This is a genomic window from Nocardioides sp., assembly GCF_031397825.1.
Lineage (GTDB): Bacteria > Actinomycetota > Actinomycetes > Propionibacteriales > Nocardioidaceae > Nocardioides.
Genome location: NZ_JANNML010000229.1, coordinates 1 through 45,281, shown reverse-complemented (window position 1 = coordinate 45,281; position 45,281 = coordinate 1). Strand labels below are relative to the sequence as shown.

Sequence of the window (45,281 nt, the reverse complement as noted above, 5' to 3'; positions counted from 1 at the left end):
GTCCCCGTCGCCCACGCCGCCCCCGTCGCCGACCCCGACGCCGACCCCGACGCCGACCCCGACGCCGTCCCCGACCCCGACGCCCACGCCGACCCCGACGCCCACGCCGACCCCGACGCCGACCCCGACGCCCACCCCGACGCCGACGCCCACCCCGACGCCCACGCCTCCCGCCGAGCTGCCGCCGGTGGTGAACCCGCCGACGTCGACCAACGGCAACTTCGACTGGAACTGGAAGTACGCTCCGCCTGCCTGTGACGCGCTGACCGTGGCCTACCCCTCCGACATCCCGGCCGGGCAGTCCAACGACGTCAACATCCGCCTCAGCACCGACAAGGGCGAGGTCACGCTCAACTACCACAACGACGAGACCACCTGGTCCGGCACGCAGGGCTTCACCTACAGCCAGCACCGCAGCTGGCCGGCCGGCGTGACCGAGTACGCCGTGGTCTGGGTCCAGGTCGCGGGCAGCAACTACCACTTCGGTGAGAGCTTCCACAACGCCCCGATCGAGTCGCCGGTCAAGTGCAAGATCAGCTCCGACGGCAACCCCGAGACCTACGACGCCCCCGTCGGCGTGACCGAGATCGAGGGCTGGCGCACCTCCGCCACCGTGGCCAAGGGGCGCGCAGCCTCCGCTGACGTCGTCACCGTCCACCAGGGCGGCATCAGCGGCGCCACTCTCCAGAAGCTCTCGGGCCGCACGTGGACCACCGTCAAGACGGTCGCCGTCGGCGAGAACTCCACCCGGGTCACCTTCCCGACGCAGACCCGCAGGGGCACCTTCAAGTACCGCCTGGTCCTGCCCGGCTCCGAGTCGGTCACCGGCGACACCACCGCACCTCTCACGGTGCGGGTGCGCTGACCTCCAGCACTACGACGTAGCCGAGGAGCCGGTGGCCGTGACACGACATGTCACCGCCTTCGGCTCCTCGCACGTCCACCAGGAGTGCCGGCGCAGGAGCGCCGGACGACGTGCCCACGGACATGGTGGCGGCGGTGATCGACTGCACCACGCCGTGGGTCTCCGGGGTCGCGACCGGCAGCGCGTCGTGGTGGTCCTCGGTGAAGGTCACCGTCCGGGCCAGGTCGGCACCCAGGACCTCCTCGAGCCAGCCGGACTGCTCCGCGTCGGTCGCCAAGGGCCAGGCGACCCGGTCGCCCACCTCGAAGGGTGGCGCACAGCACCGCAGGTGCCACGCGTCCACCCACACCCTCACGCGCATCTCCGGAGGGTCCCAGTCGCAACGTCCGGTCGCGAGCGATTTCCCGTGGTCGGCGCGGTCCGGCAGGCGACGAACACCCGGTGCCGGGCGGAGCCACGTCTACCCTGGGGGCGTGGACGTCACTGGGGGTGTCGGGTCCGCGGGTCCACGGGCCCACGCGGCCGATCTCGACGACGTCGTACGACGGGTGCTCGCGAGCATCCTGCGGCTCCCGGGCTGCCAACGGGTCGGGCTGGCCCTCACCGAGGGCGGCGGGCGTCGACTGCGGTTCACCGCGCAGGCGCGAGACGCCGACGGCGAGCTCGCGTGGTGCCTGATCGACGCCTACGACGACGTGCCGCTGACCGCCGTCGTCAGCAGCGGTGAGCCCATCCTGGGCGACCTCGACACCCTCGACCGCCGTTTCTCGGGGATGGTCGAGCACCAGCGTGAGCAGGGCGTCGCGGCGCTGGCGGCCCTGCCGTTGCCCGGCACCGGGTCACCCCTCGGCGGACTGATCCTGTTCTACGACCAGCCGCAACGCTTCGACACCGGGCAGCGCGAGGACCTCTTCCGGGTCGCTGCCGACGCGGCCGCCGGGCTGGTCGAGGTGCGCGCGGCCGCAGTGCGCCGCGAGCAGGTGCTCGCCGACGAGCCGGTGGAGGAGCGTGCCCTGGTGGGCGACGTGGTCGTCGACGCCGACCCGCGTGCCGCGAGCACCGCCCGCCGCTTCCTGAGGCGCCAGCTCGCGACCTGGTCGGTGGACGACGACGTGACCGACACAGCGGTCCTCCTGCTCTCCGAGCTCGTCACCAACGCGATCATCCACACCGATGCCGCCGCCGAGGTGCGGGTGGTGCTCGACGAGGGTGAGCTGACGATCATCGTGCGCGACCAGGGGCGACCGGGGGACCACGCCGCCGCCGAGCCCGACGAGGACGACGACCCGCTGCGGGTGCACGGACGCGGGCTCCAGCTCGTCGACGCCCTCGCCGAGCGCTGGGGCTCCGAGCGCGACGCGGTCGGCACCACGGTGTGGTTCGCGCTGCCGGCGTAGCGATCCGCGCGACCGGATCGGCTCGAGAGGATCGGCGTAGCCTGGCCCACGTGGAGGACCCGATGAAGACCGTGACCGGCACCATGAGCACCCTCCGACCGGAGCGCTACGCCAAGCAGCTCCTCAGCCACTGGTCGCAGCGGGGCGAGGCCGTCGAGGAGGACGGCGCTCTGGTGCAGCGGTGGGAGGGAGGGCAGGTGATCCGACTCCGCGCTGTCGAGGGCGCGCTCGAGGTGGAGGTCTCCGTGCCCGAGGGTGACGACTCCGCACGCTTCGCCCAGGTCGTCAAGGAGCACCTCGAGCGTTTCGGCCAGCGCGACGAGCTCGACGTCGTCTGGCACGTCTGACCGGCTCCGGTGTCCACCGACTGGTTGCTGCGCCAGCACGAGCGCGGCAACCCCCACTCCCGCATCGACGACCGGCACCCCGGAGACGAGGCCTGGTCGACGGGCAACGTGGTGCGCCCGCTCATCCACGGAGCCACCTACTTCGCCGAGCTGCTCGAGCGACTCGAGGCGACGCGCGAGGGAGACCTCGTCCTCTTCACCGACTGGCAGGGCGATGCCGACGAGCGGCTCGACGGCCGCTCCGGCAGCGAGGTCGCCGACGTGCTGGCCCGGGCCGACGAGCGCGGCGTGGACGTCCGGGGACTGGTGTGGCGCTCGCACAGCGCGGCGATGGGCTTCACGGCCGGGGAGAACCTCCGTCTCGGCGAGGACCTGCAGTCCAGGGGCGCGGAGGCCCTCCTCGACATGCGGGTGCGCCACGGCGGGTCGCACCACCAGAAGCTGCTGGTGATCCGGCACCGCGACGACCCCTCTCGCGACGTCGCCTACGTGGGGGGCATCGACCTGTGTCACTCGCGGCGCGACGACGCCGACCACGACGGTGACCCCCAGGCGCTCGGCACCATGGCCGAGGAGTACGGCGACACCCCGCCGTGGCACGACATCCAGGCCGCGATCAGCGGTCCGGCGGTGCACGACGTGGAGACCGTCTTCCGCGAGCGCTGGGAGGATCCGACGCCCCTGACGCGCAGCCCGTTCTTCTGGCTGCGCGACCGGGTGCTGGGCCTCGACGTCAGGCCCGACCCGCTGCCCGAGCAGACACTCCCACCACCGTCACCTCCTGGCGCCACGCACGCGGTCCAGCTGCTCCGGACCTACCCCGACCTCCGGCTGGGGCGGGACTACCCGTTCGCCCGCGGCGGAGAGCGCAGCGTGGCCCGCGGCTACAGCAAGGCCCTGGGGAAGGCCCGCACGCTGGTCTACCTCGAGGACCAGTACCTCTGGGGTCGTCACATCGGCGACGCCTTCGTCCAGGCCCTGCGCGACCAGCCCGACCTGCACGTGCTGGCCGTCGTGCCCCTGCACCCGGACCTGGCCGGAGCCGCCCGGGTGCCCGAGCTGCTCGGCCGCCGGCGGGCGATGGCCGAGATGCACCGGGCCGCTCCCGACCGGGTCGCGGTCTTCGGCATCGAGAACCACGCGGGCACGCCGGTCTACGTGCACGCCAAGTGCTGCATCATCGACGACACCTGGACGAGCGTCGGCTCGGACAACTTCAACCGCCGGTCGTGGACCCACGACTCGGAGCTGTCGGCCGTGGTCGTCGACACCGACCCGGCCGACCCCGGTGCCTACGCCCGTGCGCTCAGGGTGCGGCTGGCGGCCGAGCACCTCGACCTGGACGAGGACGACACTGCGGCGATGAGTCGGTGCGTCGACCCGATCGCCATGTTCCACGCGTTCTCCCGCAGCGCGGACGCCTTGGACGCCTGGCACGCCGGGGGTCGACGCGGCGAGCGCCCCGCGGGTCGACTGCGGCGCCTCCGGGTCCCCGAGCTCGGTCGCTGGCAGCGCACGTGGGCCCTCCCGGCCTACCTCACGATGCACGACCCCGACGGCCGCCCGAGGTCGCTGCGGCGCCGCGACTCCTTCTAGCCACGATGCCGGGGTCCCACCGTGGGATTCGTCTCAGGAAGCACGCTACGGCGCCGATCGGCGTACGGTGAGGGAACCAGCCAGCCACGACGACGCGAAAGGCCCCATGCCGCCAGGGACCAGCACCACTGCCACCGGGTCCGACCTCGGCGCGGACACGTCCCACCGGCCCAGCCTCCGTTCCATCGTCAAACGCGTCGCGCTGAGCCTGCTGATCGCCTGCGCCGTGCCGGCCACGCTGTTCTACGTGTGCCTGATGGCCACCGGGGTCTGGACGGCCATGCTCGTCGCCCTCGCGTGGGCCTACGGCGCCATCGCGTGGCGTGCGGCGACCCACCGGCGTACGTCGGGGCTGCTGATCCTGACCGCGATCGTGCTGACCGGCCGCACCGTCGTCTCGTTCGTGGCCGACAGCACCTACTTCTACTTCCTGCAGCCGATCATCAGCGACGGCGTGGTCGCCACGGCCTTCCTGCTCTCGCTCGCGAGCGCTCGACCGATGGTGGCGCGTCTGGCCGGCGACTTCTACCCGATGGACCACGAGATCTCGGTGCGTCCACGCATCCGGCGCCTCTTCCGCGACCTCACGCTGGTCTGGGCGCTGGTCTGCCTCGGCAAGGCGAGCGCCACCCTGTGGCTGCTGCAGACGCAGTCGATGGAGACCTTCGTGCTGGCCAACAGCATCACCGGGCTGAGCCTCACCGCGGTCGCGGCGGGCCTCACGGTCGTCACCGCCGCCGTCGTGGCGCGCGACGAGGGGCTGCTCTGCCCCGCTGTCGCCCGCGTCGCCTGAGCGCCCCTAGCCGACGACCAGCAGCACCACGTCGACCAGGGCGATGCCGATGGCGGCGAGGAACGGCGCCCGTCCTCTGCCGGTGAGCGCGACCAGCGCGAGCAGCGCGACGACCACGAGCGCGACGAGCGTCGCCCGGGTCAGCCCCGCTCCCAGGACGACGACCAGCGTCCCGAGCACGAGGACCACGGTCGCGGCGACGGGAAGAAGGCGTGGACCGAGGCGGTGGGGGAGTCCGTGCACCCCGGTCGCCGCGTCGTCTGCGAGGTCCGGCAGCACGTTGACCAGGTGCGCGCCGACGCCGAGCAGGGCGCCGGCGGTGGGCACCCACCACTGCGGAGGCTCACCCAGCGGCCCCGCCAGGGACACGAACACCGTGAGGATGCCGAACGAGAAGGCGTAGGGCACCCACGACCACACGGTCGCCTTGAGGCCCAGGTTGTAGGACCACGCGGACGCCACCACGGCGAGGTGGACGGCGCCGGCAGTCAGGCCGCACGCCAGCGAGAGAGGTACGACGGCGACGACGGCGGCCGCGCAGGCGAGCCGCACCGTCCGCTCGCCCACCTGGCCTGCCGGGATCGGCTTGTCGGTGCGCCCGACGGCCCGGTCACGCGGGAGGTCGATCAGGTCGTTGGACCACCCGACCGAGAGCTGGCCGGCCAGCACCGCGAGACCGACCAGGACCAGCCGCCCCGGTGTGAGGTCGGCCGCCACCCCGAGGAGCAGCGCAAGGACCGTGACGGCGAGGGTGGGGCCTCCGTGGGCGGCACGGAGCAGCGCGGGCATCTCGCAGGCTCAGACGTGAGCGGCCGGCGGGAGCGCGTCGGCGGCCCGTGCCGGCGCCGCGAGCGGGTCCTGCGGCAGCTGCGCGACCTGGTCGCGGCACCCCGGGCTGATCTCCTGCGACCCGTCGAGCACCGCGCGACGGAAGTCGGCCCAGTCGACCCACCGGTGGTCCTCGACCTCGCGCGGGTCCGGGTCGGGCTCACCCTCGGCGGTCGCGACGAAGACCGGACACATCTCGTTCTCGACGACCCCGTCGGGCATCACCGCGCGGTAGCGGAACGCCGGCAGCATCAGGGTGACCCCGAGGGCCCGCACGCCGACCTCGTCGCCGACGCGCCGTCGTACGGCGTCGGCGAGGGACTCGCCGGGTCCCGGGTGGCCACACACGCTGTTGGTCCAGGCGCCGGGCCAGGTCGGCTTGCTCAGCGCGCGACGGGTGAGGAGCAGCCGTCCGGCCGCGTCGAAGAGGTAGCAGGAGAAGGCCAGGTGCAGCGGGGTGTCGGCGTGGTGCACGCCCGCCTTGGGGGTGGTGCCGATCGCCTGGCCCTGCTCGTCGAGCAGGACCACGAGCTCCTCGGTGGGCGTCTCGGTCGTCATGCGGGCCTCGCGAGCTGGTTGACCGCTGCGCCGAAGACCCAGGGGACTCCTGCGGCGGCGGGGACGATGCGACGCCGGAGCGCGCGGTGTCGGGTGGTGGTCAGGAGCCCCTGCGTGAGCAGGTCGTGGCGCCAGCCGAGCCGGCGCCAGGCGCGAGCGTAGTCGGCGGGACGGCCCGCGGCGACGGCGCTCACCGCAGCGCGTGCCTGGGCCAGGCCGAGCGCGATGCCCTCGCCGGTCAGGGCATCGACGTAACCGGCGGCATCGCCCACGAGGAGCACCCGACCGGCGACCCGCTGACGAGCGCGCTGGCGCAGCGGGCCGGCCCCGCGCACGTCCGCGACCTCGTGCGTGCCGAGGCGCTCCGCCAGCCGGGGGAAGTCGCCGAGCAGGTCCTGGAGAGGTCGCCGCTCGTCGGTCAGCACCGCGATCCCGATCCGCCCGTCACCGACCGGGGTCACGTAGGCCTCGCTGCCCGCGGCCCAGTGCACCTCCACCATCGACGTCCAGGGAGCGACGTCGAGGTGGCAGCGCTGGCCGTAGCGTCGGTGGCCCTCGACGGGAGCGTCCAGCCCGAGGAGCCGGCGCACGGGGGAGTGCAGGCCGTCCGCGGCGACGAGGTGCCGCGTGGGCTCCCCGTCGACGAGGAGGTGGTCGCCCCGGTCCTCGACGCTGCGCACGGCACGGCTCTCGGTGGGGACGCCCGCCTGCGCGACGGCGAGCGACAACGCCGCGTGCAGCGTCGTACGACGGACCCCGCGGCCGGGCCCGTGGCGGAAGGCCGCCTCGGCCTGGCGGCGACCGTCGAGGTAGCGGATGCCGGTGATCGGGTGCCCCTCCAGGGGGACCCCGAGGTCGGTGAGAGCGGCGACAGCGCCGGGCATCAGGCCCTCCCCGCACGCCTTGTCGATGACCCCGGGGCGGGGCTCGACGACGGCGACGTCCAGGCCGGCACGGGAGGCGTAGAGGGCGGTGGCGAGCCCGACGGGGCCACCGCCGGCGACCAGCAGGTCACGCACGGGACGGGGCCTGCGGCAGCGTGGCGAGGGCGGCGTCCTCGGCGCGGATCCGCACGGTCAGCAGCGCGGCGTTGGCCACGGTGAAGACCAGGGCGGTGATCCACGACCCGTGGATGAGCGGCAGGGCCACCCCCTCCAGGACGACGGCCACGTAGTTGGGGTGGCGCAGGAACCGGTAGGGGCCGCCGGTGACCGGTGCCAGGCCGGGCACGACGATGACGCGGGTGTTCCACCGCTGCCCGAGGGTCGTGATGCACCACCACCGCAGCACCTGGGCGCCCACGGCGACCACGAGCATCGACCAGGCCAGCAGCGGCGTGACGTCGGGGCGGCGCACCCACGCCTCGACGAGCATCGCGACCAGGAAGCCGGAGTGCAGCACGACCATGAAGGGGTAGTGCCCCTGGCCGGTCTCGCGGCCGCCGCGCTCCAGGCTCCAGGCGGCGTTGCGCTTGCTGACCACGAGCTCGGCCAGGCGCTCGAGGCCGACCATTGCCACCACGACCGTGAAGGCGAGCAGCGTGGTCACGCCTCGCCTCCGGCAGCTTCCGTCGCCCGCACCAGCACCAGCTCGGAGCAGAACCCCGGGCCCATGGCCAGGACGATCCCGTGGCTGCCCGGCACCGGGGGGCGCTCGCGCAACGTGTCCGCCAGGACGTGCAGGACGGAGGCCGACGAGAGGTTGCCGATGCACGCCAGGGAGTCCCACGTGAGCTGGACGGCCTCCCGGGGGACCTCGAGGGCCACCTCGAGCGCCTCGATCACCTTCGGACCTCCCGGATGGCACACCCACCAGCCGATGTCGGCGCGGGTCAGGCCGTGGTCGGCGAGGAAGCCGTCGACGTCCTCACGGATGTAGCGACCGACGATGGTCGGGACGCCGGCGTCGAGGACGATACGCAGCCCGCCGTCGCCGACGTCGAAGCCCATCGTCCGCTCGGAGTCGGGGTAGAGCCGGCTGCGGGTGGCGAGCACCTCGACGGGTCCGCCCCGCCCTGCACTGCGCTGCCCGGTGCCACCGCGCGCGACCACCGCTGCGGCGCCGTCGCCGAAGAGCCCGCTCGAGACCAGGTTGGGCACCGAGACGTCGTCGCGCTGCACCGTGAGCGAGCACAGCTCGACGCACACCAGGACGGCCACCTCGTCGGGATGCCCGACCAGGTAGTCGTGCAGGCGCGCGATGCCGGCCGCTCCGGCCACGCACCCCAGCCCCACCAGGGGCACCCGCTTGACGTCGGGGCGCAGGCCGACGACCGAGGCGATCCGCGCGTCCAGGCTGGGGATCGCCAGCCCCGTGACGGTGGCGACGACGACCAGGTCGACGTCGGAGGGGGTGAGGTCGGCGGCCTTCAGGGCGTCCACGAGGGCTCGGGAGCCGAGCTCGACCGCGTGCTCGAGGAAGAGATCGTTGGCCTGGCCGAAGCCCTCCAGGGCGCCGTAGGCCTCCAGCGGCAGGACCAGGCTGCGCTGCCGGACCCCGGCATTGGCGTGCAGCCGTCGCAGCAGCCGCTCGTCGACGCTGCGCTTGGCGATCACCTCGACGAACGCCTCGGTGATCTCCTGCTGGGGGTAGGTGTGCGGAGGCAGGGCGCCCCTGACCGCGAGGATCTCCATGCGTCGGGCTCCTTCGTCGAGGGGCGGGTGCCCTCGTCACGGTACCCACCCGACGGCAGACCCCGCCCGGACCGACGGTCGGCCGCGTCAGCCCGGGGTCGAGGCAGGGACCCAGCGGTCGAGCATGGCGCCGACGTCACGGGGGTGGACGGGCTTGGAGAGGTAGTCGTCCATCCCGGCCTCCAGGCAGCGCTGGCGCTCGCCCTCGGTGACGCTGGCCGTCATCGCGATCACCGGGGTGCGCCGGGTCGCGCCCTCGCGGCGTCGGATCTCGCGGGTGGCGTCGTAGCCGTCCATCTCCGGCATCTGGCAGTCCATGAGCACCGCGCCGAACGACGACCGCTCCAGTGCCTCGAGCGCCTCGAGCCCGTTGCCGGCGACGTCGGTGCTGTAGCCGAGCGACTCCAGGATCCCGACCGCAACCAGCTGGTTGGTGAAGCTGTCCTCGACCACGAGCACGTGGCCACGGGAGCCAGGGGCAGGCCGGACGCGCGCCTGGGGGGCAGCCGGACGGGGCGTCCGCTGCGCGCTGAGCACCTCCTCCAGCGCCGTGGCGAGCCGCGCCAGGTGGACCGGCTTCGTCAGGCGCGCGCCGATCCCGACACGACGTCCCTCCTCCGCGGTGACGTCGGAGCCCGAGGTCAGCAGCACCATCCCGGGGGCAGGTGCGGGACCCGCGGAGACGAGCGCCGCCAGCTCGAGGCCGTCCATCTCGGGCATGCACAGGTCCAGCACCACGACGTCGTACGCCGTGCCCGCAGCGCGTGCCTCGTCGAGGCGGCGCAGGGCGGTGACGCCGTCCTCGACCGCGTCGGCGTGCATCCCCCAGGCGCCGAGCTGGTCACCGAGGATCAGGCGGTTGGTCTGGTTGTCGTCGACGACGAGCACGCGCTGCCCGGAGAGCTCCGTCGCCGGCGGGGCGCTGCCGACGGACTCGTGCGCCAGCGCGAGGGGCAGGGTGAACCAGAAGGTGGAGCCCTCTCCGGGGACACTGTCGACCCCGATGGTGCCGCCCATCGCGGCCACGAGCTGGCGCGAGATCGCCAGCCCGAGCCCGGTGCCGCCGTACTTGCGGGTGGTGGAGGAGTCGGCCTGCGAGAACGGGTCGAAGAGCTGGTCCTGGTCGGCGGGGTCGACGCCGACGCCGGTGTCGGTCACCTCGAAGCGCACGACGACCCCGCCCTCGGTGGTGGCGGCGGTCGTGTCGTCGAGCTGGGCGCGGATGACGACCTCGCCCGCCGCGGTGAACTTCACGGCGTTCGACGCCAGGTTGAGCAGCACCTGACGGATGCGCGAGGGGTCGCCGCGCAGGCTGCCGGGCAGCTCGGGGGAGGTGTAGGCCAGGAGCTCGAGGTCCTGGGCCCGCGCCGGCTCGGCCACCAGCTCGGCGGCCTCCTCGACCACCTGCACCAGGTCGAAGTCGAGGGTCTCCAGCTGGAGCTTGCCGGCCTCGACCTTGGAGAAGTCGAGGATGTCGTTGATCAGGCTCAGCAGCGCCTCACCGGCACCGCGCACGCCCTCGGCGTACTGACGCTGGCGCTCGTCGAGCTCCGTCGTCAGCAGCAGCCCGGTCAGGCCGATCACGCCGTTCATGGGAGTGCGGATCTCGTGGCTCATGGTGGCGAGGAACGCCGACTTGGCGCGGGACCCGGCGAGCGCTGCGTCACGGGAGGTCTCCAGCTCGCTCTCGACGAGCTTGCGTGCGGAGATGTCGGCCAAGGAGACCGCGATGCCCCGCACGTCGGGATCGGCGGTCAGGTCGACCAGCCGCACGCTGATCCAGCGCTCGGCACCCGACCGCGGGTGCACCCTCAGCTCGGCGTTCACCGGGCGGCCCGGGGCGCGCAGCGCCTCCTGGAACAGGTCGTCGAGCACCGGGAGGTCCGCGGGGTCGACCAGCTCGGTCCACGGCAGGTCCGCCGGCACCGACGCGAGACCGACGAGGCGGGCCAGGTGGGGGGAGTGACGCACGACCGCACCGTGGGCGTCGACGACCAGTACGGCGTCGGAGGAGTTGTCGGTCAGCCGCTCGTAGAGGCGACGGTTGCGGCGGACGAGGTCGCGCGCGCGCCGCTCGGAGCCGAGCAACCGGGACGTGCGCACGAAGGCGAGGCCCAGAAGCAGCACCATGCCGGTCGCGAGCAGCACCGGGCTCCCTCCGTCGCCACGGACGGTGCTGAGCACCTCGAGCGCCGGAGGGACCAGGAGCGGCACGATCGCGATGCTGAGGCGCCACTGGTCCCGGCCGGGATCCTGCTCCTCCTCGTCGACCGGCTCGACGACCACCGTCGACCTGCGGAAGGCGGCCAGGGCCATCAGCAGGCCGCCTGCCATCCAGCCCGCGTCGAGCACGCCGGACACGAAACCCTCGACGGGGAGGAGGAGGTAGCCGAGGTCGGAGGCCAACCAGCACGCCACCCCGACAGCGAAGGACAGGCCGATCGCCGAGCGGGAGCGCGGGGTCAGCAGGGCGCGCACCACCAGGGCCAGCAGCACCGCGTCGGCGACCGGGTAGGCCGCCCACACGACGCGGGTCGCGGCCGACACGGAGGTGTCAGCCACGATCGCCGTGATCGACACGCTCCAGAACACCAGGATGCTGACGACCACGATGGTGAGGGCGTCGATGATCGCGTCGCCGTCGACGTGCCGGTCGCCGGTGCGGGTGCGGATGAGGGTGATGACGAGCAGCGCGGCCCCGAGGCCGCCGTAGCTCGCGAGGTAGGGGATGTCGGCGATCGAGACGTCAGGCTCGGTGCCTGACCACGTGATCGCCAGCCAGACCAGGTCGCCGATCGCCGACAGGGTCAGACCGGTGGCGATCAACGACGGCACGAGTCGCTCCGAGCGGGGGGCACGCCAGGTGCCGAGCCAGGCGAGCGCGCTCGCGGCCCAGATCGCGAGCAGGTAGGTGCCGTCGCCGACGACACCGGTCGGCACGACGAGGTGGACGGAGACGACCAGCACGCTCAGCGCCGCTGCCGCTGCCACGGCCAGACGGCGGTCCACCGCAGGGACCTTCACGACCGACTCGACTGCCATGTCCACCTTCTGCCGGCCGGGTGTAGGTGAGGACCGCCGTGACGACGACACCCCACGACGAATCCTGCCACGTCGGTCGTGCCCTCCGTGCCGGTACGCCGACTCGTTGACCAGCCGATCCACCGGCTCACGCTCGGTCCGCTCAGGTCCCCCACGCACCGGCGTGGTCGTCTGGGTCGACGGCCACACATGGAGACGTTCGGCCACCCCTGGCCCGTCAGAGCACGTGCTGCCCGTACATCTCCCCGAGCGGGTCGGAGATCAGCTCGATGCGCGCACCGTCGGGGTCGCGGAAGTAGACCGAGACACCGCTGTGGACCTCGTGGTCGACCCCGGCCTCGGTGAGGCGGGCGACGAGCTCGTCCCACCGCGCCGGCTCCACCGAGATGGCCAGGTGGTGCAGCCCACCGAGCACCTCGCCGTAGGGACCGACCTCGAGCCCGGGGAAGTCGAAGAACGCCAGCAGGTTGCCGTTGCCGATGTCGAAGAAGAAGTGCGACGACCCCGGGTAGTCCCGGTTGTCGATCAGCTCGGTGAGCGGGAAGCCGAGCACGTCCTGGTAGAACCGCACGGTCGTCTCGACGTCGCTGCTGATCAGCGCGGTGTGGTGCAGTCCCCGCGCGGTCGACGCCGGCCGCGACTGCGCCGGGTGGAGGTGGGCCGCGCGGATGCGGTCGCGGGTCGCCTCGATCGCGGCGAGGTCGGGGGTGCTCTCGGTCATGGGGTCCTCGGCTTCCAGGGTTGACAGGGTGGAGCAGGTCAGGCGGCCAGGGTGGCGTGCATCTCCCACACCAGGATCTCCGAGGCCTCGGCCGCGGTCACGCGCTGGCCACCCGTGGCCGTGAACCGTGCGGCGTCGCCGGCACCCAGCGCTCCGGCGTCCTCGAGCGACACCGCGCCGCGACCGACGAACAGGTGCAGGAACGGCGACTCGGGCAGCTCGACGCTCTGGCCGGGCGTCAGCCGGGCGACGTGCAGTGCGGCGTACTTGTTGCGGATGCGGATCGCGGAGGCGCCCGCGTGCTTGGCCATCCCTGACGCGACGGGCACCAGCGAGCCGCTCATGAGCTCGTGGTCGATCTCGAGCTGCTCGTAGCCGGGCACGATCCCGCTCTCGTCGGGCACGACCCACATCTGCACGAAGTGCACCGGGTCGGTGTGCGCGTCGCCCTCGAGGCGCCAGGAGTCGTTCTTCTCCGAGTGCAGGATGCCGCGGCCGGCGCTCATGCGCTGGGCGAGGCCGGGATAGATGATGCCGTTGTGGCCCGTCGAGTCCTGGTGGACCAGCGAGCCCTGCATCACCCACGTGACGATCTCCATGTCGCGGTGGGGGTGGGTGTCGAAGCCCGTCCCCGCGGCGACGATGTCGTCGTTGTTGACCAGCAGCAGCCCGTGGTGGGTGTTGGCAGGGTCGTGGTGCCGGCCGAAGGAGAACGAGTGCTTCGAGTCGAGCCAGCCGTAGGTGGACGCGTAACGGTCCTCGCTGCGACGTACGTCGACCTGGGGGTTCAGCTCGAGGGTCATGCCGGCTCCTCACCTCACGTGGGCCACCCGGTCGGGCCATCCGTTGGGGGACGTGTCACGTTGATGATCGTGCCAACTTGCGTGACATGTCAACTATTCCCGGTAAGGTGGGGGTATGACCACCCAGACGAGCACTCCCTGGCTCACCGACACCGAGCAGCAGACCTGGCGCCGGTGGCTGGCGCTCAACGCCCAGCTCCCGGCACTGCTCCACCGCGAGCTCCAGCGGGACTCGGAGCTCTCGTTGCCGGACTTCGACGTGCTGGTGCAGCTCACCGACGATGACCGAGGTCGCGTGCGGATCGCCCAGCTCGCCGAGGACCTGCAGTGGGAGCGTAGTCGTCTCTCGCACCACGTGACGCGCATGGCGCGCCGCGGCCTGGTCGAGAAGGAGGACTGCCTCGACGACGGACGCGGCTCCTTCGTCGTCCTCACCGCAACCGGTCGGTCGGCCATCGAGCAGGCGGCACCGGCCCACGTGCGGACCGTGCGCCGAGCCTTCTTCGACGCGCTCTCCGACGACGAGGTCGTGCTGCTCGGCGAGATGACCGAGAAGGTCCTCGCCCGCCTCGGCTCCTGAGGCGAGGTCGACCGTCAGGTCGCGTCGGTCGGGGTGACCGGCCCGCGGGCCGGTGTGGCGAAGAAGAAGGTCGTCAGCGTGTAGCCGGCGTGGTTGAGCAGGGTCGCCAGGGCGGTGTCGGCCGGTGGCTGGGCCACGACCGAGACCCGTGCGCCGCGACGTGCCGCCGACTGCTCGACCCGGCTGAGCGCCTCCGGCGAGGCCACCGACGTCACGAGCAGGATCGGGCCGCCGGGGTCGTAGACCGGCGGCGCGGGCACGAGCCGCCCCTCGGCACCCTCGACCGAGACGGACTTGTCCTCGGAGACCACGTTGAGCCCGGTGAAGGGCTCGAGGTCGCGGTGCCACCAGATGTCGTCCGGCTCCAGACCCAGGTCGAGCGCCGCGTCGAGCCGCTCGCTCTCGAAGCCCGGCACCACGAAACGGATCGGACCCAAGGAGCTGGCGTGACGCAGCAGGGCGACCCCCTCGCTCGCCCAGTGCTCCGCGGGCTCGACGGCCATGTCGTCGACGAGCAGGTAGGGCCCGGGATTCATCGCGACCAGGAAGCCGTGCTCGCTGCGCACGCTCAGCGTGGCCGTGTCGTCGATCAGGTGCGAGAGGAACGCCCGGTGGCGCTCGGTCGCGTCCGCGGCGGCACGCCAGAAGCGCGGGGCATGGCCCTCGAGCCGCTCCCTCCTGGTGCGCGTCAGCCCCACCGCCCAGTCGAGGTCGGCCCGGGTCAGTGGACGTACGTCGGGGGCGCTCACGCCTCGACGACGAGGTCCTCGTCGGACCAGAACGCTCGCATGCTGGTGATCAGGCCGTCGTCGTCGAAGGTCATGACCTCGAGGGGTGCCATCCGGTACTTCATGTCTCCAGTGTCGGTCACGACCTCGAAGTGGAAGGCAGCGTGTCCCGCACAGGTGCGCAACGTCACGAGGCGCGTCGTCATCGCGAGGCCGTCCAGCCCGGCGTAGAAGGCGCCGATCGCCTCGCGGCCCCGCAGCACCTCGCTGCCGACCGGGTCCTCGAGCGTCGCCTCCGGGGCGTAGAGCGCCACGATCTCGGTCGACGTCCCACCCGCCACCAGGTCGAGGTAGCGCTGGACCGTCGATGTGATGTCTGCGTTGGAGGCGACCATGGGGCAGTTCTATAACACGTTCTAGTTGGCTGTCACGTCAGGCCAGGTCCGGGTGCGCCCGACCTGCCACCAGCGGCAGGTCGACGTAGGTCCGGACCCCCGTGGGGGCGGCCACGACGTAGGGGATGGAGTTCACGCAGTGCATCGCGGTCACCACGACACCGGGGTTGCGCAGGAGGCCCTCCGCGATGGTGTCGGGCTGCCAGCCCTTGATCGTGACGAAGGTGTCGGGGTCGCCCCGGACCTCGACCTCGAAGCGCTCACCCTCGGCGCCGAAGTCCCAGGCGGGCTCCAGGTGCTGATCGCCCATCAGCCAGTTGACGGCGACGCGTACGACGACCTGGTCACGCACCACGCCTTCCCAGACGAACCGCTGGCCGGCGACGCGACCGGGCTCGATGACGCCGATGGGGGAGTCGATGGGGGCGGTCGCCACCGCGAGGTCGAGGGTCGAGCGGATCTCGGAGTCGGCGGAGAAGCCGAGCACGTCGAGGCACATCTGCACCGAGCGCGCGAAGCCGGCGGACAGCAGCTCCAGCATCGGGCCCGACCGCGCCTCCTCGGGGGTGCCGCCGAAGCACATGACGTGCCGCACGACGTCCGGGGCGTCGTAGGTGCGGATGTCGGAGAACTCCTCGCCGCGCACGTAGGTGACGGCCGAGGACAGCGAGGAGAACATCAGCGGGTGCAGGTCGGGGACGCCGCCGGGGTTGACGCCGGTGCCGTGCAGGCTCACCCGACCCTCCGCGCAGGCTGCCTCGAGGTGGACCCGCTGGCGCTCGCCGGGATAGATCCACCCGACCGGCGTCACGACGTTCTTGCCCGAGCGCAGGATCCGGGACACCACCCGGGGGTCGCCCACCAGCGGTGTGTAGACGACGCAGTCGGCGTCCATGGCCAGGATCTCGTCGACGTCGGTGGTGGCGGTGACCCCGATCGGCTCCCGCCCGACGATCTCGCCCACGTCGACACCGTGCTTGGCCTCGGAGTGGACGTAGCAGCCGACGAGCTCGAGGTCGGGGTGCAGCAGGACGCCCTCGACGGCAGCGCGGCCGACACCTCCCGTGGCCCACTGGATGACGCGCAGGGGCACGGGCATGGGATCTCCTAGAGCGTGGTCATGAGTCCGACGGGCGTGGGTGTGAAGCCCGGGAAGACCGTAGCGGTGGAGGAGCCGAAGCGGGTCGAAACGATCTCGGCGAGGACGCTGCGGTAGTCGGTCGTGACGAGCAGGTCGGCGTCGTCGTCGAGGGTGAGACCGGGCCAACGTCCGTGGACGGAGCCGCCCTTGACCCCGCGACCGGCCACGAACATCACGTTGCCGTAGCCGTGGTCGAGCCCGTAGTTGTCGTTCTCGACCGTGCGTCGACCGAACTCGCTGAGCACGAGCAGGGTCACCTTGGAGGCCTGCGAGCCCAGGTCGTCCATGAACGCCGCGACCGACGTGGCGAGGTCGTCGGCGTTGTGGACCATCTGGCCCCACTCGAGGGTGCCGAGCCCACTGTGCATGTCCCAGTCACCCTGGTCGACGGTCAGGACCTGGACGCCGACGTCGCCGCGCACGACGCGGGCGACCGTGGCCAGCGCTCGGCCGAGGTCGCTGTTGGGGTAGCGGTCCTCGTGGTCGGCGGCGGCACGGACGGGCTGGAAGTCGCCGAGGACGGAGAACGTCGAGCGCATGGCCTTGCCCAGGGCGCCCGGGTGGGAGTCCCACAGGGTGTGCAGCGAACGCTTCCGTCCGTCCTGGGAGACCCACTCGTCGTCGCCGGGGATCCGCACGTCGTCGACGGACCCGGCCGACATCACCGCCCGGTCGCCGACGAGGGCGCCGGGGATGACGCCGCCACCGATGTTGAAGCCCTGGAGCGGCGAGCTGCCGGCGTGGCTGCCGATGAGGCGGTTGAGCCAGCCCTGACGGACCGTCGAGCCCGGGTTGGCGTCCTCGACCTCCTCCATGGCGGCGAAGTGCGAGCGGTTGGGAGCGGGGAGCCCGGTCGCGTGGACAGCCGCGAGCCGGCCGGACTCCCAGAGCGGCAGCAGCGGCGCGAGGCTCGGGTGCAGCCCGAACATCGCATCCTTCGCGAGCAGCTCGCTCGCGGGGATCGCGAGCCGCGGCCGGGCCTGGTAGTAGACGGGGTCGCCGTGGGGGACGACCAGCGACAGGCCGTCCGCGGCGCCGCGCAGCGACAGGACGACGAGGACCGAGTCGGCGCTGGCGGCACTCGCCGGCGAGGCCGTGACGACCGCCGAGCCGACCGCGGTCGTCGTGCCGGCCAGGGCCAGGGCGCCGGCGAAGAGGCCGCGTCGCGACACCGAGCGGAACTCCCCGCAGCACGCGTCGGCGGCGGTGGCGGAGGAGTCGGTCGGGCGAGAGGTCATGGGGGTCACCGGGTGAGGAACGTCGGGGAGTCGAGCAGGGTCGTGAGCAGGCGCGGCATGTTCCACTTCACGACGCCGTGGTCGCGGGTGATGCGCTCGCCGGGCCTGACGTCGAGGTGCTCGCAGCAGGCCTGGAGCAGCGCCGACGTCGAGCGGCGGCCGAGCAGCTGCTGCGACAGGTGGTCGACGAGCACGTCGAAGCGGATGGAGGGCTGGGGCAGCCACTGGGCGGGGGAGCGGTAGGTGATGCCCGTCTCGGGCCACCAGCCGCCGCTCAGGACGAAGTGCAGCTCCATCGAGGCGATCAGTCGTGAGGGCGACGACCACGAGTCGTTGTCGGTCGGCTGGCCGTCGGGTCGGGGCCAGGCGAGCGGCATGGCGCCCAGGCTCGACGTCTGCCACAGCAGGACGTTGGCGGCGTGCTCGTCGCCCGCGTCGCCCTCCGGAGGACGCGCGACGAAGATCTTCAGGGCCCGGCAGGTCGACACCACGTCCTCGCACGGGTCCTTGACCTTGGCGCCCTCGGCGGCCACGAACGCCGGGTGGGCCACCAGTGCGCGCAACACCGGCTTGATGGCCGTCCCGTTGTCCAGGTAGACCTTCGCCAGGTGGTCGACCAACCCTGGTGGCGGGTCGTCGCGGACGAACTTGCGCACCAGCTTGCGGGCGATCCGCTGCGCCGTCGCCGGGTGCCGCGCGAGGTAGGTCAGGTAGCGGCGGGTCAGGTCACGAGCGTCGGCCAGCGAGTTGGCGTCGCTGAACCCCATGACCGTGACGGGGCCGGTCCAGTGGGCGCTGGGGGAGTAGGTCGGCTCCCACGTGTCCCACACGTCCACCAACCAGCCGGTGAGGATGCGAGCCGATGCCTTGACGTCGGTCTCGGCGTAGTTGCCGCGTCCGACCGTGTGCAGCTCCAGCAGCTCGCGCCCGAGGTTCTCGTTGGGGCGCTTCTTGGTCGAGACGGCCTGGTCGAGGTAGATCAGCATCGCCGGGTGCGTGATCGCCGCGTGGAGAAGGTCCTCGAAGCGCCCCAGGGCGTTCTTGCGGATCGTCTCGCCGTAGGACACGCGATGAGTGAAGTGACCGTCCCCGTTGACCGGGACGTTGAGGTGGTTCTCCCAGAACTCCGTCATGACCTCGAGCACCTGCCGGCGCGAGCTCATCCGACGCAGCAACAGCCATCGCTGGTAGTCGGCCATCACCTCCCAGCCGCCCTCGACCCCGGTCACCTGGCGCTTCCACAGGTCCTGGGGAGTCCTCGACAGGCCGGACCACCACGAGCGGAGGCCGTCGACGTCGGCGTCGGCGATCCTGGCCGGGTCGAGCTGGCTCTCGAACCATGCGCTGCCGCCACCGTCGCGGCGCACGCTGGCTGTGAGGCCCGGGGTGATGCCGTAGGAGAAGCGGCTGACCAGGTGACGGCTCCGCGCGTTGAGCAGCGGGGCTCCGCGGTAGCGAGCCGGAGGGTAGGCGGCGTGTGCCGCGGACGGCACGACTGCTCCGGCGGCAGCGAGGCCGCCGACAGCACCGGCGCGGCCGAGGACGGCGCGGCGCGAGGTGGCGGGCAGGGGTGTCATCGAGGCTCCTGGGCGGGGGAGACGCGCGACCGAGGCGCGACCGGATCAGGCTAGGAGCGCCTCGCGGAGCATGGTCAGTTCGGACTACAAGATGGCCCGTTGTGACTAGGAACTATGGCCGATCACCCCGCACGGAAGCGGCGTCCGGGGTGGAGTTCGCTAGCATGTTCCCCTCATCGCCCCCGACGACAAGGACCCCGAGCTCCGCCCATGGACGGCTCTCAAAGTACGACGCTCTCCATCTCCGGAGAGCAGCCATGACCCCCTACCTCCTGCTCGCGCTGGCGCTCCTGCTGGTCGTCATGTGCGGCATCTTCGTCGCCGCGGAGTTCGCCTTCGTCACGGTCGACCGTGGCCAGGTCGAGCGCGCCGCGGCCGCGGGCGACGTCCAGGCCCAAGGTGTCCTCGCCGGCCTCAAGACCCTCTCGACCCAGCTGTCGGGCGCCCAGGTGGGCATCACGGTCACCAACCTCGGCATCGGCTTCCTCGCCGAGCCCGCCATCTCCGACCTCGTCGAGGAGCCCCTCGCCGCCGTCGGTGTCCCCGACGGCGCGGTCTCGCCGATCGCCATCGCCTTGGGCCTGACCATCGGCACGGTGCTCACCATGCTCTTCGGCGAGCTGGTGCCCAAGAACCTCGCGATCGCGCTGCCCATGGCCACCGCCCGCCGGAGCCAGGGACCGATGCGGCTCTGGACCGCGCTCAACCGTGGCCCGATCCGGGTGCTCAACGGCTCGGCCAACGCCATCGTGCGGCGACTCGGCATGGAGCCCCAGGAGGAGCTGCGCTCCGCCCGCAGCTCAGCCGAGCTCGCCTCGCTGATCCAGCGTTCGGCCGACGTCGGCACCCTCGATGCCGACACCGCGGAGCTGATGGAACGCTCGGTCGAGTTCGGCTCGCGCACCGCCGGCGAGATCATGACGCCCCGCGTGCGGACCCACAGCCTCGAGGGCAACGACCGCGCCAGCGCGGTCATCGAGCTCACCCGCCAGACCGGGCACTCCCGCTTCCCCGTCCTCGACGCCGAGGACGTCGTCGTCGGCACCGTCCACGTCAAGCACGCGGTCGCGCTGCCGGTGCACGAGCGGTCCACCACCAAGGTCAAGCACCTCATGGTCAAGCCGATCGTGGTCCCGGACTCGTTGCGGCTCGACCCGCTCATGGCGCTGCTGCGCAAGGACGGCTTCCAGATGGCCGTCGTCCTCGACGAGTACGGCGGCCACGCGGGCATCGTGACGCTGGAGGACGTGATCGAGGAGATCGTCGGCGACATCGCTGACGAGCACGACCGGCTCGGCGCCCGTGCCCGCCAGCGCCGTGACGGCACGTGGTCGCTCTCCGGGCTCCTGCGACCCGACGAGGTCGAGGACGTCACCGGGATCGCGTTGCCCCAGGACGAGGACTACGACACGATCGCCGGCCTCGTGCTGAAGGTGGTCGGACGTGTGCCGGTCGCCGGCGACATCGCCGAGGTGCCCGTGCCCGACCTGACCGACCCCGACGAGCCGCGCGAGCAGCTCGCCGTCCTCACCGTCGAGCACATGGACGGCCTCCGCATCGACCGCCTGGCACTGCGCCTGCACGAGGGCGACGACGCCGACGCGTCCGACGAGGCCCGACATGAGTGACCTGACCGCACTGCTCGTCGCGGTGCTCCTGCTCGGCGCCAACGCCTTCTTCGTGGGAGCCGAGTTCGCGATCATCTCCGCACGGCGCACGCAGATCGAGCCACGGGCCCAGGCCGGGTCCCGCATGGCCAGGACGACCCTGAGGGCCATGGAGGACGTGTCTTTGATGATGGCGGGCGCCCAGCTCGGCATCACCATCTGCTCGTTGGGCCTCGGCGCCATCGGTGAGCCGGCCGTGGCCCACCTGCTCGAGCCGGGCTTCGCGGCGCTCGGTGTGCCCGAGGCGTTCCTGCACCCCGTCGCGTTCGTGCTCGCGCTCCTGATCGTGGTCTTCCTGCACGTGGTCCTCGGCGAGATGGTCCCCAAGAACATCGCCCTCGCCGGGCCGGAGCGCTCTGCGATGCTGCTCGCGCCACCGCTCGTCGGGGTGGTGACCATCCTGCGGCCGGTCATCGGCACCCTCAACGCGGTCGCCAACGGGGTGCTGCGGCTGCTCAAGGTCGAGCCCAAGGACGAGATCAGCTCCACCTTCACCCGCGAGGAGGTCGCCGCCCTGGTCGAGGAGTCACGGGGCGAGGGCCTGTTGGCCGCCGACGAGTACGACCGGCTCGCCGGCGCGCTGGGCTTCACGGAGAAGACCGTCGCCGCCGTGCTGATGCCGCCCGCGACGCTGGCGACGGTCACCCGCGGCTCCAGCCCCGCCGACGTCGAGGCGCTGTGCGCCGCCACCGGCTTCAGCCGCTTCCCGGTCGCCAGCGAGGACGGCGAGCTGATGGGCTACCTGCACATCAAGGACGTGCTCGAGCCCGACGAGGTGCGCCGGCTCCAGCCCATCGATGACAAGTGGGTCCGGCCCTTCGCCCCGGTGACCACCGGTGACCAGCTCCACGACGCGCTCGAGACCCTCCAACGCCGTGGCGCCCACATGGCCCGGGTGGTCGACCTGGAGGGTGTCACGCTCGGCCTGGCGACCCTCGAGGACGTCATCGAGGAGCTCGTGGGCGAGATCCGCGACGGGGCACACCACGAGGAGACGGTCTGAGGTCCGCCCGACCGCTGCCACCTCCACGGTCCGGGACACGGTGACGGATAGGGTGAGCCCGCAGCACCCGAGCCCCGGTCACCATCAGCGAGAAGCAGGCAGCAGTGGAGGAAGCAGTGACGCGACACGACCGCGTCTGGACCCTGCCCAACCTGCTCAGCGCCCTCCGGCTCGCCGGGGTCCCGGTCTTCCTGTGGCTGGTCCTGGGGCCGGAGGAGGACGGCTGGGCGCTCGCCCTGCTGATGGTCTCCGGCTTCACCGACTTCCTGGACGGCTGGCTGGCCCGCAAGCTCGACCAGCAGTCCACGGTCGGCCAGATCCTCGACCCGGTCGCCGACCGTCTCTACATCCTGGCCGTCGTCGTCGGGCTCGCACTGCGTGACGTCATCCCCTGGTGGATGGCCGTCTCACTGCCCCTGCGCGACGCCCTCATGTGGGGCCTCGTCCCGCTGCTGCGCACTCGCGGCTACAGCGCGCTGCCGGTGCACTTCCTCGGCAAGGCGGCGACCTTCAACCTCCTCTACGCCTTCCCGCTGCTGCTCCTGGGCGACGGCGAGGGCGTGATCGCGGTGCTCGCACAGGTCTTCGGCTGGGCCTTCGCCGTCTGGGGCATCGGCCTCTACTGGTGGGCCGGGATCCTCTACGCCTGGCAGGTGCGCAAGCTGCTGCTGACCACCGAGCGCCGCACGGCGGTGCAGGGTGCCTGACCGCGTCCAGGAACGTCCCTCGCTCCCTCCCCGCGTCACGCTCCCGCTGCTGGACCTGATCCAGCAGCAGGCCCTCGACGAGGACTACCTGGTCGCAGCCGAGCGTCGGGCCGGCCGCGCGCAGCAGATGGCCCTCCGTGGCGGCGCCGGAGAAGGAGACGCCGACGCCGACGCCGACCCGCCGCAGCGCAACCCGCGCAGGATCGCGGCCGTGGTGGTCGCGGTCTTCGGCGTCATGGCCTCCACCGCCGCGGTGCAGACCCAGCGCAACGCCTCGGTCGACGACGAGGGTCGGGCCAGCCTGGTGTCGCGCATCGACGACCAGAGCGCCCGGGTGGCCGGCCTCCAGGAGCGCATCGCGCAGCTCCGCGACAGCAACGCCTCCCGCGAGGCCCGGGCCCGCGCGATCGCTGCCGACGAGGCGGCCCTGACCCCGCGGCTGCGCCGTCTGCGGGTCCGCACCGGCTTCGTCGCCGTGCGGGGGGAGGGGATCAGCGTCGTCGTCGACGACGCCGCGTCCGGCAGCGCGGACGGAGTCGTGCGCGACGAGGACCTGGCACTGCTGGCCGACGGGCTCTGGACCGCCGGCGCCGAGGCGATCTCGATCAACGGCCAGCGCCTCACGGCCCTCAGCTCGATCCGCACCTCGGGTCAGGCGATCGAGGTCAACGGCATCGGCATCGCGCCGCCCTACTCCGTGCTGGTGATCGGCAACCGCAACACGTTGCAGGCCGACTTCTTCGAGACCAGCAGCGGCCTGGCCTTCAACGACCTGTCCGCCCGCTTCGGCTTCGAGTTCGACCTGCAGGACGAGGACTCGGTGTCGCTGCCCTCCGGTCCGTCGATGTTCCTGTTCCTGCGGTCGGCCGTGGAAGGCAGAGGCGCCGACCAGAACCCGCCCAAGACCGAGGAGATGAACAGATGATCGCGGTGCTCGGCCTGGCGCTGGGTGTGCTCGTCGGGGTGTTCTTCAAGCCCGACGTGCCGCTCGGCCTCGAGCCCTACCTCCCGATCGCGGTGGTGGCGGCGCTCGATGCCGTGTTCGGCGGCATGCGCGCCTACCTCGACGGCATCTTCGACGACAAGGTCTTCGTCGTGTCGTTCGTGAGCAACGTCGTCATCGCAGCCGGCATCGTCTACGTCGGGGACAAGCTCGGCGTCGGCGGTCAGCTCTCGACCGGCGTGATCGTGGTGCTGGGGATCCGCATCTTCTCCAACGTCGCCGCCATCCGGAGGCACCTCTTCCATGCCTGACGACAAGCCTTCCGGACGTGAGCGCCTGCTGCGGGCGCTCTTCCAGCCGTCGCGCCGCCAGGTCGTCGTGGCGCTGCTGCTGGCCCTCGTCGGCTTCGCCGCCGTCACGCAGGTGCGCAGCACCGAGGTCGACGACACCTACTCCGCACTGCGTGAGCAGGACCTCATCGACGTGCTCAACGGCCTCGCCGGCACGACCCAGCGCGCGGAGTCGGAGATCACCCGGCTCCAGCGCACCCGCGACGACCTCCAGTCCGACACCAGCCGCCGTCAGGCCGCGCTGGAGCAGGCCCAGAGCGAGGTCGACACCCTCAACATCCTGGCCGGGCTGGTGCCCGTCACCGGTCCGGGCATCAGGATCACCATCACCGAGGTCGACGGCACGGTCGAGGTCGCCTCGCTCATCGACACCGTCCAGGAGCTCCGCACGGTGGGGGCCGAGGCGATGCAGTTCAACGGGCAGGTGCGGATCATCGCCCAGAGCTCGTTCACCGACGACGTGGGGGGCATCTCCATCGACGGGGTCGCGCTGGCGTCGCCCTACGTCATCGACGTCATCGGCGACCCCGCCGTCCTCGAGGGGGCGATGACCTTCGCGCTCGGACCGAAGGCCAAGCTGGAGGACGACGGTGCCGAGCTCGAGGTCCAGCAGCTCACCTCGCTCGACATCGAGGCCGTGCGCTCGCCGGTCCAGCCCGAGTACGCCGTGCCCGACTCGGGCCAGTGAGGCCCGGGGCAGTAACCTGCACGCGATCCTGCACCCGGCCCCGGCCCGGTGCTCCGACCGGAGGAGACCACCTTGTACCCCGATGACCTGAAGTACACCGTCGAGCACGAGTGGCTGCGCACGCCGGGCGAGCACGAGGGATCGGTCCGCGTCGGCATCACCGACTACGCCCAGGACGCCCTCGGCGACATCGTCTACGTCTCCCTGCCCGAGGTGGGCGACGTCATCGACGCCGGCAGCACCTGCGGTGAGCTGGAGTCGACGAAGTCGGTCAGCGACGTCTACGCGCCGGTCTCCGGAGAGGTCGTGGCGCGCAACGAGTCCCTGGACGCCACGCCCGAGCTGGTCAACAACGATCCCTACGGCGGCGGCTGGCTCTTCGAGATCGTCCCCTCCGACGCCACGCAGCTCGACGACCTCCTCGAGGCCGACGGCTACGTCGCCTCGCTCGAGGGCTGACTGCTCATCGGGTCGTCGTCCCGGCCACGCTGCTGATAGGTTCGGAGCAACCGTCAACCTCCACCCTGCCTTGAGGGTTGAGAGGGCATGACGGGTCGACGGACGACCTGACCGGAGGATGATTCGATGCCGTTCTGCACCGCATGTGGCAGGCAGAACCCGGACGACGCACGTTTCTGTGCCCAGTGCGGCACCAAGCTGGTCAGCGTCGACGCTCCCACCACCGGCGCGGTCGAGCCCATCGGGGAGTCCACCGCCACCATCCAGATCGGCACCCCCGGCGGTGACCGCGTCGAGACCTCCGACCGTCAGCTCAACCCGGTGGACGCCGCGGCCGTGGACGCGCTGCCCACCGGGCACGCCCTGCTGGTGGTCCAGAAGGGTCCCGGCGCCGGCAGCCGCTTCCTGCTCGACGGCGACGTGACCCATGCCGGCCGCCACCCCGACAGCGAGATCTTCCTCGACGACGTGACTGTCTCGCGCCGCCACGCGGTGTTCAACCGTGACGGCGACTCCTTCACCGTGAGCGACGTCGGCAGCCTCAACGGCACCTACGTCAACCGCGACCGCATCGAGAAGGTCCAGCTCAACGACAGCGACGAGGTCCAGATCGGCAAGTACCGCCTGGTCTTCTTCTCGGGTCACGAGAGCCACTGACCGTGGCGAGCTCGCCGTTGCCGGAGAGCGCCGCCGGAGGATCTCGGGCGCGCATGAACATCGGGCAGGTCCTCGACCTGCTCCGCCCCGACTTCCCCGGGATCACCATCCCCAAGATCCGCTTCCTCGAGGACAAGGGGCTGATCAAGCCCGAGCGGACGCCCGCGGGTTACCGCAAGTTCGCCCACGAGGACGTCGAGCGCCTGCGCTACGTCCTGCGCATGCAGCGTGACCACTACCTGCCGCTCAAGGTCATCGGCGAGCACCTGGACGCGATCGACCGGGGTCTGGAGCCGCCGCCGATCGACGCCGTGGTCCCGACCGTGCCCCAGGTCGCCCTCGCCGCTGACGGGCTGCCCAGCGCCGACTCCTTCGCGCGCCACGACAACCTGCGGCTCTCGCGGCGTGAGCTGGTCAAGATCGCCGAGATCTCCGAGGAGCTGCTGGTCCAGCTGGAACAGTTCGGGCTGATCACGCCCCGGGCCGGCACCGGTCACTACGACACCGACGCCCTCGTCATCGCGCAGACCGCCCGTGAGCTCGCGGACTTCGGCTTCGAGCCCCGGCACCTGCGGGCCTTCAAGACCTCCGCCGACCGTGAGGTCGGGCTCGTGGAGCAGGTCATCGCCCCGCTCAAGCGTGGTCGCGACGCCGGCGCGCGGGCTCGCGCCGACGACGTGGTCTCCGAGATCGCGGCCCTGTCGGTCCGGCTGCACGCCACGCTGGTCAAGTCCGGCCTGCGCTCGCGCTGAGCGCTGTGCCCCGGTGCGCCGCACGCCCGCTCGCGGCCGTGACCCTGCAGCGTACGGGCGGAGTGCCGGCGCAGGTCCGCGGGGCTTCCGGACCGGAGTAGCCTGACTCCCATGCGCGAAGTTGACGTCATGGGAGTCCGGGTCGAGATGCCCTCGAACCAGCCGATCGTGCTGCTGCGCGAGATCACGGGGGAGCGCTATCTCCCGATCTGGATCGGCGCCGTCGAGGCCACGGCGATCGCCTTCGCCCAGCAGGGCGTGATCCCGCCGCGGCCGCTGACCCACGACCTGCTCAAGGACGTGCTCGAGGCGACCGGCAACGAGCTCACCGAGGTGCGCATCACCGACGTCAAGGACGGGGTCTTCTTCGCGACCCTGGTCTTCGAGTCCGGTGCCGAGGTCAGCGCCCGTCCGTCCGACTCGATCGCGCTCGCGCTGCGCACCGGCACCAAGATCCTGTGCGCCGAGGAGGTCCTCGACGAGGCGGGCCTCGCCGTGCCGGCCGAGCAGGAGGACGAGGTCGAGAAGTTCCGCGAGTTCCTCGACCAGGTCACCCCCGAGGACTTCGAGGCTCCCACCGAACAGTGATCCCGCCTCGCGATGCCTGACCCTCACGTTGAGGTTGAGGGTTGCGACACGCCGCGGGAGTCTTTGACCGCCCCGGTCATCGGCCGTACCTTGAAGTGTCTCTGTTGTAACTCCACGCTTGTCCTTCCCCGGAGCTACGTCCAACGGAGTAGACCCACGGAGGACCGTGTGAACGAGCAGAAGCCCGAGACCGGCGTCAGCGCCGCAGCAGTGGAGGCCGTCGAGTCGGCGGAGGAGCAGGGACTGCTCTTCACCGACGACGTCTCCCCGCTGCCCAGCGACCTGGGCTACCGCGGTCCCACCGCCTGCAACGCAGCCGGCATCACCTACCGCCAGCTCGACTACTGGGCCCGCACCGGCCTCATCGAGCCCACCGTCCGCGGCGCGAGCGGGTCGGGCTCCCAGCGGCTCTACTCCTTCCGCGACATCTTGATCCTCAAGGTCATCAAGCGCCTCCTCGACGCCGGCATCTCGCTGCAGCAGATCCGCACCGCGGTGACCCACCTGCGCGAGCGCGGCACCGACGACCTGACCCGCGTCACCCTCATGTCGGACGGTGCCTCGGTCTACGAGTGCACCAGCAACGACGAGGTCATCGACCTGCTCCAGGGCGGCCAGGGCGTCTTCGGCATCGCCATCGGTGGCGTCTGGCGCGAGATCGAGGGCACCCTCGCCGCGCTCCCCAGCGAGCGCGCCTCCGACGACGCGGCCAGCTCCGCCGCCAAGGACGAGCTCTCCGCTCGTCGTGCCGCCCGCCAGACCGGCTGACGGCACCCTCTGCTCCTGCTCCGGCCGGGTCGTCACCCTCGTGGTGGCGGCCCGGTCGTCATGTCGGGGGACCTGCGGATCGGACACCTTCCGCAGACCCAGGTCGGCCGGGCCTGCGGTTCGGTCACCCACCGCAGTCCGACGGTTGCTAGGCTGTGGGCGCTGACTGATCCCGCACGGGAGAGTCTTCGCTCGGCGGCCTGATCATCGGCCCGTCGGGAACGAAGCGCCGAAGGGGCAATTCCTCCCCGGAACCTCTCAGGCGCCCGGACCGTGCGGAGCAGGCAACTCTGGAGGACCGACGTCGGTCCGACAGAGGGGGAGGGCGATGGTGCCATCGACCTCGATCCCTGCAGGAGTCCCCGTGTCAGACCACCCCAGCCTCACCGAGCTGGACGGCGCCTCGCCGTTCGTCGAGCGCCACATCGGGCTGCGCCCGGCCGACGAGCAGGTCATGCTCGAGCGCCTCGGCTTCGCAACGCTGTCGGAGCTGATGGACGCTGCGGTGCCCGGCGGGATCCGGTCCGAGGTCGAGCTCGAGCTCCCCACGGCACTGACCGAGCACGCGACGGCCAAGGCGCTGCGCTCGCTCGCGGCCGCCAACCGGCCGGGGGAGGCGATGATCGGCCTGGGCTACCACGCCACGATCACCCCGCCCGTGGTGCGGCGCAACGTCCTCGAGGACCCCAGCTGGTACACCGCCTACACGCCCTACCAGCCCGAGATCTCCCAGGGCCGCCTCGAGGCTCTGATCAACTTCCAGACCGTCATCGGCGACCTGACCGGGCTGCCCACCGCCAACGCGTCCCTGCTCGACGAGAGCACGGCTGCCGCCGAGGCCATGACGCTCCTACGACGGGGCAACCGCAAGGCCGCGGGCCCGTTCGTCGTCGATGCCGACGCACTGCCGCAGACCATCGACGTCGTGCGCACCCGCGCCGAGGGCATGGGCATCGAGGTCGTGGTCGCCGACCTGACGAAGGGACTGCCCGACGGGGAGCTGTCGGGCGTGCTGGTGCAGTACCCCGGCGCCTCCGGGCGTGTCCTCGACCCGCGGCCGGTCATCGAGGCCGCCCACGAGCGCAACGCCCTCGCCGTCGTCGCCGCCGACCTGCTCGCCCTGACGCTGCTCGAGGCTCCCGGCGCCCTGGGCGCCGACGTCGTCGTCGGCTCCTCGCAGCGCTTCGGCGTCCCGCTCTTCTACGGCGGGCCGCACGCCGGCTTCATGGCGGTGGCCGCCGGTCTCGAGCGGCACCTGCCCGGGCGGCTCGTCGGGGTGTCCATCGACGCCGAGGGGCGTCCGGCCTACCGGCTGGCACTGCAGACGCGCGAGCAGCACATCCGCCGCGACAAGGCGACGTCCAACATCTGCACCGCCCAGGTGCTGCTCGCCGTCGTCGCCTCGATGTATGCCGTCTACCACGGCCCCGAGGGGCTCAAGGCCATCGCGACCCGCACGCATCGCTACGCCGCCGTGCTGGCCGAGGCGCTGGGCGCCGCGGGTGTGACCGTCGACCACGAGCAGTTCTTCGACACCCTCTCGGTGAGGGTGCCGGGCCGTGGCGTCGAGGTGCAGCAGGCTGCGCGACAGATGGGCATCCAGATCCGGCTCGTCGACGCCGACACCGTCGGGATCTCGACCTCGGAGTGCACGACCGGCTCGACGATCGGCGGCTTGCTGAAGGCCTTCGGCGTCAGCGCCGACCTCGACTCCATCGACCTCGCGACCGGGGACGCGCTGCCGGGCGACCTGCGCCGCGCCACGCCGTACCTCACGCACGAGGTCTTCAGCGCCCACCACAGCGAGACCCAGATGCTGCGCTACCTGCGCCGGCTGTCGGCACGTGACTACGCCCTGGACCGCGGCATGATCCCCCTCGGCTCCTGCACGATGAAGCTCAACGCCACGACGGAGATGGAGCCGGTGTCGCTGCCGGGCTTCGCCGACCTGCACCCCTTCGTGCCGGCCGAGGACGCCCAGGGCTACCGCCAGCTGGTCGACGACCTCGAGGGCTGGCTGGCCGAGGTCACCGGCTACGACAAGGTCTCGATCCAGCCCAACGCCGGCTCGCAGGGCGAGCTCGCCGGGCTGCTGGCGATCCGCGGCTTCCACCGGGCCAACGGCGACGAGGGACGCGACGTCTGCCTGATCCCGTCGTCGGCGCACGGCACCAACGCCGCCTCCGCGGTCATGGCCGGGATGCGCGTCGTGGTGGTCAAGGCCGCCGACGACGGCACCGTCGACCTCGATGACCTGCGCTCCCAGTGCGAGAAGCACGCCGACGACCTGGCCGCCATCATGGTCACCTACCCGTCGACGCACGGTGCCTACGAGGACACCATCGCCGAGCTCTGCGAGGTCGTGCACGCCCACGGCGGGCAGGTCTACGTCGACGGGGCCAACCTCAACGCGCTGCTCGGCTACGCGAAGCCGGGGGAGTTCGGCGGCGACGTCTCCCACCTCAACCTGCACAAGACCTTCTGCATCCCGCACGGCGGCGGTGGCCCGGGCGTCGGACCGGTCGCCGTGCGCGCCCACCTGGCGCCCTTCCTCCCCTCGCACGCGATGCACCCGGAGGAGGCCAAGCGCTCGGGCATCGGACCGATCAGCGGCGCGCCCTACGGCTCAGCCGGCATCCTGCCGATCTCGTGGGCCTACATCCGGCTCATGGGGGGCGCGGGGCTGACCCGCGCGACGGCGACCGCGGTGCTGTCGGCCAACTACGTCGCGGCCCGTCTCGGGGAGCACTTCCCGGTGCTCTACCGCGGCCACAGCGGCCTGGTCGCCCACGAGTGCATCCTCGACGTCCGGGGGATCACCAAGGAGACCGGCGTGAGCATCGACGACGTCGCCAAGCGGCTGGTCGACTACGGCTTCCACTCACCGACCATGTCGTTCCCCGTCGCGGGCACGCTGATGGTCGAGCCGACCGAGTCGGAGGACCTGGCGGAGATCGACCGCTTCTGCGAGGCGATGATCGCGATCAAGGGCGAGATCGACCGGGTCGCGGCGGGGGAGTGGACCCCGGAGGACTCGCCGCTGCGCGGGGCACCGCACACCTCGCGCGCGCTCGTCGGCGAGTGGGACCGCGCCTACCCGCGCGAGCTCGCGGTCTTCCCGACCGGCGTCGACCCGGACAAGTACTGGCCGCCGGTCGGTCGCATCGACCAGGCCTATGGCGACCGCAACCTGCAGTGCTCCTGCCCGCCGCTGGAGGCCTTCGCCGAGTGAGCGCACGCTGGGACTCCTGCCTGGATGCCCTCCAGGCTCACGGGCGGCTGCCGTCGCTCGTCGCCGGCGTCCTGCAGGGCGGCGAGCTCGTCTGGACCGGCGCGACCGGGGCCGGCTCGGTCGACGACCGCTACCGGATCGGGTCGATCACCAAGACGGTCACCGCGGTCGCCGTGCTCCAGGCACGCGACGCCGGGCTGCTGTCGCTCGACGACCCGATCGGCTCGGTCGTCCCGGAGACGGGCTATCGCGACGTGACCGTGCGCCAGCTCCTCGCCCACACCGGTGGGCTTCGGAGCGAGCCGGTCGGCTCGTGGTGGGAGCGGTCGCCCGGGGTCGACTTCGCGACGCTGGTGGCCGCCGACGACGGCAGCGGCGCCGTCTGCGAGCTCGGGGAGTTCCACTACAGCAACCTGGGCTTCGCCCTGCTCGGGGAGGCGGTCGCGCGGGTGCACGGCGCGTCGTGGTGGGACGTCGTGTCGGCCCACGTCCTGGCGCCCCTCGGCCTCGACCACACGTCGTACGACGTCGCGGCGCCAGCCGCGCAGGGATGGAGCGTCGACCACTTCGCGGGCACGCTGACCCGCGAGCCGCACCAGGACACCGGCGCGATGGCACCGGCGGGCCAGCTGTGGAGCACGGTGAGCGACCTGGCGGCCTTCGCGCTGTTCCTCGTCGAGGGACACCCCGACGTGCTCTCCCGCGAGAGCGCGGCGGAGATGGCGCGGCCGACCAGCGCGACCTACGGGCTCGGCACGTGGCTGCTCGAGCTGCCCGAGCTCCCAGGTCGTCGGTTGGTAGGACACCCGGGCTCGATGCCCGGCTTCCAGGCCAGCCTCTTCGTCGATCCCGAGACCCGCGACGGTGCGGTGGTGCTCGCGTCGAGCACCACGGGGCTCGACACCGACACGGTCCCCGGGCTGCTGCTCGGCGACCGCGACCTGGCGCCCCTGGAGCCCTGGGTGCCGACCCAGAGGGTGCCGGCGGGGGTGCGCGACCTGCTGGGCCTGTGGTTCTGGGGCAACAGCGCGGTCGAGGTGCGCTGGCACAACGAGCAGCTGCACCTGCGCAGCCTGGCCCGGCACCGCCTCACCGACGTCTTCGAGGTCCGTGAGGCCGGGATCGTGGGCACCTGGGGCCATCACCGCGGCGAGCGGCTGCGGGTGCATCGCCGTCGGGACCGGACGGTCTCGCACCTCGAGTGCGCGACCTTCGTCTACACCCGCACGCCCTACGACCCCACCGTCCCGGTCCCCGGCGGGCACCCGGCCTGAGCGCACCTTCACGCCGAGTCGGCGCACTGTTGTTGCGCGGGTGCACCATCGCGCCGACTCGGCGTGGGTGGGAGAGGCGGTCCGGACCGGCCTACATCGCCTGCGACACGCTCGACATGTTGAAGTCGGGCACGCGCAGCGCCGGGGTCGCGGTGCGCGAGAAGTAGTCGTCGCCCCACTCCCGGCTGAAGCTCGGCACCGTCGCCGACGCGTGGGAGAAGCGGCGGAGCAGGTCGATCGGGCTCTCGTTGAAGCGGAAGTTGTTGACCGACCCCACGATCTCGCCGCCCTCGACGAGGTAGACGCCGTCGCGGGTCAGCCCGGTCAAGAGCAGCGACTGCGGGTCCACCTCCCGGATGTACCACAGGCAGGTCAGGAGCAGTCCTCGCTCGGTGCCGGCCACGAGGTCCTCGATCGACCCGGAGCCGGCGTCGACCTCGAGCACCAGGTTGTCGATGGCGGGGGTCACGGGCTGACTCGTCATCTCCGCCGAGTGGCGGGTCTGGAGGAGCGAGGTGAGCTCGCCGTCCCGGATCCAGTCGGTGCGCTCGAGCGGCAGGCCGTTGTCGAAGACGGACGACTCGTTGCCGGAGGCCCCCGCGAGGGCGAACGGCGCGCACTGGAGCCCGTCGTACGACGGGTCGGAGTAGAGGTGGACGCCGGGCGAGGTGATCTGCTGACCGATCCGCGTGCCGACCCCGCGCTGGCTGTAGACCGACTGGCCCTCCCAGGCGACCCGCGCGCCGGCGTACCAGTAGGCGTCGATCATCAGGTCGGCCACGGCGGTCGGGGGCAGGATCGTGTCGTAGCGGCCGGCTGGGAGGTCGACCCGGCGCGCGCCCCACCCGAGCCGTTGCGCGACGGTCGCCTCCATGGCCAGGGCGTCGACGTCGGCGAAGTCACGCGTCGCACCACCGACCCACGCGCTCTCGCGAAGGTCGGCGGTCTTGCCGGTGCAGGCGTAGTGCCCGGTGGGTTGGACGTGGCGCAGCCGCAAGCCGGTGGTCGAGCCGAGGAACGTCGTCGCGACCTCGTGGTTGACGAAGCCGTAGAGGACGCGGTCGGCCGAGGAGGCCCGCCCGAACGCCTCGCCGAGGGCGGGCGCGAAGGTGTCGTAGACGTGGATGTCGGTGGACACGGCCTGCTCGTCCCAGTCGGGCGAGACGCGGTCACGGACCAGGTCGGCGGCGTCCTCGGCGGGCGAGGACAACCGGGCAGCTGCATCTGCTGCCTCGACGAGCGCAGTGACCTGGGCCTGCGTGCTCGCGCTGCCGCTGACCGAGCCGGTGGCCACCCCGTCGCCCGAGCGGATGAAGGAGACCACCGTGACCGAGACGCCGTGCATCACGCCGTTGGTGGTGAGGGTGTTGTTGGCCCACCGGAGGTTGGCGCTGGTGTGGTCACGGACGATGACGACGCAGTCGTCGGCCGTGGAGACGGCGACGGCCTGGTCGACCAGGGACTGGGGCGTGGTCGGGATCGTCATCAGTGGCCTGCCTCGTCGAGGGTGTTGAGGATGCGGACGCCGCGGAAGAGCGAGGTCGGGCAGCCGTGGCTCACCGAGGCCACCTGGCCCGGCTGGGCCTTGCCGCAGTTGAACGCGCCGCCGAGCTCCCAGGTCTGTGGCCCACCCACCGCCTCCATCGAGCCCCAGAAGTCCGTCGTGGTGGCCTGGTAGGCGACGTCGCGCACCTGGCCGACGAGCTCGCCGTCCTTGATCGTGTAGAACCGCTGACCGGTGAACTGGAAGTTGAAGCGCTGCATGTCGAACGACCACGACTTGTCGCCGACCACGTAGAGACCGCGGTCGACGCGGCCGATCAGCTCCTCGGTGGAGGGCCCGTCGGGCGACGGCTGCAGCGACACGTTGGCCATGCGCTGGATCGGGACGTGAGCGGGGGAGTCGGCGTAGGCGCAGCCGTTGGAGCGACCCGTCGGGTGGTCCGGGCCGGCCAGCTCGGGCTTCTTGTGGCCCATGGACCGGTCGAGCTGGTAGCCCACGAGCACCCCGTCGCGCACGATGTCCCACGACTGGGTCTGCACGCCCTCGTCGTCGTAGCCGATGGTCGCCAGCCCGTGCTCGACGGTGCGGTCACCGGTGACGTTCATGACCGGTGAGCCGTACTGCAGCGTGCCGAGCTTGTCGTAGGTAGCGAACGACGTGCCGGCGTAGTTGGCCTCGTAGCCCAGGGCCCGGTCGAGCTCGGTGGCGTGCCCGATCGACTCGTGGATCGTCAGCCAGAGGTTGGAGGGGTGGATGACCAGGTCGTAGTCACCGGCCTCGACACTGGGTGCCTTGAGCTTCTCGGCGAGCAGCTCGGGCACCTGCTCGATCTCCTCGTCCCAGTCGTGGCTGCCGTCGGTGAGGTACTCCCAGCCCCTGCCGACCGGCGGGGCGATGGACGACATGGAGTCGAACGTGTCGGCCCCGGTGCCCATGGCCTCGAACCCGGGCTGGAGCCGCACCCGTTCCTGCGTGGTCCGGGTGCCGTGCAGGTCGGCGTAGTACTTGTTCTCCTGCACCTGCAGGGCGTACGCCGACGCGTGGTCGACCGCCGCGCCCGTGCGGAGCCGCTCGGTCCAGTCGACGAGCAGCGCCGCCTTCTCGGCCACGGGCACCTCGAGCGGGTTGGTGACGTAGGAGGACACCCAGGTGACGTCGTCGTAGACCGGCTCGGCCGCGAGCTCCACGGGCGTGCTGGTCATCGCTGCCGCGACGACGGCGACCGAGACGGCCGTCTCGGCGACCCGGACCGCTTCCTCCGGCGTGAGCGCGATCCCGGCGGCGAAGCCCCAGGCACCCCGGTGGATCACCCGGACGGCGAAGCCGAGGTCCTCGGTGTCACTGGCGCTCTGCAGCACCCCGTCGCGCACCGCGACGCGTTGGTAACGGATCCGCTCGAAACGGAAGTCAGCATGGGACACCCCGAGCTCGCGCGCCCGGGTGAGGGCCGCGTCGCCCAGGTGGCGGTAGGGGAGCGAGGAGAAGGTCGGATCGAGCGTGGGTGCGCCCGGGAGTCCACTCATGCACCGAACCTATCCGAAGAGGCCGGTCCCTCAGCGACGCGCGCGCACGGCCCAGGCATGGGCGGAGATCGTGAAGGGCGCAGGCCCCAGCAGCTCGAAGCACCGGTCACGCAGGGCTGCGCGTCCGGCCTCGTCCAGTCCCGCGACGTGCTCGCCGAGGGGTCCGATGCCGAACGTGTAGGGCTCCCACCAGTCGTCCGCGTCGTCGAAGGTGACGTCGACGCGCAGGTCTCCGCTCACGACGTCACGCAGGCCGGCGAGGGTCGCCAGCTCCTCGAGATGCCCCTCCCGGGCACCGGGCAGCCCGTCCTCGGCGGTGGCGCCGGGGCTCAACTGCTGCGCGGCCTGCCAGCAGAGGCTGAGCGGGCTCCGTCCTCCGTCGTGGTCCCAGACGCAGGCGGCCACGACCCCACCTGGTCGCGTCACGCGCGCCATCTCGCGGAGGCCGGCGACCGGGTCGCTCATGAAGTGCACGACCAGCTGGGCGACGGTCGCGTCGAACGCGCCGTCCGGAAAGGGCAGGTCCTCGGCCGAGGCAGGTCGCACGTCCACCCCCGGCAGACGCTCCGCGAGGCCCTCGACGAACGGAGGCGACGGGTCGACGGCGCTGACCGCGTCGACGTCGAGGCGTCGCGCCAGCTCGGCGGTGAGTGCTCCTGGTCCGCTGCCCACGTCGAGGACGCGCTGGCCGACCTCCGGACCGATGAAGTCGGCGAACCTCGGCGCGAGGGGCACGGAGAACCGCCCCATGAAGCGGGCGTAGGCGTCCGGTGGCACCACGAAGGACATGAGGCGACGTTAGACCTCGCGGCCCCGCGTGGACAGACCCGCGTCAGCGACGCAGCGCCACCGTGGAGCCCGACCGTGACTTGGTGACGACCAGCTGCGTCGGGATCCGGTCGCGGAGCTCGGCGACGTGGCTGACCACGCCCACGACACGACCGCCGTCGCGCAGGGCGTCGAGCGTGTCCATGACGTCGTCGAGGGTGTCGGCGTCGAGCGAGCCGAAGCCCTCATCGACGAAGAGGGTGTCGAGCGCGGCGCCGCCGACCTCGTGGGTGATGACGTCGGCGAGGCCGAGAGCCAGGGCCAACGACACCACGAACGTCTCGCCCCCGGACAACGTGGCGGGGTCCCGGGTCTCACCCGACCAGTCGTCGCGGACCAGGAGGCTGAGACCGCCGCGGGTCTCGCCGGCGCCACGGTCACCGGTGTGGACCAACGAGTAGCGCTGGTCGCTCATCGAGGCCAGGCGCTGGTTGGCGGCAGCGACGACCTGGCCGAGACGGTAGGCCAGGACATAGGCGGAGAGCCGCATCTTCAGCCGGTTGTCGGGTGCCTTGCCCTCCACGAACGCGGCCAGCCGCACCGTCACCTCGAGGTCCTCGCGCAGGGGTGCCCAGGACCGGAGGGCGCTCTCGAGCTGGGCCTGCAGCGCTGCCAAGCGGGTCACCCGGACAACGACGTGCTCCACCTTGCCACGGGTGCGGGCCAGGGCGGCGAGGGCATCGGCGTGGGCCTCGACCAGGGGTGGCAGGTCGGGTGGCAGCGCCGAGGTGAGCTCGTCGGCACCAGGGGCGCCGAGGACCTCGCGCACGGCGGCGAGCCGTTGCTCGTGGGTGCGGACGGCGCGGGTCAGTCGCTCGACCTCCGCCTCCGGGAGCACCGCAGCGGCTGCTGCCTCGGGGGAGTCGAACCCTGCCTCGGCGCTGGCGCGCTCGAGGGCGCCCCGCGCCTCGTCGTGGGTCGACCTGGCGATTGCGAGCGCGTCCAACGCTCGCAGGGCGGCGCGGCCCGACGCGAGCTGCGCCTCGTGGGTGGCGAGCAGGGCGTCGAGATCGGGGCAGTCGGTGCCCGCAAGGGCCCGGTCGAGAGTGGCTCGCAGGTCGGTGCACTCCGTGGTCAGCCCGTCGATGCGGGCTGCGGCCTCGGCGGAGCGGCGGTCGAGCGCGCGCAGCTGCTCGTCGAGCTGCGCGGGGTCGGGGGGCCTGCTCGCCCCGGCGCGGCCCCCGCGGCTCGCGGCCAGGGGAGCGAGCTCGGCCTCGACGTCGGCCCGCTGCGACTGGAGCTCGTCGAGCGTGACCTCGCCGAGGGCCTCGGTGAGCCGGTCGCGCGCGGCGACGAGGTCGCGGACCTCGAGGTCGCGCAGGTGCTCGGTGGCCTTGGCGTCGTCGACCGCGCGCAGCGCGGCCTTCTCGGCCGCAGCGTCCGGAGCGTCGAACGAGGGCTGTGCCTTGTGGGGGTGCTCGGCCGAGCCGCACACCGGACAGCACGCTCCGACGGCGAGCGCCAGGGCGATCTCGCCGGCCATGGAGTCCAGCCGGGCCTCGCGCAACGACAGCAGCGACTCGTGCAGGGTCAGCGCGCTCTCCCGTGCGGTGTGCCAGGCGGTGCGGGCGACGTCGATGCGGTGGGAGACCGACCGGTGCTCGCGTAGCAGCCGGACCTGCTGGTCGATCGCGGCGAGACGCGACTGCAGCCGCAGCTCGTGGGTCTCGCGGGTGACCTGCGCCTGACGCTGGTGCCAGCCACCCAGCTCGGTCGTCGCCTCGGCCAGGCGGGTCGCGGCGGGACGCAGCGAGCGCACGCGGGCGGCCTCCTCGAGCGACGTCTCGACGCCGACGGCCACCTGGTCACGGTCACGCACCTCGAGGAGGTCGACGTCTGCGGCGAGGCGGTCCCGCTGGTCGCGAGCCTGGTCGCGGAGTCGGAGCAGCGGCGCGACCCCGGAGGCGCGCTGGGCGAGGGAGACGCGCCTGCCGGTGTCGGCCGCCTCGTCGGCGGCCGCGACGAGGCGGTCGTGCTCGGCCTCGGCTGCGAGGTGGCCCGCGAGCCGCTCGTGGAGGGCGCGCGCCTCGGCGAGGGTCCCGCGCAGCGTCGCCTCTGCGGTGGCGGCGTCGGCGGCGGCCTCGCGTCCCTCGACGAGCGACCGTGCTGCGTCGTCGTGGAGGGCCCCGGCCCAGGCGCCGAGCTGCCCGTCGGCGGCCGGCAGGGTCAGGTCGCGGATGTCCCAGTCACCGGGGAGGGGGCTCTCGGCCGTCTCGCTGACCCTGCTCACCAGGTCGGCCACCCGCTGGTGCGCCTCGTCGCCGGCCCGGCGAAGCCGGACACGCCGGTCGCGCAACCAGCGCTCCACGTCGGCGAAGCGGCCGGTGCGGAAGAGCTGCTGGAGGACGGCGTGGCGGTCCTCGGAGCGGGAGCGCAGAAAGGTCTGGAAGCGCCCCTGGGGGAGCATCGCCACCTGGGTGAACTGGGTGACGGTCATGCCCACGAGGTGGCTGATGAGGTGACCGGTCTCGTCGAGGCGGCTGGACAGGTGGCGCCACTCGCCGTCGACCCGCTCGGCGAGGGTGACCGACGACTGCTGCGTCGTGGTGCCCTCGCCGCGCAGCTTGGGGCGCTCCCAGAGTGGCGAGCGCTCGATGCGGAAGCGACGCGCCCCCAAGGTGGCCTCGAGCACGACCCTCGGGGCCACCCCGGGCCCGGCCTGGTCGCAGCGGAGTCGCTTGGCGGTGTTGCGGTCACCCGGGACGTCGCCGTAGAGGGCGAAGCAGACGGCGTCGAGGACGCTGGTCTTGCCGGCGCCGGTGGCTCCGGAGAGGAGGAAGAGGCCGGCGTCGGAGAGCTCGTCGAAGTCGACGCGGACCGTGTCGGCGAAGGGACCGAACGCGGTGATCTCGAGGTGGTGCAGCCGCATCAGTCCACCTCCTCGGCCGGTTCGTCGGTGCCGGCGTCGTCACGGTCGGAGAGCAGCATGTCGACGTCGGTGTCGTCGCAGCAGGCGTCGATCGCGCTCCAGAGCAAGGTGGTCTCGGACTCGTCGGGTGGTCCGCCGCGCATGTCGGTCATGAAGTCCAGGGCGATGTCGCGGTCGGAGCGCGCGTGGGTCTGCGACGCCGGGAGCGAGCCGAGACGGGGGATCGAGGCCGCGAAGCGCAGGACCAGGGTGTGCGGGAAACGCTGGCGCAGCCGGTCCATCGCCCGGCTCGGACGCGCCGGGTCGGTCAGCGTGACCTCGACGAACGACTGCTCGTGGTGACGCAGGCCCGGGTCGCTCAGGAGCGTCTCGAGGTCACCCGAGAGGCGCGCGACCGCTCGCGGCACCGGTGCCTCCAGGAAGGAGGCCCCTGCGAAGCCGCCCGCGTCGAGCTCGACCAGCCAGGAGCCCTTGAGATGGTCGGCCTCGGAGAACGAGTAGGCCAGCGGTGAGCCGCTGTAGCGGACCCGGTCGGTGAGCGTGTGGCGGCCGTGGAGGTGGCCGAGCGCGGTGTAGTCGATGCCGTCGAAGACCGACGTGGGCACCATCGAGACGCCGCCGACGGAGATGTCGCGCTCGGAGTCGCTCGGCTGGGCACCGGCCACGAAGGCGTGCGCCATCACCACCGACCGGACCCCGGGACGATGCGCCCGGTCAGCGCGGACCCGCCCCATCGCGGTGGTGAGGGCCGCCTCGTGCGAGCGAGCAGACAGGGCCCACGGCTCCACGAGCGCCGCGGGGTCGAGGTAGGGCAGGCCGTAGACCGCCACCGCGCCGTGCTCGTCGGGCAGCACGACCGGCGCGCCCACGCCCGAGGCGTCGGTGCGGATGTGGACACCCGCCGCGTCGATCAGCCGCGAGCTGAAGCCCAGGCGTCGGGCTGAGTCGTGGTTGCCGCTGGTGAGCACGACGGAGGCACGCGAGGCCGCGAGCCGCACGAGTGCGTCGTCGGCGAGGAGCACCGCGTCGACCGGCGGCAGGGCGCGGTCGTAGATGTCGCCCGAGACGACCACCAGGTCCACACGCTCGGACTCCACGACCTCCAGCAGGTGGTCGAGGTAGGTGGCCTGGTGCGCGAGCATCCCCTCGCGGTGGAAGGACCGGCCGAGGTGCCAGTCAGAGGTGTGGAGGATGCGCACACGTCGAACCTAGAGGCGCCCGCCGACACCCTGGTGCACCCACGCCGCGGACCTCCGACCACGTGGGACGACTCACCCGCTGTAGCGCACCGTGCGGCCCTCGGACGTGAAGCCGTAGAGGGTGAGCCCGGCCTCGCGGGCGAGGTCGACCGACAGGCTCGTGGGTGCCCCGACCGCCGCGAGGGCCCCGACACCGGTCGCGATCGCCTTCTGCACCAGCTCGAAGCCCGCCCGCCCACTGACGACCAGGCACGCCTCGGCGGGGGACGACCCGGCGAGCAACCGGGCTCCGGTCACCTTGTCGACGGCATTGTGCCGACCGACGTCCTCGCGCACGACGAGCGCGGTGCCGTCGGCGGCGAAGAGACCCGCCGCGTGCAGCCCGCCGGTCCGGTCGAAGACCTGCTGCTGGGTGCGCAGCACCTCCGGCAGCCGTCGTACGACGGAGGGCTCGGGGAGCGCGCCGCCCCACCGCGCCGCGGGGGTCACCGCGAGCGCTGCGGACACGCTGTCCTTGCCGCAGACGCCGCACGCCGACGAGCCGGTCGACTGGGTCTCGTGGCGGTGGCCGGGGTCGTGCAGCGGCGGAGCCGCCAAGGTCACCGTGACGACGTTGAACTCCTGCTCCGGCTCGAGGTCGACGTCGGTGCAGTAGGCGACGCCGGAGATGTGCTCGTCGCCGACCAGGCTCTCGTGGCGCAGCCAGCCGGCGGCCAGCTCGAAGTCGTGGCCGGGGGTGCGCATCGTCACCCAGACCCGCCGGGCGGGGGAGCCGGGCCAGGCGAGGCGGATCTCCAGCGGCTCCTCGGTGACCAGGCGGTCCTCGCGGCGCTTCACCCCGTCGTCGGTGTGCTCCTCGACCCGGGTGCGGACCGAGGGGCCGGGCCGACGCGGCCGCTCGCTCATGCCGGTCCGCCGGCCGGGAACGCGGCACGCACCGCGAGCCGACGCTCGAGCTCGTCCGCCTGGTCGACGAGCCGTCGTCGCAGCGACAGGTCGAGCCCGTCCTGCGCGAGCAACGACCGGGTGCGGGCGAGGGTGTCGTCGGTGAGCGCGCCCAGCGGGAAGAACGCCTCGGCCGCCTCGGCCAGCACCCAGCCGCTGCGCACCGCGACGGTGGCAGGCAGCTCGTCGAAGTAGCGGGCGACGTACGGCGCCGTCAGCTCGTCCTGCCCACCGCGCCACATGCCCGCGCCGGCGGCGACGAGCTCGTAGTTGGCGACGTCCACCTCTCCGGTGAACCGCGCCCAGGCGAACTCCTTGGCCTCGGCGGTCGGCAGCGAGGACCGCGCCCGGGAGTGCTCGACGCGCGAGACCCCGGTGGGCTCCTCGGCCAGGGCCGCGTCCAGCTCCGCGGCGTCGGTCGCGCCCAGGGCGGCCAGCCGGACCAGGATCCGCCAGCGGAGGTCGAGGTCGCGCTCGAGGCCGGTCGGCAGGTCGGTGGTGAGCCACGCTCGCAGCTCGTCGGGCTCCGTGCTGGCCGTGATCGCCGTGCGGAACGCCGCGAGCTGGAGCTCGGAGCCCGCCTCGGCGGCATGGAGCCGGGCGAGGGCTGCGGCGTGGACGCGGGGGAGCGCGTCGGCACCGGCCAACGGGACGACGGCGGCGAAGACCCAGGGCAGCGTGTGGCGGGCGGTGAACTCGGTGTCCTCGATCGGCAGCCGCGCCTCGAGCAGGTCGACGACGTCGGCGGGGTCGATCGCGGCCTGGTGGAAGGCGCTGCGAACGGAGTTCCACGAGGCCGCCAGGAGCGCACTGTCGGTGATGGAGGGCAGGAGCGTCTTGAGGCCCTGCACGGTGGTCGCGTCGGGCAGGAAGACGCCCCAGCTGTCCTCGTAGGGGTCGATGACCACGGATGCGTCGCCGACGGACAGCGGGGTCTCCGGCCCCTCGAGCGTGACCTCGGCGGTGCTCCACGTGCCCTCGGCTGCGGTCGCGATCCGCAGCCGGTGTGCGCGGTCGGCGGGGTGCTCGGCCGGGGGCGTGCGGCGCAGCACGCCGGCCGCGCGGTCCAGGCTCACCGTGTCGGGGCCGGCCGTGCGCAGCCAGCTCGACGTGAAGCCCGACAGGTCGCCCGCGCCCGCCTTCTCCCAGCTGGTGAAGAGGTCGTGCATCGTGGCGTTGCCGAAGCGGTGCGTCGTGAAGTGGTCGATGACGCCGGCGAAGAAGACCTCGTCACCCAGGCGGGCGTTGAGCTGCTTGAGGATGCTCGAGCCCTTGGCGTAGGAGATGCCGTCGAAGTCCTGCAGCGCAGCGGTCGCGTCGACCGCCCCGTTGCCGGCCACCGGGTGGGTGCTGGGCCGCTGGTCGGCGGTCAGTCCCCACTGGCGGCGAGCGTAGGCCTGGTGGACCCACGCGTCGTCGTACTGGGTGACGTCGGCGGTGACGCGGTTGCCCATGTACTCGGCGAAGGACTCGTTGAGCCACAGGTCGTCCCACCACGCCGGCGTGACGATGTTGCCGAACCACTGGTGCGCCATCTCGTGGGCGACCGTGGTGGCGCGGTTGACCCGGGCGCCACGGGTGACGCGGGAGCTGAAGACGAGCGGGTCGCGGAAGGTCACGCAGCCGGGGTTCTCCATGGCGCCGGCGTTGAACTCCGGCACGAACGCCTGGTGGTAGTCGCCGAACGGGTAGCGGATCCCGAAGAGCCGGTGGAACTCGTCGAAGCACTGCTTGGTCATGGTGAAGAGCTCGTCGGCGTCCTTCTCCAGGTCGCCGGCGATGCTGGCGCGGGCGCTGAGCCCGAGCGGGATGCCGTCGTGCTCGTCGCGGATCAGGTGGTAGGGCCCGGCGACCAGGGTGACGAAGTAGGTCGACAGGGGCTGCGTCGTCGCCAGCTCCCACACGCCGGGCTCGGGGTTGCTGGCCGCGCCGTTGCCGATGACCACCCAGTCCTCGGGCGCGCGCACGTGGAAGGTGTAGGGCGCCTTGAGGTCGGGCTGGTCGAAGCAGGCGAAGATGCTGGGGGCCGCGTCCATGAAGGACATGCCGTAGACGTAGTGCCTGCCGTCGGCCGGGTCGACGCTGCGGTGCAGCCCCTCGCCGTCGTTGCGGAAGCGCATCGTCGCGTCGACCACGAGCTCGTGCTCGCCGGGTGTCGTGTCGATCGGCAGTCGACCGCGGTCGAGCAGGTCACGGTCGACCGGTCGCCCGTCGAGGGTGATCGAGGAGACGCTCACCGGCTTCAGGTCGAGGAACGTCGGCCCCCCCTCGCTGGTGAAGCGCACCGTGGTCACCGACCCGAAGGTCGCGTCGTCGGATGCGAGGTCGAGGCGCACGTCGTACGACGTCACGGTGAGGAGGCTGCGGCGCTCCTGGGCCTCGGTGTGCTGCAGGCTCTGGCTCTGGGTCGTCACCAGATCACCCTAGTTGCGAAGGTTTCACGAAGACGTGGGGCCTCCGGGGCAACCAACCGCGATGCTGGTGCGTCGTAGAGGTCACACGGGACGCCCCATGCGTCCCTCTCTCGGCAGGAAGGCACCACCATGCCGCTCATCAGTCATCACCGCCGGGCCCTCTCCCTCGCGGCCCTCGCCACGACCACGGGGATGCTCGTCGGAGTCACCGCGACCGGTCCCGCCACGTCGGCCGAGCCCGCGGGCGACTGCACCGCTGTCTTCCCGCTCGCCGAGGTGGCAGCGGGCCAGGCCGTCGAGGGCCTGACCGTCGACTCCGGGGTCACTCCCGAGCCGTTCACGGGTGAGGTGCTGGGCGTCCTCGAGGGAGGGATCGCTCCCGGTCTCGACATGATCATCATGGACCTCGACTCACCGGCCATCCAGGCCGCCGGAGGCATCTGGCAGGGCATGTCGGGATCCCCGGTCTACGCCGACGACGGCCGCCTGATCGGCGCCGTTGCCTACGGCCTGGCCTTCGGATCGTCGCCGGTCGCGGGCATCACGCCCTTCGAGGACATGGACGACTACCTCGACGCCGCCGCCCGCCCGGGCCGGATCAAGGTCGACACAGTGATGGCCCAGCGCATCGCGCGCGGCTCCGACGCCTCCGCTGCCGAGGCATCCCAGGGCTTCCGCCAGCTGCCGATGCCGCTCGGTGTGTCGGGGGTCAGCGCCTCGCGTCTCGACGGCGCCACAGGTCGGCCCTACCTCACGAGCAAGGCCTACGCGGTCGGCAAGGCGACGGGAGCCGCCGCTCCCACGGCCGCCGACATCGTTGCCGGCGGCAACATCGCCTCCTCGCTCGCCTACGGCGACATCACCGCGGCCGGGGTCGGGACCGCGACCAGCGTCTGCGAAGGCCGGGTCGTCGGCTTCGGCCACCCGATGCAGTTCAGCGGCCCCGCGACGATGAGCATGCACCCCGCCGACGCCATCTACGTGCAGGAGGAGCCGCTGGGGGCGCCGTTCAAGGTCGCCAACATCGCGGCCCCCGTCGGCACGATCACCGACGACCGCCTCACCGGCATCACCGGCACCTACGGGCCGCTGCCCGAGGGGATGACGGTCACCTCGTCGTTGACGAAGGGCGACAAGTCCCGCACCGGCGTCACCGACATCACCGTCCCGCTGGCCAACGCCGAGCTGACGTTCTTCCAGCTGATCTCCAACCACGACCGCGTCATCGACGGCATCACCGGCGGCACCGAGAGCCAGACCTGGACCATCACCGGGACCGACGCGAACGGCACGCCCTTCACCCTCGAGCGCTCCGACCGGTTCACCTCGATCCGCGACGTCTCCTACGAGGCGAGCTTCGAGACCGTCAAGGCCGAGGTCGACAAGGCCAACTCGCTCGAGGGCGGCAAGATCGACTGGGCCGCGGTGGCCGGCAACGCGCAGACGATCCTGGAGGGAGAGTCGAAGGACTTTCGCATCGTCCTCTACTACGCCGCCGGCCGTGCACAGACCGCCGGCGCCCAGGGCGTCTTCGAGGGCCTGGTGGTCCTCGATCAGATGACCGAGCTCTTCTGGGAGCCGATGTATCCCGGGCTCAAGCGGCCCAAGGCGCGCGGCAACCTCTGCTCCTGGTACCAGGAGATCACGGCGCCGCTGGTCGACGCGTGGA

At 72.1% G+C, this 45,281-nt stretch carries 42 protein-coding genes and 1 riboswitch; of the genes, 21 read left to right on the top strand and 21 right to left on the bottom strand.

The window, feature by feature from the left end; all coding sequences use genetic code 11:
- Both RMN98_RS19400 and RMN98_RS19395 read left to right on the top strand, forming a co-directional pair.
- Nucleotides 1-258 (top strand): hypothetical protein (locus tag RMN98_RS19400; protein ID WP_309650465.1); only part of this gene is annotated, 258 nt, incomplete at its 5' end.
- A complete protein-coding gene (locus RMN98_RS19395; RefSeq protein ID WP_309650464.1) occupies nt 188-865 on the top strand; it encodes a hypothetical protein in 678 nt (225 codons plus the stop codon). The genes RMN98_RS19400 and RMN98_RS19395, both read left to right, overlap by 71 nt.
- Here RMN98_RS19395 and RMN98_RS19390 read toward each other — a convergent pair.
- On the bottom strand, nt 846-1,226 hold the full coding sequence (locus RMN98_RS19390) for a DUF6578 domain-containing protein (protein ID WP_309650463.1): 381 nt from the start codon (nt 1,224-1,226) through the stop codon (nt 846-848). The genes RMN98_RS19395 and RMN98_RS19390 overlap by 20 nt on opposite strands.
- A gap of 112 nt (nt 1,227-1,338) precedes the next feature.
- Here RMN98_RS19390 and RMN98_RS19385 point away from each other — a divergent pair, with 112 nt between their 5' ends.
- The 4 genes from RMN98_RS19385 to RMN98_RS19370 all read left to right on the top strand — a co-directional run bounded on the left by RMN98_RS19385 (nt 1,339) and on the right by RMN98_RS19370 (nt 4,998).
- The gene (locus tag RMN98_RS19385; protein ID WP_309650462.1) at nt 1,339-2,262 is read left to right on the top strand and encodes an ATP-binding protein; all 924 of its coding nucleotides are present in this window, start codon (nt 1,339-1,341) and stop codon (nt 2,260-2,262) included.
- Nucleotides 2,263-2,312: 50 nt separating this feature from the next.
- Nucleotides 2,313-2,609, top strand: a complete 297-nt coding sequence (locus RMN98_RS19380) for a DUF2218 domain-containing protein (protein ID WP_309650461.1) — start codon at nt 2,313-2,315, stop codon at nt 2,607-2,609.
- Between the two features lie 9 nt (nt 2,610-2,618).
- Entirely contained in the window at nt 2,619-4,205 is a 1,587-nt protein-coding gene (locus tag RMN98_RS19375; RefSeq protein WP_309650460.1) for a phospholipase D family protein, read from the top strand.
- A 106-nt stretch (nt 4,206-4,311) separates the two neighbouring features.
- Nucleotides 4,312-4,998 (top strand): VC0807 family protein, encoded by a 687-nt coding sequence (locus RMN98_RS19370; RefSeq protein ID WP_309650459.1) that lies wholly within the window; start codon nt 4,312-4,314, stop codon nt 4,996-4,998.
- 6 nt (nt 4,999-5,004) lie between these two features.
- On the opposite strand, the gene RMN98_RS19365 is transcribed toward RMN98_RS19370, so the two are convergent.
- The 8 genes from RMN98_RS19365 to RMN98_RS19330 form a co-directional block, all read right to left on the bottom strand.
- Complete coding sequence (locus RMN98_RS19365) at nt 5,005-5,787, bottom strand: UbiA family prenyltransferase (RefSeq protein WP_309650458.1); 783 nt, start codon at nt 5,785-5,787, stop codon at nt 5,005-5,007.
- 9 nt (nt 5,788-5,796) lie between these two features.
- Nucleotides 5,797-6,384 (bottom strand): isopentenyl-diphosphate Delta-isomerase, encoded by a 588-nt coding sequence (idi, locus tag RMN98_RS19360; RefSeq protein ID WP_309650457.1) that lies wholly within the window; start codon nt 6,382-6,384, stop codon nt 5,797-5,799.
- Entirely contained in the window at nt 6,381-7,403 is a 1,023-nt protein-coding gene (locus tag RMN98_RS19355; protein ID WP_309650456.1) for an NAD(P)/FAD-dependent oxidoreductase, read from the bottom strand. The genes idi and RMN98_RS19355 overlap by 4 nt, the downstream gene beginning before the upstream one ends.
- Complete coding sequence (locus tag RMN98_RS19350) at nt 7,396-7,932, bottom strand: isoprenylcysteine carboxylmethyltransferase family protein (protein ID WP_309650455.1); 537 nt, start codon at nt 7,930-7,932, stop codon at nt 7,396-7,398. Before RMN98_RS19350 ends, RMN98_RS19355 begins: the two co-directional genes overlap by 8 nt.
- Nucleotides 7,929-9,017: a 3-oxoacyl-[acyl-carrier-protein] synthase III C-terminal domain-containing protein gene (locus RMN98_RS19345; protein WP_309650454.1), complete on the bottom strand. Its 1,089-nt coding sequence runs from the start codon at nt 9,015-9,017 to the stop codon at nt 7,929-7,931. The genes RMN98_RS19350 and RMN98_RS19345 overlap by 4 nt, the downstream gene beginning before the upstream one ends.
- Nucleotides 9,018-9,104: 87 nt before the next feature.
- Nucleotides 9,105-12,059 carry a response regulator gene (locus tag RMN98_RS19340; RefSeq protein WP_309650453.1) on the bottom strand — a complete coding sequence of 985 codons (2,955 nt, stop codon included), beginning with the start codon at nt 12,057-12,059 and terminating at the stop codon, nt 9,105-9,107.
- A 217-nt stretch (nt 12,060-12,276) separates the two neighbouring features.
- The gene (locus tag RMN98_RS19335) at nt 12,277-12,780 is read right to left on the bottom strand and encodes a VOC family protein (RefSeq protein WP_309650452.1); all 504 of its coding nucleotides are present in this window, start codon (nt 12,778-12,780) and stop codon (nt 12,277-12,279) included.
- 38 nt (nt 12,781-12,818) lie between these two features.
- A complete protein-coding gene (locus tag RMN98_RS19330; protein ID WP_309650451.1) occupies nt 12,819-13,583 on the bottom strand; it encodes a pirin family protein in 765 nt (254 codons plus the stop codon).
- Nucleotides 13,584-13,698: 115 nt separating this feature from the next.
- Here RMN98_RS19330 and RMN98_RS19325 point away from each other — a divergent pair, with 115 nt between their 5' ends.
- Nucleotides 13,699-14,163 carry a MarR family transcriptional regulator gene (locus RMN98_RS19325; protein WP_309650450.1) on the top strand — a complete coding sequence of 155 codons (465 nt, stop codon included), beginning with the start codon at nt 13,699-13,701 and terminating at the stop codon, nt 14,161-14,163.
- 14 nt (nt 14,164-14,177) lie between these two features.
- Here RMN98_RS19325 and RMN98_RS19320 read toward each other — a convergent pair whose 3' ends face one another.
- Genes RMN98_RS19320 through RMN98_RS19300 form a run of 5 tightly spaced genes read right to left on the bottom strand, consistent with a single transcriptional unit; the run spans nt 14,178 to nt 19,242 of the window.
- Complete coding sequence (locus RMN98_RS19320; protein WP_309650449.1) at nt 14,178-14,912, bottom strand: hypothetical protein; 735 nt, start codon at nt 14,910-14,912, stop codon at nt 14,178-14,180.
- Nucleotides 14,909-15,286, bottom strand: coding sequence for a nuclear transport factor 2 family protein (locus RMN98_RS19315; RefSeq protein ID WP_309650448.1), 378 nt, complete (start codon nt 15,284-15,286; stop codon nt 14,909-14,911). Before RMN98_RS19315 ends, RMN98_RS19320 begins: the two co-directional genes overlap by 4 nt.
- A gap of 37 nt (nt 15,287-15,323) precedes the next feature.
- Nucleotides 15,324-16,385 carry a hypothetical protein gene (locus RMN98_RS19310; RefSeq protein WP_309650447.1) on the bottom strand — a complete coding sequence of 354 codons (1,062 nt, stop codon included), beginning with the start codon at nt 16,383-16,385 and terminating at the stop codon, nt 15,324-15,326.
- Between the two features lie 8 nt (nt 16,386-16,393).
- Nucleotides 16,394-17,665, bottom strand: coding sequence for a DUF1501 domain-containing protein (locus RMN98_RS19305; protein ID WP_309650446.1), 1,272 nt, complete (start codon nt 17,663-17,665; stop codon nt 16,394-16,396).
- Nucleotides 17,666-17,670: 5 nt separating this feature from the next.
- Nucleotides 17,671-19,242 (bottom strand): DUF1800 domain-containing protein, encoded by a 1,572-nt coding sequence (locus RMN98_RS19300; protein WP_309650445.1) that lies wholly within the window; start codon nt 19,240-19,242, stop codon nt 17,671-17,673.
- A gap of 257 nt (nt 19,243-19,499) precedes the next feature.
- On the opposite strand from RMN98_RS19300, the gene RMN98_RS19295 reads away from it, so the two are divergent.
- The 13 genes from RMN98_RS19295 (at nt 19,500) to RMN98_RS19235 (ending at nt 32,330) form a co-directional block, all read left to right on the top strand.
- Nucleotides 19,500-20,870 carry a hemolysin family protein gene (locus RMN98_RS19295; RefSeq protein WP_309650444.1) on the top strand — a complete coding sequence of 457 codons (1,371 nt, stop codon included), beginning with the start codon at nt 19,500-19,502 and terminating at the stop codon, nt 20,868-20,870.
- Nucleotides 20,863-21,912: a hemolysin family protein gene (locus RMN98_RS19290; protein ID WP_309650443.1), complete on the top strand. Its 1,050-nt coding sequence runs from the start codon at nt 20,863-20,865 to the stop codon at nt 21,910-21,912. Before RMN98_RS19295 ends, RMN98_RS19290 begins: the two co-directional genes overlap by 8 nt.
- A 116-nt stretch (nt 21,913-22,028) precedes the next feature.
- A complete protein-coding gene (locus RMN98_RS19285; RefSeq protein WP_397210274.1) occupies nt 22,029-22,619 on the top strand; it encodes a CDP-alcohol phosphatidyltransferase family protein in 591 nt (196 codons plus the stop codon).
- The gene (locus RMN98_RS19280; protein ID WP_309650441.1) at nt 22,612-23,544 is read left to right on the top strand and encodes a DUF881 domain-containing protein; all 933 of its coding nucleotides are present in this window, start codon (nt 22,612-22,614) and stop codon (nt 23,542-23,544) included. Before RMN98_RS19285 ends, RMN98_RS19280 begins: the two co-directional genes overlap by 8 nt.
- On the top strand, nt 23,541-23,873 hold the full coding sequence (locus RMN98_RS19275) for a DUF1290 domain-containing protein (RefSeq protein WP_309650440.1): 333 nt from the start codon (nt 23,541-23,543) through the stop codon (nt 23,871-23,873). Before RMN98_RS19280 ends, RMN98_RS19275 begins: the two co-directional genes overlap by 4 nt.
- The gene (locus RMN98_RS19270; protein ID WP_309650439.1) at nt 23,866-24,600 is read left to right on the top strand and encodes a DUF881 domain-containing protein; all 735 of its coding nucleotides are present in this window, start codon (nt 23,866-23,868) and stop codon (nt 24,598-24,600) included. The genes RMN98_RS19275 and RMN98_RS19270 overlap by 8 nt, the downstream gene beginning before the upstream one ends.
- A gap of 72 nt (nt 24,601-24,672) precedes the next feature.
- Nucleotides 24,673-25,059, top strand: a complete 387-nt coding sequence (gene gcvH, locus RMN98_RS19265; protein WP_309650438.1) for a glycine cleavage system protein GcvH — start codon at nt 24,673-24,675, stop codon at nt 25,057-25,059.
- Between the two features lie 126 nt (nt 25,060-25,185).
- Nucleotides 25,186-25,716 (top strand): FHA domain-containing protein, encoded by a 531-nt coding sequence (locus RMN98_RS19260; protein ID WP_309650437.1) that lies wholly within the window; start codon nt 25,186-25,188, stop codon nt 25,714-25,716.
- 53 nt (nt 25,717-25,769) lie between these two features.
- Nucleotides 25,770-26,468, top strand: a complete 699-nt coding sequence (locus RMN98_RS19255; RefSeq protein ID WP_309650436.1) for a MerR family transcriptional regulator — start codon at nt 25,770-25,772, stop codon at nt 26,466-26,468.
- Between the two features lie 111 nt (nt 26,469-26,579).
- Complete coding sequence (locus RMN98_RS19250) at nt 26,580-27,056, top strand: bifunctional nuclease family protein (protein WP_309650435.1); 477 nt, start codon at nt 26,580-26,582, stop codon at nt 27,054-27,056.
- Between the two features lie 168 nt (nt 27,057-27,224).
- Entirely contained in the window at nt 27,225-27,824 is a 600-nt protein-coding gene (locus tag RMN98_RS19245) for a MerR family transcriptional regulator (RefSeq protein ID WP_309650434.1), read from the top strand.
- 167 nt (nt 27,825-27,991) lie between these two features.
- A riboswitch (glycine riboswitch) is annotated at nt 27,992-28,108 on the top strand.
- Between the two features lie 80 nt (nt 28,109-28,188).
- Nucleotides 28,189-31,056, top strand: coding sequence for an aminomethyl-transferring glycine dehydrogenase (gcvP, locus tag RMN98_RS19240; protein ID WP_309650433.1), 2,868 nt, complete (start codon nt 28,189-28,191; stop codon nt 31,054-31,056).
- Nucleotides 31,053-32,330, top strand: a complete 1,278-nt coding sequence (locus tag RMN98_RS19235) for a serine hydrolase domain-containing protein (protein WP_309650432.1) — start codon at nt 31,053-31,055, stop codon at nt 32,328-32,330. Before gcvP ends, RMN98_RS19235 begins: the two co-directional genes overlap by 4 nt.
- Before the next feature lie 91 nt (nt 32,331-32,421).
- On the opposite strand, the gene RMN98_RS19230 is transcribed toward RMN98_RS19235, so the two are convergent.
- From RMN98_RS19230 to pepN, 7 genes are all read right to left on the bottom strand, one after another.
- A complete protein-coding gene (locus RMN98_RS19230; RefSeq protein WP_309650431.1) occupies nt 32,422-33,816 on the bottom strand; it encodes a TldD/PmbA family protein in 1,395 nt (464 codons plus the stop codon).
- The gene (locus RMN98_RS19225) at nt 33,816-35,357 is read right to left on the bottom strand and encodes a TldD/PmbA family protein (RefSeq protein WP_309650430.1); all 1,542 of its coding nucleotides are present in this window, start codon (nt 35,355-35,357) and stop codon (nt 33,816-33,818) included. Before RMN98_RS19225 ends, RMN98_RS19230 begins: the two co-directional genes overlap by 1 nt.
- A gap of 30 nt (nt 35,358-35,387) precedes the next feature.
- Entirely contained in the window at nt 35,388-36,146 is a 759-nt protein-coding gene (locus RMN98_RS19220; protein WP_309650429.1) for a class I SAM-dependent methyltransferase, read from the bottom strand.
- A gap of 43 nt (nt 36,147-36,189) precedes the next feature.
- Nucleotides 36,190-39,054: an SMC family ATPase gene (locus RMN98_RS19215; protein WP_309650428.1), complete on the bottom strand. Its 2,865-nt coding sequence runs from the start codon at nt 39,052-39,054 to the stop codon at nt 36,190-36,192.
- Nucleotides 39,054-40,253 carry an exonuclease SbcCD subunit D gene (locus RMN98_RS19210; protein WP_309650427.1) on the bottom strand — a complete coding sequence of 400 codons (1,200 nt, stop codon included), beginning with the start codon at nt 40,251-40,253 and terminating at the stop codon, nt 39,054-39,056. Before RMN98_RS19210 ends, RMN98_RS19215 begins: the two co-directional genes overlap by 1 nt.
- Nucleotides 40,254-40,325: 72 nt before the next feature.
- Nucleotides 40,326-41,159 carry a formate dehydrogenase accessory sulfurtransferase FdhD gene (locus tag RMN98_RS19205; RefSeq protein WP_309650426.1) on the bottom strand — a complete coding sequence of 278 codons (834 nt, stop codon included), beginning with the start codon at nt 41,157-41,159 and terminating at the stop codon, nt 40,326-40,328.
- Nucleotides 41,156-43,612: an aminopeptidase N gene (gene pepN / locus RMN98_RS19200; RefSeq protein WP_309650425.1), complete on the bottom strand. Its 2,457-nt coding sequence runs from the start codon at nt 43,610-43,612 to the stop codon at nt 41,156-41,158. The genes RMN98_RS19205 and pepN overlap by 4 nt, the downstream gene beginning before the upstream one ends.
- A 129-nt stretch (nt 43,613-43,741) precedes the next feature.
- On the opposite strand from pepN, the gene RMN98_RS19195 reads away from it, so the two are divergent.
- Nucleotides 43,742-45,281 (top strand): type VI secretion system ImpA family N-terminal domain-containing protein (locus RMN98_RS19195; RefSeq protein WP_309650424.1); only part of this gene is annotated, 1,540 nt, incomplete at its 3' end.

Coding starts and splice junctions, on each gene's coding strand:
- RMN98_RS19390 (WP_309650463.1), bottom strand. CDS start 1,226: ATGCGCGTGAGGGTGTGGGTGGACGCGTGGCACCTGCGGTGCTGTGCG.
- RMN98_RS19370 (WP_309650459.1), top strand. CDS start 4,312: ATGCCGCCAGGGACCAGCACCACTGCCACCGGGTCCGACCTCGGCGCG.
- RMN98_RS19365 (WP_309650458.1), bottom strand. CDS start 5,787: ATGCCCGCGCTGCTCCGTGCCGCCCACGGAGGCCCCACCCTCGCCGTC.
- idi (WP_309650457.1), bottom strand. CDS start 6,384: ATGACGACCGAGACGCCCACCGAGGAGCTCGTGGTCCTGCTCGACGAG.
- RMN98_RS19345 (WP_309650454.1), bottom strand. CDS start 9,017: ATGGAGATCCTCGCGGTCAGGGGCGCCCTGCCTCCGCACACCTACCCC.
- RMN98_RS19340 (WP_309650453.1), bottom strand. CDS start 12,059: ATGGCAGTCGAGTCGGTCGTGAAGGTCCCTGCGGTGGACCGCCGTCTG.
- RMN98_RS19335 (WP_309650452.1), bottom strand. CDS start 12,780: ATGACCGAGAGCACCCCCGACCTCGCCGCGATCGAGGCGACCCGCGAC.
- RMN98_RS19330 (WP_309650451.1), bottom strand. CDS start 13,583: ATGACCCTCGAGCTGAACCCCCAGGTCGACGTACGTCGCAGCGAGGAC.
- RMN98_RS19325 (WP_309650450.1), top strand. CDS start 13,699: ATGACCACCCAGACGAGCACTCCCTGGCTCACCGACACCGAGCAGCAG.
- RMN98_RS19315 (WP_309650448.1), bottom strand. CDS start 15,286: ATGGTCGCCTCCAACGCAGACATCACATCGACGGTCCAGCGCTACCTC.
- RMN98_RS19310 (WP_309650447.1), bottom strand. CDS start 16,385: ATGCCCGTGCCCCTGCGCGTCATCCAGTGGGCCACGGGAGGTGTCGGC.
- RMN98_RS19305 (WP_309650446.1), bottom strand. CDS start 17,665: ATGACCTCTCGCCCGACCGACTCCTCCGCCACCGCCGCCGACGCGTGC.
- RMN98_RS19300 (WP_309650445.1), bottom strand. CDS start 19,242: ATGACACCCCTGCCCGCCACCTCGCGCCGCGCCGTCCTCGGCCGCGCC.
- RMN98_RS19295 (WP_309650444.1), top strand. CDS start 19,500: ATGACCCCCTACCTCCTGCTCGCGCTGGCGCTCCTGCTGGTCGTCATG.
- RMN98_RS19290 (WP_309650443.1), top strand. CDS start 20,863: ATGAGTGACCTGACCGCACTGCTCGTCGCGGTGCTCCTGCTCGGCGCC.
- RMN98_RS19275 (WP_309650440.1), top strand. CDS start 23,541: ATGATCGCGGTGCTCGGCCTGGCGCTGGGTGTGCTCGTCGGGGTGTTC.
- RMN98_RS19270 (WP_309650439.1), top strand. CDS start 23,866: ATGCCTGACGACAAGCCTTCCGGACGTGAGCGCCTGCTGCGGGCGCTC.
- RMN98_RS19260 (WP_309650437.1), top strand. CDS start 25,186: ATGCCGTTCTGCACCGCATGTGGCAGGCAGAACCCGGACGACGCACGT.
- RMN98_RS19255 (WP_309650436.1), top strand. CDS start 25,770: ATGAACATCGGGCAGGTCCTCGACCTGCTCCGCCCCGACTTCCCCGGG.
- RMN98_RS19250 (WP_309650435.1), top strand. CDS start 26,580: ATGCGCGAAGTTGACGTCATGGGAGTCCGGGTCGAGATGCCCTCGAAC.
- RMN98_RS19230 (WP_309650431.1), bottom strand. CDS start 33,816: ATGACGATCCCGACCACGCCCCAGTCCCTGGTCGACCAGGCCGTCGCC.
- RMN98_RS19225 (WP_309650430.1), bottom strand. CDS start 35,357: ATGAGTGGACTCCCGGGCGCACCCACGCTCGATCCGACCTTCTCCTCG.
- RMN98_RS19220 (WP_309650429.1), bottom strand. CDS start 36,146: ATGTCCTTCGTGGTGCCACCGGACGCCTACGCCCGCTTCATGGGGCGG.
- RMN98_RS19215 (WP_309650428.1), bottom strand. CDS start 39,054: ATGCGGCTGCACCACCTCGAGATCACCGCGTTCGGTCCCTTCGCCGAC.
- RMN98_RS19205 (WP_309650426.1), bottom strand. CDS start 41,159: ATGAGCGAGCGGCCGCGTCGGCCCGGCCCCTCGGTCCGCACCCGGGTC.